We start from the raw sequence: 56,522 nt of genomic DNA on the forward strand, positions 1-56,522 counted from the left end.
AATGCTCTCTACCCGGATCACAGGCTCTTGATAGCTATGGACCTGGAAGATCAACTCAACCACACGCTCCAGCAGCGCTTGATCTTCCTCCAGCTCGAAACTCACCTCGACGACACCAGGGCGCTTGCGAACCTCGTTCTCGGCTCCTGCGGCGGCGCCCTCAAGCGGGCGATAGCGCTCTATCCCGGCGGCCGACTGGTAAGCGTTGCTGTCATATTTTCCCATGGTGAGCGGTACCGCTTGCACCATATGCTCCATGATGCGGTCCACATCCTCCGCAGGCATTTGCACGGTCACGAGGAGCAATCGCTCCATGCGGACTGACGAAGTCTCGAAACCCCGCATTGCCATGCCAACCTCCGGTCTTGAGGGCATCCTAGTGCCGCTCTGCCGACAACGTCATGTCAGCAAGACATTCGCAATCTGGGGCAGCTACGAAAATAATACCTCTGTCTGCCGGCCGGAACCCTCACGCAACATTCCGCGCCGCCAGAAACCCCGGCAGATCGGCGATCGAATCCAGCACCACGTCGGCTATCGGCGCCAAGGTCTCGCGCGTTCCGGTGCCGGAAAGCACCGCGATCGCAAGCCCCACCCCACCGGCGCGGGCCATCTCCATATCATGACGGTTGTCGCCCACCATGGCGATCTGCGACGGTTTCAGGCCGGTCAAATCGGAGAAGGCGTAGATAGCATCCGGCGCGGGCTTGGGATTGGCGACCGCATCGTAGCCATAAGCGGCGTCGAACATCTGCGCCACGCCGAGCGCCAGCAGCGTCTTTTCCGCGCCGCCGGTGGAATCGTTCGTGGCGACGCCAAGCCGGAAGCCCAGGCGGTGCAGGCGGGCGATCGCGTCCTGGCTGCCGGGCAGCGGCACGGACTGCCTGGCGCCCTCCTCCGCGGTGAAGCGGTCGAAGCCGATGGTCATCTTCCGCCGGTCTTCGGCAGCGGCTTCCGGATACCACAGCGCCACGATGTCGGCATTGGTGCCGGCGGCGAACACGGAATCGGCCTTGAAGCACTTTTTGCCGAAATCATAGCCGGCCGCCTCCATCAGCGCGTCGGCCCTAGCGCGGTCGCCGCCCGCCGCCTGCAGCGCCAAAAGGTCGCCGATCGCGAACCAGGTTGCCTGGAAATCGACGAGTGTCCCGTCCTTATCGAACAGGATGCCTTTGATGCTGCTCAAGATCACCTACTCCGCCCCGCGCAGATGGTGGATATGACGCACGAGCCCGGCTGTCGAGGCATCGCTCCTCGCGGCATCCTGTGTGCCCTCCACGACAGGCAGCAGTCCGGTGGCCAGTTCCTTGCCGAGCTCGACCCCCCATTGGTCGAAGGCGTTGATGCCGAAAAGCTGCGCCTCGACGAAGACGCGGTGCTCGTAGAGCGCGATCAGCCGGCCGAGCGTATGCGGGTCGAGTTTTCTGTAGAGGATCGTCACCGACGGCCGGTTGCCTGGGAACACCCGATGCGGCGCGATCTTTTCGATTTCGGCAGGCGTCACGCCCTTGGCGCGCATCTGCGCCTCGGCTTCCTCCAGCGTGCGGCCCTTCATCAGCGCCTCCGATTGCGCGAGGCAGTTCGCCAGCAGCAGATCGTGGTGATGTCGAAGCTTCGGCTCGTGGCCCTCGGCTGCGGCCAGAAATTCGACGGGAATGATGTCCGTGCCCTGGTGCAGCAGCTGGAAAAACGCATGCTGGCCGTTGGTGCCGGGCTCGCCCCAGACCACCGGTCCGGTCGGCGTCGTGACAGCGCCGCCGTCGATCGTCACCCGCTTGCCGTTCGATTCCATGTCGAGCTGTTGCAGATAGGCCGGCAGCCGCGACAGGCGCTGGTCGTAGGGGATGACCGCGCGGGTCGGGTAATTGCAGACGACCCGGTGCCAATACCCGACCAGGCCCATGACCACGGGAATGTTCTTCAACAGCGGCGCAGTCGCAAAATGCCGGTCCATCTCATGCGCGCCGGCCAGGAACTCGCGGAAATGCTTCGCTCCGACTGCGATCATCACCGGCAGGCCGATCGCCGACCACAACGAATAGCGGCCGCCGACCCAGTCCCAGAAGCCGAAGACGCGGTCGGGCGCGATGCCGAAATTTGCAACCTTGTCGAGCGCTGTGGAGACGGCGGCGAAGTGCTTGGCCACGGCTGCTGTCCCCAGCGCCTGCTCGATCCATTTCCGCGCGGTCGCCGCGTTGGTCATGGTCTCGATGGTGGTGAAGGTCTTGGAAGCGACGATGAACAGCGTCGTTTCGGGGTCGAGCCCCTTCAGCGTGTCGTGGATGTGGGCGCCGTCGACATTGGAGACGTAATGCACGCGCGGTCCGTCATGATAGGGCGCGAGCGCGAGCGTCGCCATGGCCGGCCCGAGATCGGAGCCGCCAATGCCTATGTTGACGATGTCGGTGATCCTGCGGCCGGTCGCGCCCGACGCGGCGCCGGAACGCACCGCGTCCGAAAACTTCTCCATGGCGTCGAGAACGGCACGCACGCCGCCCATGATTTCCGCACCGTCGAGCACGATCTTCGCATCAGGCCCGGCGCGCAGCGCCGTGTGCAGGACAGCCCGGTCCTCGGTGATGTTGATCCTGTCGCCGGAAAACATCGCCTGCCGCCGCTCGGCGAGACCCGCCGCTTCGGCGAGATTTTCGAGCAGGGCCATGGTTGCGGGCGTGACTGCGCATTTCGACCAGTCGAGCAGCAGGTCGCCTTCGGTCAGCGAAAACGTTTCGAAACGCTGCGGGTCGGAGGCAAAAGCCTCGCGCATGCTCTTGGGTGCAGCCGCGCGATCATCGCGAAGCGCTGCCAATTCCGCCTTCAGAAAATCTCTCAATGCCCTGCTCCAGAAAGTCGATACCGGGCGGCACCCTACCAGACCTTGAGGCTGTTTGAGAACGTTCGGCACGGCCGCGACGAAAAACTAAAATCGGCAGCAATGGTCGGCCAGACAGCCTGCACCACTCGCCCATGCATCACTGGCATAAATCCTAACAATCAGAAATTTTGATTGGCGCAACTGGTTGGACCAACAGTAGCATCCGCTGGTCCAGATTCCGATGAATCCGTCCGACGAGGAGACGCCCATGCCGCAGAGAAACGACACCGCGATCTGGTCTGGGCTTTTCCGCATCTCCGCTGAGTCGGGCCAGACCCTGCAGGCGCAGATCCGTCAGGCGATCGTCGCCGCCATTCTCGACCGGCAGATTGCCGCTTCGATGCCGTTGCCGTCCTGTCGCATCCTCGCCGAAAAACTCGGCGTCGCGCGCGGCACGGTGGTGCTGGCGTTCCAGCAGCTGGTCGACCAGGGTTTTCTGGTGGCGCGCGAGCGGCGCGGCCATTTCGTCAATCCGGAAGTGCTGGCCACTCCGGCCAAGCCGCACCAGAAGATGCCGGATAACGCGAACGAGATCGACTGGAAGGCGCGCCGCAAGATCGCGGCCAGCGACATGCCGCGCCCGGCCAAGCTGGATAACTGGATCAAGTCGTCCTACCCGTTCGTCTACGGCCAGTTCGACCCGGCGCTGTTTCCGACCGCCGAATGGCGCGAGTGCAACCGCATGGCGCTGGCGGTGCTGGAAATCCGCAACTGGGCGGCCGACATGGTCGACCGCGACGATCCGCTGCTGATCGAGCAGATCCAGGCCCGGCTGCTGCCGCGCCGTGGCATCTTCGCCAATCCGGACGAGATCATCATCACGCTCGGCGCGCAGAACGCGCTTTACATGCTCGCCAACCTGTTGATGAGCAAGGGTTCCAAGGTGGCGATGGAAGATCCGGGCTATCCGGACGCGCGCAGCATCTTCAGGCTCGCCGGCGCCGATATCGCCCCGACGCCGGTGGATACGTCGGGCATCGTCACCTCGGCGATCCCCTCCGATGCTGGCTTCGTCTTCGTGACGCCGAGCCACCATTGCCCGACCATGGTGCCGCTTTCGGCCGAGCGGCGGCAGGACCTGCTCGCTCGCGCCAGCCGGCATAACCAGATCATCATCGAGGACGGTTATGACAGCCAGTTGCTCGACGAGGCGCCCCAGCAGGCGCTGAAGAGCCTCGATCGCTCGGGCCGGGTCATCTATGTCGGCTCGATGTCCAAGACCTTGGCGCCGGGCCTCAGGCTCGGCTACATCGTCGCCTCGGCCGGCCTAATCTCCGAATTGCGGGCGCTGCGCCGCTTCATGCTTCGTCATCCGCCGGCCAACAATCAGCGTGCCGTCGCGCTGTTCCTGTCGCTCGGCCATCACGAAGCCCTGGTGCGGCGCCTTTCGGCAGCCTTCGACGAACGCCGCAAGCGTCTGGTCCATGCGATTTCCGCTTTCCTGCCGGAGTGGCGCTCGACGGATTCGGCCGGCGGCGCCTCGCTCTGGCTGGAAGGGCCGCGCGGCACGGATTCGCGCGGCCTTGCCGAAGCGGCCGCATCGCGCAGCGTGATCATCGAGCCGGGCGACCGCTTCTTCGACCAGGTCGACAAGCCGTCGCGCTTCATGCGGCTCGGCATCTCGTCGATCTCGCTGCAGCACATCGAGCCGGGCATTCGCGAGCTTGCCACAGCCGCCGGAAGGCGTCCCGCCGCAGCCTGAACGTCATCGCGGTACGTCCTTCGAGGCTCGCTTCGCTCGCACCTCGGGATGAGGCCCGTTGGCGTTGGAACTCCCAATGTGAGAAGCAGGCGCTATCCTCGTAGTTGAGCGTCTGCACCCACCTCCCCCATCCTGAGGTGCGAGCCCGCACGACGTCTGGTTTCTTTCCCATTTGGGCGGGCGGGCGAGCCTCGAAGGACGCACAACGCTGGTACATCCGGCGGAATGGCGTGGCCCATACACGCCGGCAAAGACCGCTGCATAGTCTCGCGAAAGTGGGGAACCGAAGCGGCCAAATCGGCGGGACTTAACCAGCCGTGCCTGCTTCGAAAATGTGGAGCATCGGCATGTCGAGCGCCGTGGAAAAGCAGGATATCAGCCAAGAAACGGGCGGCCAGGACAGCCGTTCTCGGCGTTCCGGCGGCCGGGAGGCGCGTCGTGCCATGCGCGCGGCTCCGCTGGCCGACGACGTGCGGCCGATCCGGCCAGGGCTGGAGGGCGGCAGGTACAAGCCTTTGGGCCAGAATGATCTCGAGCGAATCCACGAGGCTGTGCTGACGCTGCTTGAAACCGTCGGTTTCGCCAACGCAATCCCAAGCTGCATCGAAGCCTGCACCCGGGTCGGCGTTGTCCTCGGCGAAGACGGCCGCCTGCGCTTTCCGCGCGAACTCGTAATGTCGACGATCCGAAATGCGGCGCGCAACTTCACGCTGTGCGGGCAGGATCCAAAACACGACATGGTGATCCAGGGCAAGCGCGTGCATTACGGCACGGCGGGCGCGGCGGTGCATCTCGTCGATGTCGAGAAGCGCGAATACCGCGAATCGCTGCTGCAAGACATTTACGACGCCGCGCGCATCGTCGACGGCCTCGACAATATCCATTTCTTCCAGCGGCCGATGGTGCCGCGCGACGTTCCCGACCCGCTCGATATGGACTTCAACACGCTTTACGCCTGCGTGATGGGCACGTCGAAACATGTCGGCACGTCCTTCACGGTGCGGGAGAACGTCGCCCCTGCCCTCGAAATGCTCTACACGATTGCCGGCGGCGAGGAGAATTTCCGCGCCAGGCCGTTCGTGTCGAACTCCAACTGCTTCGTCGTGCCGCCGATGAAATTCGCCGAGGACGCTTGCGGCGTTCTCGAAGCATGCGTTGAAGGCGGCATCCCGATCCTGCTGCTTTCGGCCGGCCAAGCAGGCGCCACCGCGCCGGCGGCGATCGCCGGCGTCGTCGTGCAAGCGGTGGCCGAAGTGCTGGCGGGACTGGTCTATGTCAACGCGCTGAAGCCCGGCCATCCGGCGATTTTCGGAACCTGGCCGTTCGTGTCGGATCTGCGCACTGGCGCGATGTCAGGCGGTTCGGCCGAGCAGGCGCTCTTGACCGCCGCCTGCGCGCAGATGGCGCAGTTCTACGACCTGCCCGGCGGCTCGGCTGCGGGCATGTCGGACTCGAAGATGCCCGACATCCAGTCGGGCTACGAGAAGGGCATCACCAATGTCATGGCCGGGTTGTCCGGCGTGAACCTCGTCTATGAATCGGCCGGCATGCATGCCTCGCTGCTCGGCTTCTGCCTGGAGAGCCTGATCATCGACAACGACATGCTGGGTCACTGCCAGCGTTGCGTGCGCGGTATCGAGGTGACGGACACCGCACTTTCGATCGATACGATCGCCGAAGTTTGCCTCAACGGCCCGGGCCATTACCTTGGCAACGAGCAGACGCTGCGGCTGATGCAGACCGAATATTTCTATCCCGCCATCGGCGACCGGCTTTCGCCGAAGGAATGGAACGAGAGGGGCAAGCCGGACATTCTCGGCAGAGCCATTGCCGAGAAGAAGCGCATTCTCGCCGAGCGTTTTCCGCGCCATGTGCCGAAGGCGACCGACGATCGCCTGCGTGCCAAGTTCGGTGAATTGATCAAACTGCCACGAAGCGGCATGGGCTGCTGAACCCCGCGATCCTTAGCTCGCAGCATCGACGTCGACTGCTTGTGATCCACCGGCCTTGCGCCTGACGACTTCCTCATAGGCGGCCTGCAATTTCGCGCGGATCGGGGTTGCGCCGACATATTCGGCGGCGGGCGACTGCCCGAGATGCTCCTGGCGCAGTTCGGACATGAACTGCTCCCACATCGCCGGCCCGCCCTCCTCCATCAGCTTCGCGCGGATGCTCAGTTCCTCGCTGACGGGCAGCCATCTGCTGCCCCACGCGCCGAGATGCGCCATGATCGGCACCAGCGAGATCGACATCTCGGTCAGGCTGTAGATCGCCTTTTGCTTGTGAGTCGGATCGTCGGCCTTGGTCAGCATGCCTTGCTCGACGAGCATCTTCAGGCGGTCGGCCAGAATGTTGGACGAGATCGCCTCCTCCGACCGCAGCATCTCGCGAAAATGCCTTTTGCCGCCGAAAATCATGTCGCGAAGGATGAGCAGGGACCATTTGTCGCCAAACACTTCGACCGAGAGATTGATCGGGCAGCCCGACCGGCGAGCGACGTCCATTCGCATTCCCCAAAAAACCGGTTGCATAATCGCACCGATCTCCATATAGTGCAACCGCTTGCAAAATGCAATTGGTTTGGGTGGTACCTTTTGGAGGTGAGGAAATGATGAATGCAGAAATCACAACCGGACGCCGGAAGTCCGAGACCAAGAAGAAGCCGACATCAACCGAACGAGTGATCCGGGCCGGCGGCGTGGAAATCGCGACCGAAGCCTTCGGCAATCCGGCAAATCCGCCTATACTCTTGATGATGGGCATGATGGCTTCGATGCTCTGGTGGCCCGCGGAATTCTGCCAGCGCCTTGCCGAACAGAAGCGCTATGTAATCCGCTATGACAACCGCGACACCGGCCTGTCGACCGCTTACGAACCAGGTGAACCAACCTACACTCTCGACGACATGACCGATGACGTCTTTCGCGTTCTCGACGGCTACGGAATCCGGACGGCAAATGTCGTCGGCATGTCCCTCGGCGGTGTGATCGCCCAATACGCTGCCCTGAAACATCCGCGGCGCGTCGCCTCACTGACCGCAATCAGCACATGGCCTGTCGGAAGCGACACCTCGCATCCGCCGGAGTCGACCGAAACCGATGTCGATCCCTCGGCGGGCGGCGAGAAGGTCGATTGGTCGGATAGAGCGCAGGTGATCGACTTCATGGTCAAGGACGCCCGCATGCTGGCCGGTACGACGCATTGCCATGACGAGCGAGACGCACGCCAGTTGATCGAGCGCGACTACGACCGCGCGAAGAACTTCGCCAGCGCGACCAACCACTTCATGCTGAAAGGCGGCGACCAATGGAAGGGCCGCCTGCGCGAGATTAGGGCGCCGCTGCTCGTCATTCATGGCACGGCGGACCCGGCCGTTCCGGTCGAGCATGGCGCCGCGCTTGCCGATGCCTTCGCCGATGCGAAATTCGTCCGACTGGAAGGCGGGGGCCACGAACTGCACCGGGAAGACTGGGATGAGATCATCGCCGCCATCGTCGAGCACACGAATCCCAGAAGTTAAGCCCCAACTCAACATTGACTCGGCTCGAACTCGGCTATACTGAAGCAATCGCTTCACTATCTGCTTCGGCATTGAAACAAGCCCAGCAAAAAAGAGACCACCCATGTCGTTGAAGCTCTACTACCACCCCCTCGCCTCCTTCTGCTGGAAGGCGCTGATCGCGCTTTATGAGACCGGCACGCCGTTCGAGCCGCACCTGGTCGATCTCGGCGATCCGGACGCCCGCGCGGAATTCCTGAAGCTTTGGCCGATCGGCAAGTTTCCCGTGCTGCGCGACGAGGCGAAGGGCCTCACGATTCCGGAATCGACGATCATCATCGAGTATCTGGCGCGGCATCATCCCGGCGAGGCGACGCTCCTGCCTACGGAGATGTTCCCCGAACAGAACGCCGCCGGCTGAAAAATCAACCATGCTCCACCAATCCGACCAGCTCGACCTGATGTTCCAGGCGCTCGCCGATCCCGGCCGGCGGCTGATGGTGGAGCGGCTGTCCAAAGGGCCGGCATCGGTGAGCCAGCTTGCCGAGCCGCTGGACATGTCGCTGTCGGCCGTCGTCCAGCACCTGCAGGTTCTGGAGGCGAGCGGGCTGGTTCGCACCGAAAAGGTGGGGCGAGTGCGCACCTGCACGATCGAGCCGAAGACGCTCGGCCAGGCCGAGAAATGGATCGCAGACCGGCGGACGCAATGGGAGCGCCGCCTCGACCGGCTCGGCGAATATCTCGCCGGGCAATCCGACAAACCAACCAGATGAAGGAGAAAATCATGACCGAACGTTCCGTAACGCACGCCACCTTCGCTATCGAACGCACCTATGACGCCTCGCCGGAAAAGGTGTTCGCCGCCTTCGCCGACCCGACCGCGAAGCGCCGCTGGTTCGTGGAAGGCGAAGGCTGGCACATCGACAAATTCGAGATGGACTTCCGCCCCGGCGGTATCGAAACCAGCGTCTTCCGTTTCGGTGACGGACCGACCGGGCGCAACGACACCGTCTATCAGGACATTGTGGAGAACCGCCGCATCATCGCCGCCTACACCATGATAATAGGCGGCAACCGGATCTCGGCCTCGCTCGCCACGACCGAGTTCGAGCCGGCCGGCGCCGGCACGCGGCTGATCTACACCGAACAGGGCGCGTTCCTGGATGGTCACGACAATCCGGCGCAGCGCGAATCCGGTTGCCGCGAGCTTCTGGAGGCGCTTGCGAAGCAACTGCAGCGCAGCGCAGCGGCCTGAAGGGAGGACGGAACCATGCGGAAACTTGAAGGCATGAAACTCCACCAGGGCGATGGCCCGAACTCCTACCGGGTGCGCATTTTCCTCGCCGAAAAAGGCATCGAGGTTCCGATGGTCCGGGTCGATTTCGACAAGATGGAGCATCGCGCCCCGGAATTCCTCGAACTGAACTCGCTCGGCCAGATCCCGGTGCTCGAACTCGATGACGGCACGGTGATCACCGAAAGCGTCGCCATCTGCCGCTATTTCGAGGCGCTCTATCCAACCTCGCCGCTGTTCGGCGCGAATGCCGTCGAACAGGGCAAGGTGGAGATGTGGAACCGGCGCGTGGAGTTCGAGATATTCGGCACGATCGGCAATGTGGCGCTGCATACGCAGGAGTTCTTCAAACACAGGCTGACGCAGTTTCCTGCTTTTGCCGAGACCCAGCGCGAGTTGCTGCCGCGCAAATGGGAATGGCTCGATGCTGAAATGGCTGACGGCCGCCCGTTCATCGCCGGGGACAGTTTTTCCGCCGCCGACATCACCGGCATGACCGTCTCGTGGCTGGGGGAGGTGTTCGGCATGCCGGTCCCCGAGGGCCTGCCGAACGTCGGACCTTGGCACGAGCGCGTTCGCGCGCGGCCGAGCTGGAACGCGTAGCCGATACTGGAACGGCTGCGCCTTCGTCGCCAGCGCAACTGAACCGGACTTCGCCGTGCAAGGTGCGAGGAGGAGGCATTCATGACGAAAGTAGTGCTGTCGTTTTCGATGTCGCTGGACGGCTTCGTCGCCGGTCCGGATGTCGGCACAGACGAGCCGATGGGACGCGGCGGCGAACGGCTGCACGATTGGCTGTTCAAGTCGTCGAGCGAGATCGACGCGGAAAAGGCACAGGAAATCTCGCAAAGAGTCGGCGCGACCATTGTTGGCCGCCGTACTTTCGATGTCGGGATCGGGCCGTGGGAGGACACGCCCTACCCCGTCCCGAGCTTCGTGCTCACGCATGAGAAGCGCGAGCCGCTTGCCATGAAGAGCGGCGTCTTCACCTTCGTTACCGACGGCATCGAGAGCGCGCTCAGCCGGGCGCGGGCGGCAGCGGGCGACGAGGACATTGTGGTGATGGGCGCGGACACCGCCCGGCAATATGTGGCTGCCGGGCTCGCCGACGAAATCGTCATCCAGATGGTGCCTGTCCTGATGGGCAAAGGCACAAAGCTGTTCGACCAACTCGAAGATCGGCAGATCGAGTTGACGCAGGTCAGCGCGGTCCAATCGCCGTCCGTCACGCATCTCATATATCGGCTCACGAAGGATTCCGAGCGATGAGGAAAATCTTCCGTGCGATAGCGACCGAAGCGCGCATCCGTCCGCTTGCTGTCCTTCCGGACAGCTAGCGTGCGGGCACGCTTTCATCATTGCCATGCTGTTTGCCGCAGGGGACAGTTTACTTTTTTCCGCCCGCGCGAACTTATCAACTGCCGCCGCCTTTCCGCGGAAACAAAGTAAACTGTCCCCGGCATGCGCTTCTCCTTTGCCACGCCCGCTTTCGCGTCTGGCTGTTGAGTAGAAGGGAAGACGGGCGGGCAGGAAAGCGCCGCACGAATTCGTATATAAGAACAGGCACTCCCATGCCCGCCCGTCCGGTGTCTGTCGCCCAGTCGGCCGATCACACGCCCCGCTCCATGTTCTTTCCATGGACAATGACGCGCGGATGATCCGCCTCCCTCACGAAGCATTGGCGCTTCGCTCCGGAATGCCGGCCCGTCGGACGCCCTCGGAGCCATGGGTTCCGATCCCATGGCGGGAGGTCACCGCCGTCCTGCCTGATACCCGGTGCGCACCAGGTCCCGCCAGAACGGTGGAGAGATTATGCGCGAGGGGCAGGATGTGTGAACAAATTTGGTGCGAAAATCTTCCCGCCGGCTGTTATCCCATTGGCCCGCAACAGTTCTTTTTGTGAACGAGCGGGAATGGAGGTGGATTCTATCCACGTTTGAGGGCGCAGCGCCCCCTCCACCGCCTTCGGCGGTCCCCCTCCCCCGTAAACGGGGGAGGATCAGCAGCGGCAACGCCGGTTCCTTCCCTGCGAAGCGGGGGAGGGGACCGCCGGCTCAGTGATTATCCCTGGGAACGCCGCTGGTCTGGGCTACGCGCTGGTATTTTACGGCGGGTTTCAGCACCATGCCCTCCGAGAACTGGTCGACCATGCCGCGCTGGATCTCCTGCCATGGCGTCTGGTGGCCGGGGAAAGCATAGCCGCCATTGCCGGCAAGCGCCTTGCGGCGGGCGGCCAGTTCCTCGTCGTTTATGAGAATATCGGCCGAGCCTTTGTTCAGATCGATGCGGACGCGGTCGCCCGATTTAAGAAGTGCTAGCCCGCCGCCGACCGCCGCCTCCGGCGAGGCGTTGAGGATGGAAGGGGTGCCCGAGGTGCCGGACTGGCGGCCGTCGCCTATGCAGGGCAGCGAGTGGATGCCGCGTTTGATGAGATAGGCGGGCGGCTGCATGTTGACCACCTCGGCGCCGCCGGGATAGCCAACCGGCCCCGCGCCGCGCATGAACAGCACGCAATACTCGTCAATGTTCTCGGCCGGGTCGTCGATGCGGGCGTGGTAATCCTCCGGTCCGTCGAACACGACGGCCCTGCCCTCGAAGGCCTCCGGATCTTTAGGATTGGACAGATAGCGGTCGCGGAACTCCTTCGAGATGACGCTGGTCTTCATGATCGCGGAATCGAAGAGATTGCCCTTCAGATTGATGAAGCCGGCGTCGCGCATCATCGGATCGGCGGCCGGCCGGATGACCTCGTGGTTCAGGTTTTCGACGTCCCGGCAATTGTCGCCGATCGAGGCGCCGTTGACGGTGAGCGCGGCGGGATGCGGCAGCAGGCCGGCCTTCATCAACTCCATCACCACAGCCGGCACGCCGCCGGCATGATGATAGTCCTCGCCGAGATATTCGCCGGCCGGCTGGAGATTGACGAGCAGCGGAATGCGGTGGCCGACCGCCTGCCAGTCGTCATTGTCGAGCTTGACGCCGAGATGGCGAGCGATGGCGTTGAGATGGATCGGTGCGTTGGTGGAGCCGCCGATCGCCGAATTGACGACGATGGCGTTTTCGAATGCCTGGCGCGTCATGATGTCGGAGGGCTTCAGGTCCTCGTGCACCATGGCGACGATGCGTTTTCCCGTCTCGTAGGAGATCTGGCCGCGCTCGCGATAGGGCGCGGGAATGGCGGCGGAGCCGGGAAGCTGCATACCGAGCGCCTCGGCCAGCGAGTTCATCGTCGTGGCGGTGCCCATGGTGTTGCAGTAGCCGACCGAGGGGGCCGAGGAGGCGACGATGTCCATGAATTCGTCATAGCCGATCTCGCCGGCCGAGAGGCGCTGGCGCGATTCCCAGACGATGGTGCCGGAGCCGGTGCGCTTGCCCTTGTGCCAGCCATTGAGCATAGGCCCGACCGACAAAGCGATGGCCGGAATATTGACGGTGGCCGCCGCCATCAGCATGGCCGGCGTTGTCTTATCGCATCCGATGGTGAGCACGACGCCGTCGAGCGGGTAGCCGTAGAGCACCTCGACCAGGCTGAGATAGGCGAGGTTGCGGTCGAGCGAAGCGGTCGGGCGCTTACCGGTCTCCTGGATCGGGTGGCAGGGAAACTCGAACGGGATGCCGCCGGCCGAAACGATGCCCTCACGCACCCGCCTGGCGAGTTCGAGATGATGGCGGTTGCAGGGCGACAGGTCGGAACCGGTCTGGGCGATGCCGATCAGCGGCTTGCCCGACTGGAGCTCGGCCCGCGTCAGCCCGTAATTCAGATAGCGCTCGAGATAGAGCGCGGTCATGCCGGGATTATCGGGATTGTCGAACCACTCCTGCGAGCGGAATTTCTTCTTCGTTGTCGGGCCAGCCATGACATTCTCCGGAAATCAGTTTCCGCAACCGATATGACAACGCTTTCAGAGCAGCAAGTGCCATCGGCAGGGCCAGCGCGTATTTGTCGTTTTTGTCTGACAAATAGCCGCACGGCAAGACGACCCTCATCACGGCGGCCATGGACAGAAGGCGGGCGCTGCGCTACGCCTCTCGGCAGCTAGCTCAGGAGGGTTTCATGTCTTTGGTGATCGAAGGCGAGGAGAGGATTTCGGCGCCCATCCACAAGGTCTGGGAAGCGCTGAACGATGCGGAAGTGCTGAGAGCCAGCATTCCCGGATGCCAGAGCCTGGAAAAGAAATCCGACAGCGAACTGGCAGCGACCGTGGTGCTGAAGATCGGCCCGATCAAGGCGACGTTTGCCGGCGAGGTGACGCTTGCCAACCTCAACCCGCCGCATTCCTACACGATTTCCGGCGAAGGCAAGGGCGGCGTCGCCGGCTTCGCCAAGGGCGGCGCCGACGTGAAGCTCGCCGAGGACGGCCCGGGCAAGACGGTGCTGACCTATGAGGCCAAGGCCGATGTCGGCGGCAAGATCGCGCAGCTCGGCAGCCGGCTGATTCAGTCGACCTCGAAGAAGCTGGCGGGGCAGTTTTTCGCGACGTTCAACGAAAAGGTGAGCGGGGGCTGAAGGAGTTCAAGTTGAATGCCTGCGGTTAGCCGCCCTGCGGATGGTGCGGACCTTCATTTGACGCCGGCGCTGCCCCTCATCCCCCTGCCGGGACCTTCTCCCCGTGAACGGGGAGAAGGGAGAAGCGGCGACGTTGCGGCCAGCCCCTTCTCCCCGTCACTATACGGGGAGAAGGTCCCGGCAGGGGGATGAGGGGCAGCGCAGAGGGGAAATAGCTACTCGAACACGATGTTCGGCACGGAAGCCTCGGCGGCGGCGCGCTCCTCGGTCACCCGTTCCCATACCTTGCTGGCGATGCCGCGGTATATCTTGGCTTCGGGTCCCTCGGAATTGGACACCACGACCGGCGATCCGGAATCCGACGTTTCGCGGATTTCCATCTGCAGCGGCACCTCGCCGAGGAAGGTGACGCCGAGGCGCTCGGCCTCCTTGCGCGCGCCGCCATGACCGAAGATGTCGTAGCGCTTGCCGGTATCGGGCGCGACGAAGTAGCTCATATTCTCGACGATGCCGAGGAGCGGCACGTCGACCTTCTTGAACATGTTCAGGCCCTTGCGGGCGTCGATCAGGGCAAGATCCTGCGGCGTCGAGACGATGACGGCGCCGGCCAGCGGCACCTGCTGCGCCATCGTCAGCTGGGCGTCGCCGGTTCCGGGCGGCATGTCGACCACCAGAATATCGAGTTCGCCCCATTCGACCTCACGCAGCATCTGCGTCAGCGCCGACATGACCATCGGCCCGCGCCAGATCATCGGGGTTTCCTCGTCAACGAGGAAACCCATCGACATGACTTTCAGCCCGTATTTTTCCATCGGCTTCAGAACCTTGCCGTCGACGGTCTGCGGGCGGCCATGGATATCTAGAAGCCGCGGCATGGACGGGCCGTAAATGTCGGCGTCGAGCACGCCGACCTTGAGGCCATTGGCCAGAAGCCCGAGCGCGATGTTGATGGCCGTGGTCGACTTACCGACGCCGCCCTTGCCGGAAGCGACCGCGATGATCGCGCCGACGCCCGGCACGCCGCGCTTGCCTTGGGTGCGAGAGGGCGGCGCGTGCGGAGCAGGCCTTGGTGCGGCGGCAGCAGAGTGGCGCGGGGCGGGTGCGGCCGGCCTTGGCGGGGCGGGCCGCGGCGGCACCGGCGCCTCCATGCCGCCGCCCTTCTTTTCGGCGGTCAGCGCCACCATGGCGCCGGCGACGCCAGGCATTGCCTTGACCACGCGCTCGGCGGCGGCGCGCAGCGGCTCCATTTCCCTGGCGCGCTCGGCCGGCACGGTGATCGAGAAGAACACCTTGGAATCGGCGATGAAGATGTCCGAGACCAGGCCGAGGTCGACGATGTTGCCGGTGAAATCCGGCCCGTTGACGGTCCTGAGGCGCTCGATGACGGCTTCCTTGGTGACGGGCATTCGCGGCTCTTTCTGTTCTCGTTTGGGGTTCAGATAATGCAGTTCGGGGTCAGAACCAAGCGCCATGGCCGCATCGTCCCGGCGGGAACATTTCGCGGGCGGCGTCCGTTGGGCCCGTGACAGGCGCAACAGTCGGGATTCGTCAGGAAAAATTGTCGCGCGGTGTCGGAACGGGCGACCGCCGAACGTCCTTGGCATAGCGACGATGCTCACAGGAGGCGACCATGCTTGGAAACAGGAATGCGACGGCCAATATCGCGGTGAAGGATCTGGCGAAGGCCGGCGACTTCTACCAAAACACGCTCGGACTGAAGCCGGTCGGCCGGGAAGGCGAGGAGGTGATCGTGTTCGCCAGCGGCGACACGCTGATCAATGTCTACCGCTCCGAATTCGCCGGCACCAACAAGGCGACGGCCGTGACCTGGACGGTCGGCGACGACATCGGCAAGATCGTCAAGGCACTGGAGGACAAGGGCGTGCCGTTCGAACACTATGAATGGCCGGGCGTCACCATGGACGGCCACATCCACGTCATGGGCGACATGAAGGTCGCCTGGTTCAAGGATCCCGAGGGCAACATCCTGAACCTGATCAACCAATAGGCGGGCAGGTCAGGAGGCGAGCGCTCGACGCGCGGCCTCCGGCTCCTTGTCGATGATGCGAAGAAGCGCCGTCATTGCTGCGTCGGGCTTTCTGCGACCCTGCTCATAGGATTCCATGGTCCGTGCGGAAATCTGAAAGTCCGCTTCGAACGCCTTCGTGCTCCGCGCCACCTTGCGACGAATGTTCCGAATCTTCTCCGGGGTCAGAACGTCGGCAGGAACTTCGTAGCTTTCCACTTCGATCTCGCCACGAAGGTGCGCCGCCATCTCCTCGAACGCTTCCACGAGATCGGCTCCGATCCGGCTCATCTTCTGTCTCCTTTCAGGCTTTCTATCGTCGCCAAATCGCCTTCCGCTGATCAGGCGACAGATCATCGCGCTCATTCTTCGGATTTGCCGTCATCATATAGATCGCTTCTTCCACCGCGACATAGTAGATAACGCGGCCGCCGCCGCTCTTGCCCTCTTCCCGGAAGCGCAAACCGCGCCTTCCGTACGCCGCGCAGACCTTTGATAATCGGATGGGCTTCAGGCGCAGCGATCAGTTCGGCCTCAACCTGTCGCATTGCTTCATCATCGAGGCTCATATGCGCCATCGCGCGCAGATAGGGCTTGAGCCGGACAACTTTCATTGTCACGAATTTACTACATCGAAAAATACGTCAATGTCGTAGCTAACGCGCTGCTGTTGAAATTTGGTGCCGGCTTGCGCGTTATACCGTTTTCCTGGACGCTGCCAGGAACCGCTAAACGGCGAAAGTTCCATGATCGACAAACTCGAATTCTTCATCGCGCTCGCCAAGGAGCAGCATTTCGGCCGGGCTGCGGAGGAACTCGGCATCACGCAGCCGACGCTGTCGGCTGCGATCAAGCAGCTCGAGGACACGCTCGGCGTCATGCTGGTCAAGCGCGGCTCGCGTTTTCAGGGGCTGACGCCGGAAGGCGTCCAGGTGCTTGTCTGGGCGCGGCGCATTGTCGGCGACGCGCGCACCATGCGCGAGGAAATGCGCGCCGCCCGCCACGGGCTTTCGGGCCGCATCCGCATCGCCGCCGTCCCGACGGCGCTCGCCATGGTGCAGCGTCTGACCACGCCGTTTCGCGAAAAACATCCGGGCGTCACGTTCCAGATCCTGTCGCGCACCTCTATCGAGGTGCTGTCGCTGCTCGGAAATTTCGAGATCGACGCCGGCATCACCTATCTCGACAACGAGCCGCTCGGGCGTGTCACCTCGGTGCCGCTCTATTCGGAGCGCTACCAGCTCATCACGGCGGGCGGCACCGCTCTGTCGGAGCGAAGCCAGGTGACCTGGGCGGAGATCAGCCGGCTGCCGCTCTGCCTTCTGACGCCGGACATGCAGAACCGGCGCATCATCGACCAGCATTTGGCCGAGGCCGGCACGGAGGTGCGCCCGACGCTCGAATCCAACTCGATGATCGTGCTGTTCTCGCACATAAGAACCGGCAAATGGTCGTCGATCATGCCGCTTAACCTCGCCGAGACGTTCGGCTTTTCCGAGCCGATCCGCGCCATCCCGATCGTCGAACCGGATGCCAGCCACCTGGTGGGTCTCGTCGCGGCGCCGCGCGAGCCGCACACGCCGCTGGTGGCGGCGCTTCTGGACGAAGCCATGACGCTGGCTGACGATTTGAAGAAGCGGCTCTAGGCTAAATCCTCTGCAGACGGAAAGCTTGATAGATTTTTTCTATCGACCAACGAAACAGCGCTATTGATTTCGCGCGTTTGCTTTGGTTTCGTAAAGACTTAGCGCCTAGGAGGCGCATAGCCAGGGAGGGCGCTGCGTGACGATGCAGCTCGCAGGTACCGACATTCTCGCCCGGACGCGTTCGGTCATAGACGAGCATCGGGCGCTCGAGGGGCCGCTGTTGCCCATCCTCCATGGCCTCCAGGAAGAATTCGGCTACGTTCCGGCCGAGACGCTGCCCATTATTGCGGAAGCATTGAATATATCCCGCGCGGAGGTGCACGGCGTTGTCACCTTCTATCACGATTACCGCAACCATCCGGCTGGGCGGCACGTGCTGAAGCTCTGCCGCGCCGAGGCCTGCCAGTCGATGGGCGGCAACGCCATCGCAGCGCAGATCAGCCAAGCGCTCGGCATCGGCTTCCACGAAACTGCGAAGGACGGCTCGGTGACGCTGGAGCCCATCTACTGTCTCGGCCTTTGCGCCTGTGCGCCATCGGCGATGCTCGACGGCGAACCGATCGGGCGGCTAGACGCCGACAAGATAGACGAGATCGTCCAGGAGGTGCGCTCGTGACGGTCACTATCTACATCCCGCGCGATTCCGGCGCGCTGGCGCTCGGCGCCGAAAAGGTCGCCAAGGCGATCGAGCAGGAGGTCGAGATCCGCGCGCTCGACGCGAAAATCGTCCGCAACGGCTCGCGCGGCCTCTACTGGCTGGAGCCGATGGTCGAGGTCGAGACGCCGGCCGGGCGCGTCGCCTACGGCCCGGTTTCGGCCAAGGACGTGGCTTCAATGTTCGACGCCGGGCTGGTTACGGGCGGGCAGCATCCGCTGTCGCTTGGCGATCCGGAACAAATCCCTTTCCTGGCCAAGCAGACCCGCCTGACCTTCGCGCGCTGCGGCATCACCGATCCGTTGTCGATCCACGACTACCGGGCGCATGGCGGCCTGAACGGCCTCGAAAACGCTGTCAAGATGGCGCCGGCCGACATCGTTGCCCAGGTCACTGAATCCGGCCTGCGCGGGCGCGGCGGCGCGGGCTTCCCGACCGGCATCAAATGGAAGACGGTGCTCGATACGGCCGGCGACCGCAAATATATCGTCTGCAACGCCGACGAGGGCGATTCAGGCACTTTTTCCGACCGCATGATCATGGAAGGCGATCCCTTCGTGCTGATCGAAGGCATGGCGATCGCCGGCATCGCGACTGGCGCGACCAAGGGCTTCGTCTATCTCCGCTCCGAATATCCGCATGCGGCAACAGCGATGAACGCGGCGGTGGAAATCGCCCGGAAGGCCGGGATCCTCGGCGTCAATGTGCTCGGCTCGCCCCATGCCTTCGACATGGAAATCCGCGTCGGCGCCGGCGCCTATGTCTGCGGCGAGGAAACGTCGCTGCTGGAATCGCTGGAAGGCAAGCGCGGCCTGGTCCGCGCCAAACCACCGCTGCCGGCGCATAAGGGCCTGTTCGGCAAGCCGACCGTCATCAACAATGTGATTTCGCTGGCGTCCGTGCCGATCATCATGGATCGCGGCGCGCAGTTCTACAAAGACTTCGGCATGGGCCGCTCGCGCGGCACAATCCCGATCCAGATCGCCGGCAACGCCAGGTATGGCGGGCTGTTCGAGGCGGCGTTCGGCCTGACGCTCGGCGAGATCGTCGACGAAATCGGCGGCGGCACGAGGAGCGGCCGGCCCGTCAAGGCGGTGCAGGTCGGCGGGCCGCTGGGCGCCTATTTTCCCCGCGCCCTGTTCGACACGCCTTTCGACTACGAGGCGTTCGCGGCCAAGGACGGGCTGATCGGCCATGCCGGCATCGTCGTTTTCGACGATACCGCCGACATGCTGAAGCAGGCGCGCTTCGCCATGGAATTCTGCGCCATCGAAAGCTGCGGCAAGTGCACTCCATGCCGCCTCGGCTCGACGCGAGGCGTCGAGACGCTCGACAAACTCGCAAGGAATATCGAGCCGCAAAAGCAGATCGAACTCGTCACCGACCTCTGCAACACGATGAAATTTGGATCGCTTTGCGCGCTCGGGGGTTTTACCCCGTATCCGGTGATGAGCGCGCTGAACCATTTTCCGGAAGACTTTCGCCCCACGCCCATCGCCGAAGCCGCGGAATAGGAGCGGACCATGAACGCCATGCCCGAGTTCAAAACGCTGATTGAAGAAATCGATTACGGCACGCCGGCTTCCCCGTCCGAGAAGCTGGTCACGCTGAACATCGACGGCCGCGATGTGACGGTTCCCGAGGGAACCTCGATCATGCGCGCCGCGATGGACGCGGGGGTCGAGATCCCGAAGCTCTGCGCGACCGACATGCTGGACTCGTTCGGCTCCTGCCGCGTCTGCCTGGTCGAGATCGAGGGCCGCGGCGGCCTGCCGGCTTCCTGCACCACGCCGGTGGCGGACGGAATCGTGGTGAAGACCCAGACCGAGCGTCTGGACAAGGTCCGCCGCGGCGTCATGGAGCTTTATGTTTCCGACCACCCGAAAGCCTGGAATCCGGATGCCGGCCTCGCCGGCACCGAGTTCGACAAGGTGGCAGCGATGGTGGGCGTCACCGAGAACCGCTATGGCACGGATGGCCGTAACCATGTCGAGCCGGGCGTCGCGCCCGGCAATGGATCGCTCAACATCGATTACATCGCGCGGGACGAATCCAATCCCTATTTCACCTATGACGCCTCGCAATGCATCGTCTGCTCGCGCTGCGTGCGAGCTTGCGAGGAGGTGCAGGGCACCTTCGCGCTGACGGTCAGCGGCAGGGGTTTCGAGTCCCGCATTTCGGCGGGCATGTCGGAAAACTTCATCGATTCGGAATGCGTTTCCTGCGGCGCCTGCGTGCAGGCCTGCCCGACCGATGCGCTGCGCGAAAAGTCGGTGCTGGAGATGGGCCGCCCCGAGCATTCGGTGGTGACGACCTGCGCCTATTGCGGCGTCGGCTGCTCTTTCAAGGCCGAAATGAAGGGCGAAGAGCTCGTCCGCATGGTGCCCTACAGGGAAGGCAAGGCCAATCGCGGCCATTCCTGCGTCAAGGGCCGCTTCGCCTACGGCTATTCGACCCACAAGGACCGCATTCTGAATCCGATGATCCGGGAAAAGATCACCGATCCATGGCGGGAAGTGTCGTGGGAAGAAGCGTTCGCCTATACCGCCAACGAATTCCGGCGCCTGCAGTATCAATATGGCCGCACGGCAGTCGGCGGCATCACCTCTTCGCGCTGCACGAACGAAGAAACCTATCTCGTCCAGAAGCTGATCCGGCAGGGATTCCTCAACAACAACGTCGATACCTGCGCCCGCGTCTGCCACTCACCGACCGGCTACGGCCTCGGCCAGACCTACGGCACCTCAGCCGGCACGCAGGATTTCGACTCGGTCGAAGAGACCGATGTCGTCATGATTATCGGCGCTAACCCGACCGACGGCCACCCGGTGTTCGCCTCGCGGCTGAAGAAGCGGCTGCGCAAGGGCGCCAAGCTGATCGTTCTCGACCCACGCCGCACCGATATCGTGCGCTCGGCCCATGTGGAGGCGCAGCATCATCTGCCGCTGAAGCCCGGCACCAATGTCGCGGTGATCACGTCGCTGGCGCATGTCATCGTGACCGAGGGCCTGTTCGATGAGAAATTCATCCGCGAGCGCTGCGACTGGGCCGAGTTCCAGGATTGGGCGTCGTTCGTGGCGCTGCCCGAAAACAGCCCGGAAGTGGTCGGCCAGCTTGCAGGTGTCGACCCGGAGGAAATCCGCGGGGCGGCACGGCTTTATGCAACGGGCGGAAATGGTGCGATCTATTACGGCCTGGGTGTCACCGAGCACAGCCAGGGCTCGACCACGGTCATGGCCATCGCCAACCTTGCGATGGCGACCGGCAATATCGGCCGCAAAGGCGTCGGCGTGAACCCGCTACGCGGCCAGAATAACGTTCAAGGCGCCTGCGACATGGGCTCTTTCCCGCACGAGCTGCCGGGCTACCGCCACATTTCCGGCGACGCGACACGTGAGATTTATGAAACGCTGTGGGGCGTAAAGCTCGACAACGAGCCGGGCCTGCGTATCCCCAACATGCTGGACGCGGCCGTCGAAGGCACGTTCAAGGGCATCTACATCCAGGGCGAGGACATTTTGCAGTCCGACCCGGACACCAAGCATGTCGCGGCGGGCCTGGCGGCGATGGAATGCGTCGTGGTCCACGATCTCTTCCTCAACGAGACGGCGAACTATGCGCATGTCTTCCTGCCTGGTTCGACCTTCCTCGAGAAGGACGGCACCTTCACCAACGCCGAGCGCCGCATCAACCGCGTGCGCAAGGTGATGGCCCCGAAGAACGGCCTTGGCGACTGGGAAGTGACACAGAAACTCGCGCAGGCAATGGGGCTGGCGTGGAACTACAGCCATCCTTCCGAGATAATGGACGAGATCGCGGCAACTACGCCGAGCTTCGCCAAGGTGTCCTACGACTATCTCGACGAAGTCGGCTCCGTGCAGTGGCCGTGCAACGAGAAGGCGCCGCTCGGAACGCCGGTCATGCATATCGACGGCTTCGTGCGCGGCAAGGGCAAATTCATCCGCACGGAATATGTGGCGACAGACGAGAAGAGCGGACCGCGCTTCCCACTGCTGCTCACCACCGGGCGCATCCTTTCGCACTACAATGTCGGGGCGCAGACGCGGCGCACCGACAATGTGGTCTGGCACCCGGAGGACCGGCTGGAAATCCACCCGCACGACGCCGAAAACCGCGGCATACGCAACGAGGACTGGGTGCGCGTGCAGAGCCGCGCCGGCGAGACGACACTGCGCGCGCTGATCACCGACCGGGTGTCGCCGGGCGTGGTCTATACGACCTTCCACCACCCGACGACACAAGCCAACGTCATCACCACCGACTTTTCGGACTGGGCGACCAACTGCCCGGAATACAAGGTGACGGCGGTGCAGGTAGCCCCATCCAACGGACCGTCGGACTGGCAGATCGAATATGACGAGCAGGCGCGCCAGAGCCGCCGCATCCGGCCTGCGCTGGAAGCCGCGGAGTAGGGAAGTGTTTGTAATGCCCCCTCCACCACGCTTCGCGTGGTCCCCCTCCCCCGTAAACGGGGGAGGATCAGCGGCGACGCTGGTTCCTCCCCTGCGAAGCGGAGGAGGGGGACCGCCGAAGGCGGTCGAGGGGGCACGAAATCCAGCATACCGCCGCCCATGACACGCCCTGCCCTCACGCAAATCTCCCGCCTCGCCCGCCGGGCGAACGGCATCAGCGCTGCCGCCCGCATGGTGCCGGAGGAGACGCCGATCGCGCTGTCCTATGCCGGCACCACGCATGCGGTGATGATGGCCAGCCCGGCCGATTTCGAGGATTTCGCGCTCGGTTTTTCGCTGACCGAAGGCATCATCGCGTCGCCTGACGAGATCGAGCGAATAGAGGTCGAGGATCACGGCGCCGGCATCGATATTCAGATCAGGCTGAAGGACTCTGCCAATACGCGCTTCGAGGCGCGGCGGCGGCGACTTGCGGGGCCGGTCGGCTGCGGGCTGTGCGGCATCGAATCGATCGAGGAAGCGATGCGTTCAGTCGCCGAAGTCGGCTCGGCGCCGCTTTACCTTGCGGCCGCCGATGTCGTCCAATCGGTCCGGCTGCTGTCGAAAATGCAGCCGCTGCATGCCGAGACCGGCGCGGTGCATGCGGCCGGCTTCTACATTCCCGGCCAGGGCGTCATCGCGGCGCGCGAGGATGTCGGCCGGCACAATGCGCTGGACAAGCTTGCCGGAGCGCTGGCGCGCAAGGGCGTCGCCGGCTCATCGGGCGCGGTCGTCGTGACCAGCCGGGTTTCGGTCGAGATGGTGCAGAAGACGGCGGCGATCGGCGCGGCGTTCATCGTCGCGGTTTCGGCGCCGACGGCGCTGGCCATCCGAACGGCCGAGGAAGCCGGCATGACCTTGGTCGCGCTGGTGCGCGGCGACGACTTCGACATTTTTACCCACCCTCACCGCATCACGCCCGGAGCCGCCAAACATGTCGCATGACGAGAACCACAGCGCAGCCGTCAAGGCAAAGCTCGTGCGCATGGCCAACCAGATCGCGACTTTCTTCAAGTCGAAGCCGCATGAGGAAGGCGTGGCGGGCGTTGCCGAGCACATCAACAAATTCTGGGAACCGCGCATGCGCCGGCATCTGTTCGAGATCGTCGACGCCGGCGGCGAGGGGCTTTTACCGCTGGTGCTGGAGGCGTCGGCCAAGATCAGAAGGCCGAGCGAGCCCGTGACGCCCGCGCAGGCCGCTGAAGCCGATGCCGATGTGAGTGGCTGAAGGATAGGGCTAGCGTAGCACTCCCCCCACTGGTGAGGCGTAAGGGGTTCCGATCAGCGCCCCGCCCGCTTCCAGTGGTCTTTGATATGCTGGAATCCTTCACGGTAGACCGCTTCGGGGCTTTCGGCGAAATCGCGCCAGACCTTCGTGGCGGCGGCCAGATCCTTCAGGCCGCGCCCGAAGGATTCGATGGTCAGCCAGCCGTCGTAACCGCTGCCGCGAATCGCCGAAAAAGTCTTTCGCCACGGTATGTTACCGCGGCCGGGGACGCCGCGGTCGTTCTCGGAAATGTGGACGTGGACGATGTGGTTCGTATGCTTCGTGAACGCGCCAATCGGGTCGGCTTCCTCGATGTTGCAATGGAAGGTATCATACATCGCGCGGATGTTTTCATGAGCAATTTCATCGAGATGGGCGCAGAGATCGTCCATCGTGTTGACCAAGTAGCATTCGAACCGGTTGAGCGCCTCGAGGCCGATAGTGACCCCCTTCTTGGCGGCGTGGTCGCCGATGGCGCGCTGCGAGGAGACGGAGCGCTTTTTCTCGGCAGTGGTCGGACCAGTGCCGGAGAAATGGCCTAGGGTCGAATGAAGCGGGCCTGAAAGCCTGTCGGCGCCGAGCGCGGAAGCGCAGTCGATCGCCCATTTCATGTAGTTTATGCCGGCCTTGCGGGCGGCGGCGTCGCCGATCAGGTTCATGGCCGGATCGCCCATGGCCGAAACGGCTGTGCGCTCCAGTCCTATGCGGTCGAGCATCTCGCCGAGGCGCTTGTAGTCATCGGGCGAGCCTTCGAAAATCGGTATCTCGACGCCGTCATAACCGGTCGTCTTGATGTCCTTCAGCAGTTTCTCGTGCTTGCCGGTGACGTTGGTCGTCCACAGGAACATGCAGAAGCCGATTTTCATCAAGCCCTCGCCACGTGATCTGGTCCGACCAGATACGCAAGTTTTCGACAACCGCGCAAGAGGCCAAACGGGACCCTTTACGCGCTTATGCGAAGGATCGGGGGATAAAAAGCTCCCGCAGCGCCATTCACGCACCAAAAATGGCGAGCTAGAACAATAGCTTGCCCGAAAAAGCCGGGGCGGAACGGCCGGAATTTGTACACAAACCGGCCTGGCCTTGCGAACGGCGCGATCTCACATCGAAAAAGGCCCGCTTGGCCGTGCTATCGCGTCACCCATGCGCGATCATGACGTGGCGGACGGCGGTGTAGTCCTCCAGCGCGTAAAGCGACATGTCCTTGCCGTAGCCGGACTGCTTCAGACCGCCATGCGGCATCTCGTTGGTCAGCATGAAATGCGTGTTGATCCAAGTGCAGCCATATTGCAGGCGGGCGGCCGTCGCCATGGCGCGCGACACGTCCTTCGTCCAGACGGAGGAGGCCAGGCCGTAGTCGCTGTCATTGGCCCAGTCGACCGCCTGGTCGACGTCGGAAAAGCGCGTCACCGAGACCACCGGCCCGAACACTTCGCGGCGAACGATCTCGTCCTCCTGCAACGCGCCGGCGACGACCGTCGGCTGATAGAAGAAGCCGCCGCCCTCGCCCGGCCGGCCGCCGGTGGTGATCTCGATGTGCTTCAGCTCGGACGCGCGCTCGACGAAGCTCGCGACGCGGTCGCGCTGGCGCTGCGAGATCAGCGGCCCGATCTCGTTTTCGGTGTCGTCGGGCTGGTTGAACTTTATCGTCGAGACGGCGGAGGAGAGGTCCGCGACCAACCTGTCGTAGATTTTCGCGCCGGCATAGATGCGGCAGGCGGCGGTGCAGTCCTGCCCGGCATTGTAGTAGCCGAAGGCGCGCAGGCCGTTGACCACTGCGTCGATGTCGGCATCGTCGAAGACGATGACCGGCGCCTTGCCGCCGAGTTCGAGATGAGTGCGCTTGACCGATTTGGCGGCGGCCTGCAGCACCTTCTTGCCGGTGGCGACATCGCCGGTGATCGAGATCATGTTGATCTTCGGATGGTTGATGAGCGCATTGCCGACGCTTTCGCCGCGCCCGAGCACGACGTTGACCACGCCTTCGGGCAGGATCTCGGCGAGGATCCTGGCCAGCTTCAGCGCCGTCAGCGGCGTCTGCTCGGACGGCTTGAACACCACCGTATTGCCGCCGCCGATCGCCGGCGCGAGCTTCCAGGCCATCATCATCAGCGGGTAGTTCCACGGCGCGATGGAAGCCACGACACCGATGGGGTCGCGGCGGATCATCGAGGTGTGGCCGGTCAGATATTCGCCCGCCACGACGCCCGGCATGGAGCGCACCGCGCCGGCGAAGAAGCGCCAGCAATCGACGATGGCGGGTATCTCGTCATTGAGCACGGCATTGATCGGCTTGCCGCAGTTCAGCGCCTCGAGCTGGGCGAACTCCTGCGCGTCGGCTTCTATCCGGTCGGCGATCTTGAGCAGGTAGCCTGAGCGCTGCGCCGGAGTGGTGCGCGACCAGATCGCGAACGCCTTTTCGGCCGCGGCCACCGCCGCCTCGATCTGGGCCTGCGACGCCTCGGGCAGGCCAAGCACGGTCTCGCCGGTCTTCGGGTTCAGGATCGGCTCTTCGGTCTCGGTGCCCTTTTCGAAGCGCGATCCTATCAGCATCTCGGTGTACATTTTTTCTTCCTTTCAATCTTTCAGCGGTGCGGCCACTGGCCCGCACCTTTCTGGAGCGATTTTGATTGCTTGTTCGGTCGAGGCATGGATTCCCGACACTCTCCGCTTCGCTCCGCTCGCTCACGAGGCCGGGAATGACGGAGCTTGCTTTGCCCCTTTCCGCAAATCGCCCACCTTCGCGGCTGACGGAGGGGATCATCGCAGTGCGTCCTTCGAGGCTCCCCTTCGACAGGCTCAGGGTCGCACCTCAGGATGAGGGAGGTGGGTGCTGTCACCCTCATCCTGAAATGCGGCACAGGGTTTGCGGGATGGGAAGGGTTGGCGCATTCCTCCTTCATTCCGAAGTGCCGCACTCGCGCCTCAGGATGAGAGAAGTTGGCGCCGACCTTCTTCATCCTGAGGTGCGAGCGAAGCGAGCCTCGAAGGACGCACTGCTTCGATTTGTCGGTGTTCACTTCCCACCTCCCGCGATCTGGTCGCCGTCGCGGGTGAGGTAATAGGCGGCGAGGATAGGCAGCAGCGTCACCAGGACGACGACCATGGCGACGACATTGGTGACCGGGCGCTGGCGCGGCCGCACCAGTTCCTCGAGCATCCAGATCGGCAGCGTCTGCTGCTGGCCGGCGGTGAAGGTGGTGACGATGACCTCGTCGAAGGACAGCGCGAAGGCCAGCATGCCGCCGGCAAGCAGCGCGGTGCCGATGTTGGGCAGGATAACATGGCGGAAGGTCTGGAAACCGTCGGCGCCGAGATCCATCGACGCCTCGATCAGCGAGCCGGACATGCGGCGGAAGCGCGCGACGGCGTTGTTGTAGACCACGACCACGCAGAAAGTGGCGTGGCCGAGAATGATCGTCCAGAACGAGAACGGGATTTCGGCGAGGTTGAAGGCCGAGCGCAGCGCGATGCCGGTGATGATGCCGGGCAGCGCGATCGGCAGGATGACGAGGAGCGAGATCGTTTCGCGGCCGAAGAATTTTGTCTGGCTGACGGCGGCGGCGCAGAGCGTGCCGAGCACCAACGCGATGGCCGTGGAGATGGCTGCGACCTGCACCGACAGCGTCAGCGCCTGCCAGACGTCCGGACGGTTCCATGCCACGGCGAACCATTGCGTGGTTAGACCGGGCGGCGGCCACTGATAGCTCTTTTCCTCGGTGGTGAAGGCATAGACGAAGATCAGAAGCAGCGGCAGATGCAGGAACAGGAGGCCGGCGGCGGCGGCGATCTTCAGGCCGAGAGGAGCGGATTGCTGGCGGTCAGAGCGCATGGGCGGCTCCTTGCGAGCGGACGCCTATGCGCAAGACTGGCCCCCTCCACCACGCTTCGCGTGGTCCCCCTCCCCCGCTTCGCAGGGGAGGATCCGACTGCATCGCCGCCGCTGATCCTCCCCCGTTTACGGGGGAGGGGGACCGCCGAAGGCGGTGGAGGGGGCGTGCGAACTCACAGCGCATCGAACGCCCCCATGCGTTTTGCGCCCCACAGATAAAAACCCATCACCACGATCGGAACGACGGTGAAGGCGGCGGCGAGCGGGATGTTGCCGGCCGTGCCCTGGTGCGCGTAGACCGCCTGGCCGATGAACAGGCGCGACGTGCCGATGATCTGCGGGATGATGTAGTCGCCGAGCGTCAGCGAGAAGGTAAAGATCGAGCCGGCGACGATGCCCGGCAGCGCCAGCGGAAACAGCACGTTGCGAAAAGTCTGCGCTGGCGAGGCGCCGAGGTCGGAGGACGCCTCGATAAGGCTTCCCGGCACGCGTTCGAGCGCGGCCTGAACCGGCAGCACCATGAAGGGCAGCCAAACATAGACGAAGACGATGAAGGTGCCGGTTGCCGAAACCGAGAGCGAGTTGCCGCCGACTACAGGAATGGAAAGCCAGGCGTCGATCAGCCACATCAGGTGCAGTTTTTCGAACAGCCAGGTGAGGATGCCTTCCTTGGCGAGGATCAGCTTCCAGGCGTAGATTTTTACCAGATAGCTGGACCACAGCGGCAGCATGATGCCGAGATAGAACAGCGCCTTCCATTTGCCGCGCGCAAAGCGCGCCGCGTAGTAGGCGATCGGGAAGGCGATGATGGCCGACGCGATCGTGACGATGGCGGCCATGGTGACCGTGCGGATGATGATGTCGAGATTGGCGGGCAGGAACAGCTCGCCATAGGTCTTCAGCGTGAGTTCGCGGTTGATCAGGCCGGAGAACTCGTCGATCGAGAAGAAGCTCTGCAAAAGCAGCGCAAACAGCGAGCCGAGATAAACGATGCCGAGCCACAGCACCGGCGGCGCCAGCATCAGGAAAAGCAGCAGTCTTGGCCTGCGCCAAAAGAGATCGGAGAGCGCACCGATTATGCCGCCCCGGCTCGGCAGGATGGCGGAGGTCGGCTTGCGATCAGAAATGGCAATCGCGGCGGCATTGCTCATATCGCCGCCTCCAACCTTCGGCGGTTTCGATTGGAAGTACCCCCACCCCTAACCCCTTCCCTCAAGGGGGAGGGGGATTCTGCGGCGGCGCTATCGGATCCCAGCCTTCGACGATTTCGGGCGAGACGGCAGTGGCCTAGTCCCCCTCCCCCTTGAGGGGAGGGGCTAGGGGTGGGGGTATGAAGCCTGTCGGTCATCTTTCGCCATCCATCAGGCCCAAGGCGCGCAGTATCTCCTCAATGCAGCCGTCGAATGAGTCAGAGAGGTCGCCCGTCGTGAATCTCAGGACGCTATAGCCCTTTGTCGCCAGCCAAGCGTCGCGACGTGTATCTCGAACCATCCGGTCGGGCAGAAAATGGTGCTCACCATCGACTTCGATCACCAGCGCCTTGGAGTGGATCACGAAGTCGACAACATAAGGTCCAATGGGCGTCTGTTTGCGCGCGTGCAATCCGTAGAGGCGGCGGAATTCCTTGAGCTCGGACCAGAGCTTCCGCTCGCCATCCGTCATGTTGCGGCGCAGCTTGCGGGCTCTGGAGATGGCGGCAGGGGTGACTGACGTTGGCATGGCAACTAGGCCTTTGCGGTCGAAACGAGATGATTTCTGGCGAAAGTACCCCCACCCCTAACCCCTCCCCTCAAGGGGGAGGGGGATTCCGCGGCGGCGCTAGCCAACCCCAACCTTCGGCGATTTCGATTGGAAGTACCCCCACCCCTAGCCCCTCCCCTCAAGGGGGAGGGGGATTCTGCGGCGGCGCTATCGGACCCCAACCTTCGGCGGTTTCGGGCGAGACGGCGGCGACCTTGTTCCCCTCCCCCTTGAGGGGAGGGGTTAGGGGTGGGGGTACTTTCCGCCCCGCTGTGCATGATGTGCATAGCCTCGGCGATCATTGCGGGCCTTCCATCAGATGCAGGTCGGACGGCAGCCAGTGCAGCGATACGGTGGCGCCGTCGTCCGGCAGCGGTTGGCCGGCGGGCGTGACGATTTGGAGGCGCAGCCCGTCGGCCTCGACGGTGACGCGGTTGGTGGCGCCGAGAAAGCTGCGCGACACAACGGAGCCGCAGACCCCCTGCCCGGCTTCGCCGTTGCCGATGCGGATCTTTTCCGGCCGAAGGCTTGCCCAACGCGGCTGGCAGCCATGCAGCTTGACGAAATCGGGCGGCAGCACGTTGGAGGAGCCGACGAAATCGGCGACGAAGCGGGAGCGCGGCCGCTCATAGATTTCCTGCGGCGTGCCGATCTGCCTGATGCGGCCCTCGTGGAAAACGGCGACGCGGTCGGCCATGGACAGCGCCTCGCCCTGGTCGTGGGTGACGAAGACGAAGGTAATGCCCAGCGTCTTCTGCAACGCCTTCAGCTCTTCCTGCATGTTTTCGCGCAGCTTCAGATCGAGCGCGCCGAGCGGTTCGTCGAGCAGCAGCACCTTGGGCTTGTTGACCAGCGCACGGGCGAGCGCGACGCGCTGGCGCTGGCCGCCCGAAAGCTGGCCCGGGCGGCGGGCGCCATAGCCGGGAAGCTGCACCAGCCGCAGCGCCTCCTCGGCGGCCGACGCCCGCTCGGCCTTGCCGACGCCGCGGACCATCAGCCCATAGGCGACATTGTCCAGCACGTTCAGATGCGGAAACAGCGCGTAGTCCTGGAACACGGTGTTGACGTTGCGGCGATAGGGCGGGACGCCCTCGGCGCGCTCGCCGAAGATCTCGATGCTTCCGGCGGTCGGCTGCTCGAAGCCGGCGATGAGGCGAAGGCAGGTGGTCTTGCCCGAGCCGGACGGCCCCAGCATGGCAAAGAACTCGCCGGGCCTGATGTCGAGGTCGACCGCATCGACGGCCTTCACTGTGCCGAAGTGGCGGGAGACTTGTCGGAAGGAGACGGCGGTGGTCATTGGTGATGCCATCAGAGGGTGGATTCCGTTTCGATGCCGGCGCTGCCCTTCATCCGCCTGCCGGCACCTTCTCCCCGTATCCTTCGACAAGCTCAGGACGGGGAGAAGGGAGGCTGGCCGCAACGCTGGCGACCCCCTCTCCCCGTCACTATACGGGGAGAGGGTAAGGGTGAGGGGCGGCGCGATGCTGTGTGGACAGGCTACCCTGCTCACCGCCCCCCGATGACGCCGATGTAGTCCGACACCCAGCGGTAGTAGGGCACGCACTGGTCGCTCTGGGTGGCGCATTTCGCGGTCGGCGTCGTCCAGAACTTGACCTGCTCGAAATTGTCGAGGCCGTTGGTGGTGCAGCCTTCGGCCGTCTGCATGCCGCGCCCATCCGTGCAGGCGGCCGGAACCGACGGATTGGCGCCGAACCAGACCGAGAGGTCGCTCTGCAGGTTGGACGACAGCGAATGCTCCATCCACATGTAGGAGCAGTTGGGATTGGCGGCGTCGACATGCATCATGGTGGTGTCGGCCCAGCCAGTGACCCCTTCCTCCGGGAACACCGAAGCAACCGGCTGCTTGTCTGCCTTGAGCAGATTGACCTGGAACGGCCACGAGCCGGAGGCGACGACGCCTTCGTTCTTGAAGTCGTCGATCTGGATGAAGGCGTCATGCCAGTAGCGGCCGACGAGCGTGCGCTGGGTGCGCAGGAGGTCGAGGGCGGCCTTGTATTGTTCCTCGTTCAACTCGTAGGGGCTCTTGATGCCGAGCTCCGGCTTGTGCGTCATCAAATAGAGCGCCGCGTCGGCTACGTGGATCGGACCGTCATAGGCCTGGACGCGGCCCTTGTTGGACTTGCCGTCGGGAAGGTTCGTCTCCTCGAACACCACGTTCCAGCTCTTGGGCGCTTCCTTGAAGACGTTGGTGTTGTACATCAGAACGTTCGGCCCCCACATGTAGGGCACGCCGTAATGGACGCCGTCGACCGTGTGCCAGGGCGCGTCCTTGAGGCGGTCGTCGATCGTTCCCCAGCTCTTGATCAGGTCGATGTTGATCGGCTGCACGCGCTTGCCGGCGATCAGCCGCAGCGAGGCGTCGCCCGAGGCGGTGACGAGGTCGAAGCCGCCCTCGTTCATCAGCGCGACCATTTCGTCGGAGGTGTTGGCGGTCTTGACGTTGACCTTGCAGCCCGTCGCCTCTTCAAACTTGGTCACCCAGTCGAAATTCTTGTCGGTCTCGCCGCGCTCGATATAGCCGGCCCAGGCGACGATGTTGACCTGGCCCTCGCCTTCGCCGATCTCCTTGACCTGGGCGATTGCCTGGCCGGAGAAGCTCAATGCGACAGTCAGCGCGGTGCAGGATTTCAGGAACGATTTCATGACGATTCTCCCATTGGCGGGGCCGCTCTCTGGAGGCGGCGTTATCCCGGCAAATGCAAGGTGACCCGAATATCGCGCATTCGCAAATTCATTTGTCAGAACGCCGATATCGGTTTTTCCGATAGGTATGGAAGGCTCAGGGGACAGTTTACTTTCTTTCCGCAAAGAGGCCGAAGCACCTCCAGCACAATGCGAGCGGAAAAAAGTAAACTGTCCCCGGGAGCTACGGTCGCTGGCGGACGGAGCGCTGGCCCTGCGCCATGCCGATGAAGTCGCGGGCCGATTGCGGCAGGCTGGAGCCGCGCCGCCAGACCATGCCGACCTGCACCACCGGCAGCGCGCCGGAGATGTCGCGGGATTCGATGCGGTCGCCTTCCAGCGACCACGGCCGGTAGACGAGGTCCGGCAGGAGCGCCACGCCGGCGCCGGTGGCGACGAGGCTGCGCACCGCCTCGACCGAGCGGGTGCGGAAGGCGACATGCGGGCGCGCGCCGAGCGCCACCAGAAGCTTGCCGGTGTTCTCCTCGATCTCGTCGACGGTCAGCATGATCAGAGGCTCGGCGGCGATGTCGTTGACGCCGATGATGTCGGCGCCGGCGAGGTGGTGGCCGAGCGGCAGCCACAGCCGGTAGGGCGAGACTTCGAGGATTTCGGCCTGCAGCGCCATGCGGTCGCGCAGGTTGGAGATGACCATGACGGCGACGTCGAGCTCGCCGCCGACCAGCAGATGCTCGAGATAGTCGCCATTGTCCTCGATGGCGGTGACCTCGACGCCGGGAAAGGCGCGGCGGTAGCGGGCGAGAAGGTCGGAAAGCACATAGCCGGCGACCAGCGAGGTGACGCCGAGATGCAGCCGGCCGCTCGTCCGCTCCTGCTCATGCGAGAAGGTGCGGCGCGCATCCGAAACGTCGGCCAGGATCTTTGTGGCGTGGCGCAGGAACTGATGGCCCTTGTGGGTGATGTTGAGCCCGCGCGGATGGCGCTCGAAGAGTTCGACGCCGAGATCGCTTTCGAGCTCCTTGATCGCTTCGGTGACCGAGGACTGCGAGATCGACAGGTTCTGCGCGGCGCGCGAAACCGTGCCCTGCTCGGCCACGGCGACGAAGAACTGCAGCTGCCTGATGGTGAACGCCATGGCGCAAATAGACACGCTGGCGCGGGTGTTGGGAAGTGGCGGCTTGACGGCTGGAAGATTCGTAACTAATTTAGTTACATGAAACGAAACAGCCGATTTTCCTCCGCCTTGCACATGCTCGTCCACATGGCCGAAGCGGGCGGGCGGGCGCTGACCTCGGAGGAGCTCTCGTCCTTCATCCACACCAATCCGGTGGTCGTCAGGCGCAGCATAGCGGGCCTGCGCGAAGCGGGCGTCGTCGCCTCCTCGCGCGGGCATGGCGGCGGCTGGCAGCTCGGCCGCGCGCCGGAGCGGATTACGCTGGCCGAGATCAGCTCGGCCCTCGGCGAGACGCTGCTGCCGTTCAGCACCGAGCCGGAAAGCCCCGGCTGCCTGGTCGAGCAGGCGGTGATCGCGGCGCTGGAGGGTTTTCGCACTGAGGCCGAACGGCTGCTCGCCGAGAAGCTCGGCCGCATCACGCTTGCCGACCTGGCGGCCGATTTTCGCCGCCGCTATGACGAAATAGGAGTGACCAGCCATGCAGTATGATTTGATCGTGGTGGGCGGCAGCTTCGCCGGCCTCTCCGCCGCAACGCAGGTCGCAAGGGCGCGCCGGCGGGTGCTGGTGATCGACGGCGGACAGCCGCGCAACCGCTTCGCGGCGCACTCGCACGGATTCCTGGGGCAGGACGGCCGCACGCCGGCGGACATTCTCGGCGATGCGAGGAAGCAGCTGCTCGCCTATCCGACAGCGATAATCGTCGATGCGTATGCGGCGAAGGCCGAGGCGGCGGGCGACGGTTTCGCCGTCGCACTGGAGGACGGCAAGACGTTCGAAGGGGCTCGGCTGCTGCTCGCGACCGGCGTCCGCGACACGCTGCCGGACATTCCCGGCCTGCAGGAGCAATGGGGCAAGACCGTGCTGCACTGCCCCTACTGCCATGGCTACGAGGCTGCGGGCGGGCCGCTCGGCGTGCTGGCTGTCGGCGCGATATCGATGCACCAGGCGCTGCTCATTCCCGATTGGGGCGACGTCACGCTGTTCACCAACGCCGCCTTCGAACCGGATGCGGAGCAGATGCGGGCGCTCGATGGACGAGGCGTTAAACTGGAGCCGGCGCGCATCGCTGCCTGCGAGGCCGTTGGCGCGGACGGACTGGTGGTGCGCCTCGAGGACGGGCGCGCGGTCCGGGTCAAGGCGCTGTTCACAGCGCCGCGCACCAGCATGGCGAGCCCGCTCGCCGAACAACTGGGCTGCGCCTTCGCGGAGGGCGGGCTTGGCCCGATCGTCAAAGTCGACGAGCTGCAGCAGACGAGCGTTCCGGGCGTCTATGCGGCGGGCGACGCCGCCCGCTCCATGACCAATATCGCGTTTGCGGTGGCGGACGGCGCGTTTGCCGGCGTGGCGGCACACCGGTCGCTGATTTGGGACAGCTTTTAGCCCGCCGCCGCTTGCTGGCCGCCGGCGATGGTGAGCCTGGCGCCGGCTTCGCCGATGGCGGCGGCGATGTCGCGCGGGGGCATTCGGTCGGTGACCAGTTCGTGGAAGCCCGAGAATGAGCAGACCTTGACCAGCCCCTGGCGGCCGAACTTGCTGCGGTCGGTCGCCACCAGCGCGCGCATGCCACGCGAGACCACCATGCGCGCGAACTCCGCCTCGTCCAGATCGTAGTCCATGATGCCGGTGGAGGCGTCGACGGCGGCCGCCGTGATGACCGCGTGGTTGACGCTGAAGCGGCTGACGAATTCGATGGCCGAGGCGCCGAAGGCGGCGCCGGAATCGCTGCGCAGCTCGCCGCCGGCCATATAGACCTTGTTGCCGTTGACGGTGGCCAGGGTGCGGGCGATGTCGGACGAGTTGGTGATCACGGTCAGCCGCCGGTGACCGAGCAGTTCGCGGGCGAGGAAACTGGTCGTAGTACCGGTGTCGAGCATGACGGATTCGCCGTCGCGGATGGTGGCGGCAATATGTTTGGCGATGGCGCGCTTGGCGTCGGCGTTCTCGCGCATGCGGCGCTCGAACGGCGCTTCGCCGGCAAGCGATGGCAAGCCGATCGCGCCGTGCATCTTCAGCACCGAACCGTCACTGGTGAGCGGCTTGACGTCGCGGCGCACCGTCTCCAGCGAGACGTCGAGCCTTGCGGCGAGATCGGCAATGCTGATGGTGCCCTCCTCGCGCACGAGCCGCAGAATTTCGCCATGCCGTTTCGAATGGTTCATTACTTCGGGATCCTGCCGGAATATCGCAATCAATGACCGGTTCTAGGGAAGCCGGGCATTCAATGCAAACAAGGGCTGAACAAAGCGGTCAAAAAGACAGGAATAACCACAGCATAACGTTGACAAGCGGCAACCGGGTGCAGAGATTGCCGCGCGTGACCGATCTTGCACACAGACTTACCCCGACCCCTAACCTTTCCCTACAAGGGCAGGGCTATTGCATGTGGGTGCAGTACGGCGCTGGCGACCCCTCCCCCTTGAGGGGAGGGATAGAGGGTGGGGGTAGAAACCACGCCGATCGCCTCCGAACTACCCTCATTTTTGCGTCAAATCGGATAAGAAAGCTGTCGTCATACCCCCACCCTCTATCCCTCCCCTCAAGGGGGAGGGGGTCGCCAGCGCCTCATTCCAATTATATGCGATTGCCCTGCCCTCAAGGGGGAGGCAGACTTTGCGGCAGCGCTCTCCTGCGCCAATCTTCGACGGTTTTCGCGACGCGAGCCGGGCGGAGCTTCGCGTGACAACCTCCGAAGACCGCATCCGTGCGCTGCCCCTGTGGAAAGGCGGCGTCGCGATCGAGCCGCTGCGCGGCGGCATCAGCAATGAGAGCTATCTGGTGACCGACGGCGTGGGCCGGCATGTCGTGCGTTTCGGCAGAGATTTTCCGTTCCACCACGTTTCGCGCGAGCGCGAGATCATGACCGCGCGCGCCGCCCACGCCGCCGGCTTCGCGCCCGAGGTGCAATATGCCGAGCCGGGCGTCATGGTGACCGCGTTTCTTGGCGCGAAGACCTATGGCGCGGAGGACGTGCGGGCAAACCGTGAGCGAATAGCGCTGCTGCTCAGGCGTTTCCACACCGAGATGCCGCGGCACATCTCGGGCGCGGGATTCATGTTCTGGGTCTTCCACGTCATCCGCGACTATGCCCGAACGCTGGAGGCCGGCGGCAGCCGCATGGCGGCCGAACTCCCCGGCTATCTGGCGCTCGCCGAGGAACTGGAGCAGGCGCAGACGGCGCTGCCGGTGATCTTCGGCCATAACGACCTGCTGCCCGCCAACATACTCGACGACGGCTCGCGGCTCTGGCTGATCGACTTCGAATATGCCGGCTTCTCCACCGCCATGTTCGACCTCGCCGGCGCGGCCTCGAACGCGGGCATGACGGAGCAGGAATCGCAAGAATTCCTGGCCGCCTATTTCGGCAGCAAGCCCTCGATCGAACTGCTGCGCTCCCATGCGGCGATGCAGTGCGCCTCGCTGCTGCGCGAGGCGATGTGGAGCATGGTCTCTGAACTGCACCTGACCGCGCCCGGCGTAGACTATGTCGCCTATACGCAAGACAACCTGACGCGCCTCACTGAGGCGCTCGAACGCTACCGCCTCGCATACGGAAAATCCCGAGCATGACCCTGCCAAGCCACGCCCGGATCGTCGTCATCGGCGGCGGCATTGTCGGCTGCTCGACGGCCTATCATCTGGCGCGCGATCACAAGACCGACGTAGTGCTTCTGGAGCAGGGCAAGCTGACCTCGGGCTCGACATGGCATGCGGCGGGCCTAGTCGGGCAGTTGCGGTCGTCGGCCTCGATCACGCGGGTGCTGAAATATTCGGTCGAGCTCTACAAGGGGCTGGAAGCCGAAACCGGGCTCGCGACCGGCTGGAAGATGACGGGATGCCTGCGGCTCGCTGCCAACCAGGATCGCTGGACCGAATACAAGCGGCTGGCGACGACGGCCAAGAGCTTCGGCATGGACATGCAGCTTCTATCGCCGGCGGAGGTGAAGGCAATGTGGCCGCTGATGGAGGTCGGTGACCTCGTCGGCGCAAGCTGGCTGCCGACCGACGGCCAGGCGAGCCCGTCCGACATCACGCAGTCGCTGGCCAAGGGCGCGCGCATGCACGGCGCGAGACTGTTCGAGGATGTCCGCGTCACCGGCTTCGAGATGAAGGACGGCCGCATCGTTAAGGTGAACACGGACCAGGGCGACATCGCTTGCGAAAAGGTGGTGAACTGCGCCGGCCAGTGGGCGCGGCAGGTGGGCGCGATGGCCGGCATCAACGTGCCGCTGCAACCGGTCAAGCACCAGTACATCATCACCGAGAAGATCGCCGGGCTGGCGGCCGATGCGCCGACGATCCGCGACCCGGACCGGCGTACCTATTTCAAGGAGGAGGTCGGAGGGCTGGTGATGGGCGGCTACGAGCCCAACCCGCAGGCATGGACGACCGGGCTGTCGGGCGGGGACGTTCCCGGCGACTGGCAGTTCCGGCTGTTCGACGACGACTGGGACCATTTCGAACAGCATATGACCCAGGCGATCGCCCGCATCCCGGCGTTGGAGACGGCCGGCGTCAAGCAGATGATCAACGGCCCGGAGAGCTTTACGCCTGACGGCAATTTCATCCTCGGCGTCGCGCCCGAATGCGAGAACATGTTCGTCGGCGCGGGCTTCAACGCCTTCGGCATCGCGTCGGGCGGCGGCGCCGGCTGGGTGCTGGCGCAGTGGACGATGGACGGCGAGGCGCCGCTCGATCTCTGGGTGGTCGACATCCGCCGTTTCTCCGGCCTGCATCGCGACCGCCAATGGGTCTCGGATCGCACACTGGAGGCCTATGGCAAGCACTACACGATCGGCTTCCCACATGAGGAATATGAGAGCGGCCGGCCGCGCGTCGTTTCGCCGCTCTATGAAAGGCTGAGGGCGCGCCGCGCGGTGTTCGGCTCCAAGCTCGGCTGGGAGCGGCCGAACTGGTTCGCGCCCGAGGGGATCGAGGCGCGCGACATCTATTCGATGGGCCGCCAGAACTGGTTCGAGCCTGTCGGCGAGGAGCACCGGCATGTGCGCGAGGCGGTCGGCATCTTCGACCAGTCCTCCTTCGCCAAATACGAGATGACGGGAGCAGACGCGCTGAAGGCGCTGGATTGGATCTGCGCCAACGATGTGGCCAAGCCGGCGGGGCGGCTCACTTATACGCAGCTGCTGAACAGCCGCGCGGGCATCGAGGCGGACCTGACCGTGGCGCGGCTTGCCGACGACAAATTCTACATCGTCACCGGCACCGGTTTCCGCACACACGATCTCGCCTGGATCAGGGATCATATCCCGGCCGGGCTCGATGCGGCGCTTGCCGATGTGACCGAAGAATTCGGCACGCTATCGCTGATGGGACCACGCGCGCGGGACGTGCTGGCGGCGGTCACCGACGCGGACGTCTCCAACGCCGCCTTCCCGTTCGGCCATGTCCGCGAGATCGCCATCGCCGGTTATACCGTGCGGGCGCTGCGCGTGACCTATGTCGGCGAACTCGGCTGGGAACTGCATGTGCCGATCAGCGCCACGGGCGACGTTTTCGACACGCTGACGGCGGCGGGCAAGCCGCACGGCGTCCGCCCGGTCGGCTATCGCGCGCTGGAATCGCTGCGGCTGGAAAAGGGCTATCGCGCCTGGGGTTCCGACATCACGCCCAACGACACGCCCTTCGAGGCCGGGCTGGGCTGGGCTGTGAAACTGCGCAAGGATACGGACTTCATCGGCCGAAAGGCGCTCGAGGCGTTGCAGGGTGCAACGCCGAAAAAGCGCCTCGCCTGCTTCACTGTCGACGACCCCGAGATCGTGCTTCTCGGGCGCGAGACGATCCTGCGGAACGGCGAAGCGGTCGGCTATCTGACCAGCGGCGGCTATGGCTACACGGTCGGCAAGAACATCGGCTACGGCTATGTCCGCAACGCCGACGGCGTCAGCGGCGAGTATCTCGCGTCGGGCGAATATGAGCTGGTCGTGGCGATGGAGCGGACGAAAGCGGCGCTTCATATCGAGCCGCTTTACGACCCGGCGGGAGCGAAGGTGCGGGCATAAGCAAAGCGCGCATTGCCGCCAGCACAGGCGTGTAGATTCGACGCGTGCCGAAAAACCCTTTATGAACGGTAAATTACGGGCATAGCAACGCCACAATTGCGCGCGATGATATCGTCCGGCGTGCTTGCGGCGATGCTCGCCGGTCTATTTTTGAATTTTTGCGTTGAGGGAAAGGGACCCAACCAGACACTTCAAGGTGCGTTCGCACTGGCCTGGTTCAGCGTGGAGTAGAAGAGTGACAAAGCCTGTCGGCCTCGCCGCGACAGATCAGGTGCGCGGCTCGAATTCAAATCGGGGGCGCCGCCCGGCGGCCGCCTTCGCCGGCGCAGTCGCGCTGCTTGCAGCGGGAGGCGCGGCCGCGACCTTCCTGATAGGCGGGGACCAGACCCGGGCCGCGGCGACCGACGCGCCGCAAATCGCCCTTGCCGCCGCAGTTCAGCAATTGCCGGTCAGGACGGTGAAGACGATATCGATCAAGATCGATCCGACGCCGAACACCACGAAGACCGCGCCAAGACCTACAGCGCCCCAGCGGCCTGCCAGCGCCGCAGTCGAGGCCTCCGACGCCGAGGCGCTGCCGCCGGAAGATCCACGCTGGGCGCGTCAGAGCCCGAGGCCCCGGACAGGCGCGAACACGCTGGGCGACCTCGAAACGCCCGCCGGCGCAATCGTGGCACGAGCGCTTGCCGCACAGGAAGAGCCTTCCGATCCGATGGTGACGGCGGCGATCTTTCGCAACGAGGAACGGGCGCTCGAACAAGCGCCTCCGGCCTCGCCCGAACTGGCGGTTCCCGCGCCGGAAATGCCGGCCGTGAAGAAAGCGCCGGCGCCCCAGCGGACGGTTCGCGTGAACGACGGCGTCAATTTGCGGGCAAGGCCGGCGAGCGGATCGAAGGTGCTCCGGGTCATTCCGGCGAGAGCGTCCGTCGGCCTGGTTGACTGCAAGGCCTGGTGCGAGGTGGTCTACGACGGCACGCGCGGCTTCGTCTACAAGAGCTTCGTCGGTGGAAAGCGCGCCGCTTCGCGGAAAAAACCCGCCGAAGAGAAGGCGACTGCGAATGCCGCCGAGCAGGCGCTCCCGGGCGTGAGCATCGGGACGGCCACCGAAAAGGCTGCGCCTGCTGCAACCGCAGACGCCGCCACCACCGCCAAGACCGCGCCGAAAGCGCAGCCGAATCCCAGCCCCTGGCCCGACATTCACGAGGGCCGCTGAGTTTCGGCGCTGGTGGTTTAGCCCGCCGGCTTATGGTGCCTGCGGTCGACCGTGGCCGGCCGGCCGGCGATCGATAGCCGCGTCGCCCTCTTCTCGCGCTCGGCGACGATTTTTCCCTTCGCGATCACGCAGAGCCGGTCGGCGCGCAGGCGCAGCGCCTCCACCCGGCTGCCGGCGTCGAGGACGACGAGGCTGGCGGTCTTGCCGACGGCAAGGCCGAGATGGTCTAGACCCATGATTTCGGCGTTCACCTTCGTCACCATGTCGAAGCAATGCGCCATGTCGGCCGGGCTGGTCATCTGCGCCACGTGAAGGCCCATGAAGGCGACGTCGAGCATGTCGACCGCGCCGAGCGGATACCACGGGTCGAGCACGCAATCCTGGCCGAAGCCGACGCGGATGCCAGCTTTCAGCATCTCGGGCACGCGGGTCATGCCGCGGCGCTTGGGATAGGTGTCGTGGCGGCCCTGGATGACGATGTTGATGAGCGGGTTGGGGATCGCCGAGACTCCTGCCTCGGCGATCAGCGGCAAGAGCTTGGAGACGTAATAATTGTCCATGGAGTGCATGGAGGTGAGGTGCGAGCCGGCGACGCGGCCGGAAAGCCCCAGCCGCTGCGTCTCGTAGGCGAGCTGCTCGATGTGGCGCGACAGCGGGTCGTCGGTCTCGTCGCAATGCATGTCGACCATCAGGCCGCGCTTCTCCGCGATCTCGCAGAGCTCGGTGACGGAGCGCGTGCCGTCGGCCATGGTGCGCTCGAAATGCGGAATGCCGCCGACGATGTCCACGCCCATGTCGAGGGCGCGGATGGTGTTTTCCCGCGCGGTAGGCGAACGGTAGAAACCGTCCTGCGGGAAGGCGACGAGCTGCAGGTCGATATAGGGCGCAACTCGCTTCTTCACGTCGAGCAGCGCCTCGACCGCGAGCAGGCGGTCGTCGCAGGTGTCGACATGGCTGCGGATGGCGAGCAGCCCCATCGAGACCGCCCAGTCGCAATAGGCAAGCGCGCGGCCGCGCACGGCTTCGTGGGTGAGCAGCGGCTTCAGCTCGCCCCATAGCGCGATGCCTTCCAGAAGCGTGCCGGACGCGTTGATGCGCGGGATGCCGTAGGAGAGCGTGGCGTCCATGTGGAAATGCGGATCGACGAAGGGCTGCGACACGAGATTGCCCGTTGCGTCGATGATTTTCCCGGCCTCGGCGTCGATGCGCGGCCCGATCGAAGCGATTTTTTCGCCGGAAATGCCGATGTCGGCGGTGCTTCCGTCGGGCAGCGTGCCGCCGCGGACGATTATGTCGAAACTCATCTTTCGCCTTTCTGGTAGGGAATCATCAGCGCCTTGGGATAGGTCGCGCGGCGCGCCACCAGCACCAAAGCGAGGATAGAGAGAACATAGGGCATCATCAGGAAGACCTGATAGGGCACGACGCCGCCGGAAAGCTGCTGCAGGCGCACCTGATAGGCGTCGAAGGCGGCAAACAATATGGCGCCGAGCAGCGCCTTGCCCGGCCGCCAGGAGCCGAACACGACCAGCGCGATGCAGATCCAGCCGCGGCCGTTGATCATCTGGAAAAAGAAGGAGTTGAAGGCGGACATGGTGAGGAACGCGCCGCCGACCGCCATCAGCGCGCTGCCGACCATGACCGCGCCCATGCGGATGCCGGTGACGCTGATGCCTTGCGCCTCGACGGCCGCCGGGTTCTCGCCGGCGGCGCGGATGGCGAGCCCGAGCGGCGTTCGGTAGAGCACCCAGGCGACGATGGCGACGGTGGCGAAGGCGAGGTAGGTGAGCGGCGTCTGGTTGAACAGCGCCGGGCCGATGATAGGGATGGACGACAGGCCGGGGATGGCCAGCGCCTCGAAGGGCGCGATCTTGGGCGGCGAGGTGACCTCGGGCAGCGCCAGCCGGTAGATGAAATAGGTGAGGCTGGAGGCAAGCAGGGTGACGCCGATGCCGACCACATGCTGCGACAGGCCGAGCGGCACGGTGAGCGTCGCGTGCAGGAGGCCGAACATCGCGCCGGCAAGGGCCGCGACCAGAACGCCGGTCCAGAGGTCGCCGCCGGCATAGACGGTGAACCAGCCGGCGAAGGCGCCGGCGGTCATGATGCCTTCGATGCCGAGATTGAGCACGCCGGCCCGCTCGCAGATCAGCTCGCCCATGGTGGCGAAGATCAGCGGCGAGGCGATGCGGATCGCGGCGACCCAGAACGAGGCGGTGAAGAGGATTTCGAGCGCCTGTTCCATCAGATGCGAGCCCCCTCCACCATGCTTCGCATGGTCCCCCTCCCCCGTAAACGGGGGAGGATCAGCGGCGACGCCGGTTCCTCCCCTGCGAAGCGGGGGAGGGGGACCGCCGAAGGCGGTGGAGGGGGCATGTGACCCAAAACCATATCCTACCTCCACCTCATCCGATACCGCGACATGAGGATCGCCGTGACCATCGTCAGCAGCGCGGTGGCGACCATCACGTCGGCGATGTAGCTTGGAACCCCTGCGGTGCGGCTCATGGCGTCGGCGCCGACGAAAATGCCGGCGACGAAGATCGCCGAGGCGACGACGCCAAGCGGATTGAGCATTGCGAGCATCGCCACCACGATGCCGGAATAGCCGTAGCCCGGCGACAGGTCGAGGGTCAGGTTGCCCTTCAGCCCCGACACTTCGGAAAAGCCGGCGAGCGCGGCGAGACCGCCGGACAGCAGCGCGGTCTTCATCAGCACGCGGTTGACTGGGATGCCGGCGAAGCTCGCGGCTTCCGCATTGTGGCCGACGGCGCGCATCTCGTAGCCGAGCACGGTCTTCTTCATGATCACCCAGACGATCGCGGCGGCGCAAAGCGCGATGACGAAGCCGTAATGCAGGCGCTTGCCCTGGATGATGCGAGGGAGCTGCGCCTCGGCGACGACTCTTTGCGATTGCGGCCAGCCGAGACCCATCGGGTCCTTCAGCGGACCCTCGAGCAGCATCGAGACGAAGAGCAGCACGATGAAGTTGAGGAGCAGCGTGGTGACCACCTCGTCGACGCCGAAGCGCGTCTTCAGCACCGCCGGGCCGAGCAGCAGGAGCGCGCCGGCCGCCATCGCGGCCAGCATGATCACCGGAATGAGCAGGAAGGAAGGCAGCGGCAGCGCGCCTGTGCCGAGCACGATGGTGACCACGCCGCCAATATAGAGCTGCGCCTCGGCGCCGATGTTCCAGAGCTTTGCGCGGAAGGCGACGGCGACGGCAAGGCCGGTGAAGATCAGCGGTGTGGCGCGGGTCAGCGTTTCCAGAGCTGCGAATTGCGTGCCGGCCGCGCCGCGCGCGACGAGGTAGAAGACGGAAAACGGCGACGCGCCGGCTGCCAGGACGAGAAGCGAGGTGATGACGAGTGTCGCGGCTATGGCCGCGACGGGGAAGAGCAGCGTCACGCCGAGCGGCGGTGTTGGTTTGGGCTCAAGCCGCATGAATGCCTCGCAAGGCATTTGCGGCTCGACACGCTGGCGGGACAGCGCCCCCCTCTGTCCTGCCGGACATCTCCCCCACAAGGGGGGAGATCAGCAGCTGCTGCGCCGCCCTTCCGCCTGCAACGTCGCAAGTTGGCGAAAGCGATGCGGCCGGCCAATCTCCCCCCTTGTGGGGGAGATGTCCGGCAGGACAGAGGGGGGCAACGTAGGAGGCGACCGTTCGTCGAATAATCACGCCCCAGCCTCCGCATGCCCGGCCATCAATTCGCCAAGCTCGCGCACGGTGCGTTCGCCGCGCGCCGAGGGCGTCGAGAGCCGGCCCTTCGACATCACCAGGATGCGGTCCGACAGAGCCAGGATTTCCTCCAGATCTTCCGAGATCAGGAGGATTGCCGCGCCGCGCGCCCGCGCCTCCAGCAGCTTCTTGTGAACATAGGAGACCGCGCCGACATCGAGCCCGCGCGTCGGCTGGTTGGCGAGGATGACGGACGGCTCGGGATCGAGCGCGCGGCCGAGGATCAGCTTCTGCATGTTGCCGCCGGAGAGCAGCCTGATGCGCGCCTCCGGCGACGGGCACTTTACGTCGTAGTCGGCGATGATCTCCTCGGCGAAGCCGCGGGCGGCGCGCCAATCCAGAAAGCCCAGCCGGCTGAAGCGGGCGCTGCGGTAGCGTTCGGAAATCACGTTCTCGGTGACGCTCATATCGCCGATCGTGCCCACCGCGTGGCGGTCTTCCGGGATGCGGGCGATGCCGCTGGCGAGCGCCCGGCGCGGCGACCACTCCTTCACCGTCGCACTACCGATGGCGATGTCGCCCCCGAGCGGCTGCATGGTTCCGGCGATCAGGGCGGCAAGTGCTGCCTGGCCGTTGCCGGATACGCCGGCAAGGCCGGTGATCTCGCCGCCGCGAAGCGTCAGCGATACCTCGTCCAGCGCGGCGCCGCCGCCACCGGCACGCGTCGAGACGTTGGCCAGTTCCAGCAAAGGCGGACCTGCCTTGGCCGGAGCGACGGTGGCCGGCGCGATCTCCTGCCCGACCATCAGCGCGGCCAATTCGGAGCGGCTGGTCTCGGCGGTGCGCCTTTCACCAACCAGATGGCCGGCGCGCAGCACCAGCACCCGATCGCTGGCGGCCATAACCTCGTGCAGCTTGTGGGAGATGAAGATGATCGACAGGCCCTGCGCGACCAGCAGCTTCAGTGTGCGAAACAGCGCCTCGGTTTCGGCCGGAGTGAGCACCGCGGTCGGCTCGTCGAGGATCAGGATGCGCGCATCGCGGTAGAGCGCTTTCAGGATCTCGACGCGCTGCCGCTCGCCGACGGAGAGCGCGGCGACGACCGCGCCAGGATCGATGGCGAGGCCGAAATCGCCCGACAGCTTGCGGATTCGCCGGGCTGCCGCACCTCGGTCGAGCCGCGCTCGCCACATGGCTTGCGTGCCGAGCGCGATGTTTTCCAGCACCGTCATGTTCTCGGCGAGGGTAAAATGCTGGTGCACCATGCCGATGCCGGCGTCGAGCGCTGCGCGCGGGTCGCCCGGCGGAAGCGCCTTGCCGAACGCCTCGACAGAGCCCTCGTCGGCGACGTAGTGGCCGAAGAGGATGTTCATCAGCGTGGTCTTGCCGGCGCCGTTCTCGCCGAGTAGCGCGACCACCTCGCCGCGCTTCAGGTCGAACGAGATCGCGTCATTGGCGACGAGCGGACCGAACCGCTTGGTGATGCCGGTGAGGCGCAGGACGATGCCGTCCTCCGCTCCGTCATATCGGCCATTCTGGTTTTTCTCTTCCACGTCGGCGCTGCCCCTCACCCTTACCCTCTCCCCGTGAAGAACGGGGAGAGGGAGTCGGCTACGTTGCGGCCAGCCTCTTCTCCCCGTCTCTATACGGGGAGAAGATGCCGGCAGGCAGATGAGGGGCAGCGCGAACATTGCAAGGCTGGTGCTGCCCCTCATCCGGCCCTTCGGGCCACCTTCTCCCCGTATAGAGACGGGGAGAAGGGAGAGCTTGTGCTAGCTCGATTTCGGCTCGGCGTCGTTGATCTCGACGGTGAAGCTTCCGTCCTTGATCGCCTTTTCCTTCTCGGCGACCTTGGCCATGATTTCGGCCGGCACCTTGCCTTCGAAGGTTCCGAGCGGGGCCAGCGAGCAGCCGCCATTCTTCATGAAAGAATAGACGCCGTAATCCTCGGCCTTGAAGGTCCCGGCCTTCACCTCGGCGATCGCCTTGTCGAGCGTCGGCTCGAAATGCCAGAGCGCCGAAGCAACAACCGTTTCGGGGTAATCGGCCTGGGTGTCGATGACGTTGCCGACAGCGAGGATGCCCCTCTCCTTGGCCGCGTCCGAGACGCCGAAGCGCTCGGCGTAGAGCAGGTCGGCGCCGCCGTCGATCTGGGCGAAGGCGGTTTCCTTGGCCTTGGGCGGGTCGAACCACGAGCCGATGAAGGCGACCTGGAATTTCGTGTCGGGCGCGGTCTCATTCACGCCGGCCATGAAGGCGTTCATCAGCCGGTTCACCTCGGGGATGGGATAGCCGCCGACCATGCCGATGTTCTTCGACTTGGTCATGGCGCCGGCGATGATGCCGGAGAGGTAGGATGCGTCCTGGATGTAGTTGTCGAAGACGGAGAAATTCGGCACGGCTTCGTCCGGCTTGAAGCTGGACCCCATCAGGAAGGCGACGTCCGGATAATCTCTCGCGACGGCGCGGGCCGCGTCCTCGACGCCGAACACCTCGCCGACGATGAGCTTGTGGCCGGCCTCGGCATATTCGCGCATCACGCGCTCATAATCGTTGTTGGAGGTGTTTTCGGAATAGACATATTCAATGTCGCCCCGATCCTTGGCGGCGTTGGCCGCCTTGTGGATGCGGCTGACCCATTGCTGCTCGACCGGAACGGTGTAGATGGCCGCGACCTTCAGCGCCTCCTGGGCGAAGGCGCGCGTCGGCAGACCCGCCATCGCGGCAAGGGCCGCGCCGGCGCCGGCCGACTTCAACACCGCGCGACGCGAAAAGGCCGAAAAGACTTTGTTTCTAGGCATTGTTCACCACCTCTGGTTGGATTGACTTCCGTCCCGTTTTTTATCGTTTGGTCAACGGTATGCGAATTCAGGGAGCCCCGCAATCGGCGGCGCGGAGCATTCCACCACCGCCTGCGCAAAGCGCCTCAGGTTGCGCAGCCAAGCGCAACGCGGTAGGCAGGGCTTACGAAAGCCGCGCCCGCGGATCGGGCTGAAGTGGCCGGATGCGACACAGGCGGCGGCCGGCACATTGCCGAAAGCGACATCCAGGCAACCGCGCATCGAAAGGATCGACTGATGGCAAAGAAGCCCAATTACGGCCAGGAGCGCAGGGATCGCGACCGGATCAAGGCGGCCAAAAAGGCCGAAAAGCAGAATGCCAAGGCCGAAAAGACCGGGCGGACCACCAAGGACAACGAATCAACCGAGGTGAAGGAGTCGGAGGCAAAATAGCGCCAATCGCGCCGAGCGCATCGCTTCGGCATTCGACGGAAACGAACCGGCAGGGATAGCGACATGAAGCCAATCGCGGGCGAACAGAAGAGCGCCAGGACGGATTCGGCGGCGCGCCAGATCATGAACACCGAGTTGGCGGCGCGCCAGAAGAAGACCGCGCGCCTCAGGGAGCTTCGGCTCGAAAAGGAAAGGGCCGAGCGCCTCGAACAGGCCGACAAGCCGGCAGCGCCGAAGCGAGCGCGCAAGAAGGCCTCCTAAAGCTACAGGTCAGGTCGCCTTTTCGCTGACCAGCACATCGGCCTCGCGCGCCGCCGCGATAAAGGCGCGCCGGGCGGTCATGGCCGGCTTGTCGCCGGCAATGGCGTCGTGACAGGCCTGCAGCGCCGCGCGATGCTTGGGACTTTTCTTCCCCGGCCATTTGTTGAGCAGGTAATCGGAAGCCTCGCGGGCGGTCCGCAGCACCAGATTTTCGCTGGCATCGCCGGATTTGACGGTGAGCGGCACTTCAAAGCGTTCTTGTTTCATCGCCGCTCTTACGCCATCGCCGCCGACAAAGCGAGCCAACAAGTCGCCGTCCGGCCTCAGGAGCCCGGTTTGCAAAAATTGATCCGGCGGAGCGAAAAATCCTCGCGGCTATCCCATTGCGTTTCCCGGACAATCCGCCTTCGGCTGCGCTTTCCGATGCACATGCGCCTGCGATTGCCGGTTGATTCCGGGCGAGGCCATCTCTACCTGACCGGCTCTTGTTGATTGCGTTTCATCGATTGTTTGTCATGCCCGGTGAATTTCGTCCTCCGCGAGCCTTTCAAAGCCACAGCCGGCCACAAGGCCGGCCCGCGGTAGTGGACCAGACGGACACATACGGTATAGTGGACCGTACCGGGCTTTTTGAAGAGACGGCCGCAGGGCCAAATTGAGGACGATTTGGTATGATGCGGCGCTTAGAAGACGCTCGGATCCTGATGTACAGCCACGACACGTTCGGGCTAGGGCATTTGCGGCGCTGCCGCACCATCGCTCATTCGCTGGTCGAGGATTATCGCGGGCTGAACGTGCTGATCATTTCCGGCGCGACCATCGCGGGCGCATTCGACTATCGGGCGCGCGTCGACTTTGTGAAGATCCCCAGCGTCATCAAGCTGCGCAATGGCGAATACACCTCGCTTGCCCAGCACATGGATCTGCACGAGACGCTGAAAATGCGCCAGTCGATCATCCGCCACACCGCCGAGACCTTCCAGCCGGACATCTTCATCGTCGACAAGGAGCCGATGGGCCTGCGCGGCGAGGTAGAGGAGACGCTGTCCTATCTGAAGACGCGCGGCACCACGCTGGTGCTCGGCCTGCGCGAGGTGATGGACGCGCCGCATCTGCTCGAAGCGGAGTGGAAGCAAAGCGACACGATGCGCAAGATCGACCGCTTCTACGACATGGTCTGGGTCTACGGCCCGCCGGATTTCTACGATCCGCTGACCGGGCTGGAAGTGCCGCCCGGCGTGCGGGCCAAGATGAACTTCGTCGGCTTCCTGCAGAGAAGCCTTTCGCATGACGAGATGCCGGACCATCGGCCGGAAGGCGATTACATCCTGGTGACCACGGGTGGCGGCGGCGACGGGGCCGACCTCATCCACGACGTCATCGACGCCTACCGCGGTGACCCCAGCCTGCAGCACAAGGCGCTGGTCGTGCTCGGCCCATACATGCCGGCCCGCAAGCGGCGCAAGCTGATCAACAAGGGCGCCAAGGTGCCGCATATCAAGATCATCGAATTCGACAATCGCATGGAAGAGCTGATCGCTGGCGCCAAGGCGGTGGTGGCGATGGGCGGTTACAACACCTATTGCGAGATCCTTTCCTTCGACAAGCCGGCGCTGATCGTGCCGCGCGTCAAGCCGCGCGAGGAGCAGTTGATCCGCGCCCGCCGCGCCGCCGAACTCGGACTGATCGAGATGCTGCTGCCGGAAGAGGCCGAAGATTCAAAGCGCTTCGCCGAGGCGCTGAAGGCCCTGCCCGACCGGCCGGCGCCTTCCAGAAGCAGTCCCGACCTCAGGCTCGGCGGCCTCGTCAACATCTCCGAAATCATCGGCGACTGGCTCGACGAGCGCTCGCGCCCGCATTTCACGGTCGTCGAAGGCGCGAGCTGACATTTGTCCGAACGCCGCAAGATCGCCGTGGTGCTGAAAGGCTATCCGCGCCTGTCGGAGACCTTCATCGCGCAGGAACTGCTGGGACTGGAGCGCGCCGGGCTGGAACTGGCGTTGGTCGCGCTGAGGCGGCCGACCGACGCCAAGCGCCACCCGGTGCATGACGAGATCAGGGCACCGGTCCACTACCTTCCCGAATATCTGCATGAGGAGCCGTGGCGGGTGTTGCGCTCGCTGCTCGCCTGCCTGCCCAGACCGGGCTTTTTGCGCGCGGCGCGGGCGTTCGTCCGGGATTTGCGGCGCGACCGCACGCGCAACCGTTTCCGCCGCTTCGGCCAGGCGCTGGTGCTGGCGGCGGAATGGCCGGGCGAGGCCGAATGGCTGCATGCGCATTTCATTCACACGCCTGCTTCGGTGACGGCTTATGCCAGCCTGCTCAAGGGCGTGCCGTGGACCTGCTCGGCGCATGCCAAGGACATCTGGACATCGCCCGACTGGGAACTCGCCGGCAAGCTCGCTTCGGCGCGCTGGGTGGTGACCTGCACGCGGACCGGCTTCGAGCATCTCAAGGCTCTGGCGGGCGGCAACGGCCGGGTGCATCTCAGCTATCACGGTCTCGACCTCGCCCGGTTCGGGCCTTTCAACGGCGCGCGGCCGGCCCGCGACGGCTCCGATCCCGCTGATCCCGTGCTGCTGGTCAGCGTCGGGAGGACCGTGGAAAAGAAGGGCTACGACACGCTGCTTCGGGCGCTGGCGCTGCTGCCGGCCGATCTTTCGTGGCGCTTCGAGCATATTGGCGGCGGCGAGCAACTGGACCGGCTCAAGGCGCTTGCCGACGAACTCGGCATCGCCGAACGTGTCACGTGGAAGGGCGCGCTGGCGCAGGAGGAGGTGCTGGCGCATTATCGCCGCGCCGACATTTTCGCGCTGGCCTGCCGTATCGCCACCGACGGCGACCGGGACGGCCTGCCCAACGTGCTGGTCGAGGCGGCGAGCCAGAAGCTCGCCTGCGTTTCGACCGACGTTTCGGGGGTGCCGGAACTCCTGACCGACGGGGAAAACGGGCTGGTCGTGCCGCCGGACGATCCCGGCGCGCTTGCCGGGGCGCTGGAGCGGGCGATCCGCGAGCCGGCGCTGAGGAAACGGCTCGGCGAAGTCGCAGAAAAACGCGTGCGGGAACATTTCGACCATATGTCGAGCATCCGGCAGCTCAAGGCGCTGTTCGAGGAGGAGTGGCGCAAACAACCATGACGCAGCCCCGCATCCTGTTCTACGTCCAGCATCTGCTCGGCATCGGCCATTTGGCGCGGGCGAGCCGCGTGGCGTCGGCACTCGCCGAAAATGGCTTCGCCGTGACCGTGGTGACGGGCGGAACACCCGTGGCGGGGTTCCCCGGCCTGGGGGTGACCCATGTCGCGCTGCCTGCGGTGACCTCCGGCGACCAGGGATTTTCCGGCCTGGCGGATCTCGACGGCAATCCCGTCGACGACGCCTTCAAGGCACGACGGCGCGACATGCTTTTGTCGCTGTTTGCCGAAACGCGGCCCGACATCGTGATTATCGAGGCGTTCCCGTTCGGCCGCCGGCAGATGCGCTTCGAGCTCCTGCCGTTGCTGGACGCGATTGCCTCGGCCAAGCCGAGACCGCGCCTAGTGACGTCGGTGCGCGACATCCTGCAGGAGCGGGTCAAGCCGGGGCGGAACGAGGAAAGCGCCGAACTCGTCGACCGGTATTTCGACCTGGTAATGGTGCATGGCGACCCCGGTTTCGCCAGGCTGGACGAGACCTTTCCGCTCGCCGCCGGCTTTTCGGAGAAGATCGCCTATACCGGCCTCGTCGCCGGACCCGAGCCCGAGCCCGCGGCGGAAAATTTCGACGTGCTGATCTCGGCCGGCGGGGGCGCGGCGGGCGGCGAACTCGCCCGGACGGCGGTCGAGGCCGCGAAACTGCTGCCGGGGTCGGGCAGATGGGGCCTGATCACCGGACCGAACCTCCCGCAACCGGAGTTCGACGCGATCGTCGCGGCCGCGCCGGAGAGTCTCGATATATTCAGATTCCGCAAGGATTTCGCCAGCCTGCTCGGCGGCGCGCGGCTTTCCGTCTCGCAGGCGGGCTACAATACGGTGTGCGACATACTGCGCGCCGGCTGCCGCTCGCTGCTCGTGCCGTTCGCGGCCGGCGGCGAGACCGAGCAGGAGGTGCGCGCTGAGCGGCTGGAGCGGCTCGGCCTCGCGTCTACCGTCAGCGAGAGCGGCCTGACGCCGGAACTGCTTGCCCGTGCGATCGAAGCTGCGCTGGCCCGGCCGCGTCCGCCGCGCCATGCGCTCGATCTGGATGGGGCCCACAAATCTGCGCAGGTGTTGCGCAGGTTGCTTAGCTAAACCGTGCCGATCAGCATGAACCTGGTGTATTTCTTCATCGGCAGCGCGCCGGCGAAGGCGATCTCGCTGAGGCCGGCCAGCTGCTCGAAGGCTTCCAGCGAGGGCACGCAGGCGATGTGCGTCGGTTCGCTGAAATAATCGTTGGACTGGAGCAGGACGCGCGTGCCGGGCGGCAACAGCGCGAGCCAGGCGCGCAGATCGGCGATGTGCTCACAACTGGTGTTGACGACGAGGTCGGGCCGGCTCCCGGCATAGTCGAGCGTGTACATGTCGCCGGTCGAGGCGCGGAAGCGATCCTTCCAGCGCTCGTTCAGCGTCTTGGCCACCTCGGCCACGCCCGGATCGATGTCGATGCTTTCGATGGCGCCGATGTCGAAGCGGGGATCGTCGAACAGCATCGCCGCCAGAACGCCGTACCAGCCGCCGACGATCCAGATGCTGCCGAATCGGGCGCCGCAGCTTTCGAAAAGTTTGTCGCGCGCCCACAATTTGCAGGCGACCTGCTTGTGGTTGAAGGCGTTGCCGACATCGGCCTGAGGGTGCCTGGCGATGACCTTCGCGAGGCCGCCGACCAGCGAACAGCCGCAGTATGCGGCGATTCCGCGGGTCAGGTCGAAGGCTGTCTCGCGCCAGTCGGCGCCGGGATCGGTCTGGGTGGCGTCCATGATGCACGTGTTGTAAGCTTCAGCCATCCGGGGTGCAACCAACGCAATCTGACCATATGAACCCGAAACCGTTCGAAGCCGTTCCGCCATCCGACGGCGCCGGACAGAACCTGCCGCATCTGTCCGGTCCTGCCGCCGCCATACGCCAGGTGCTGGCGGCGCATTTCGTGCGCGGCTGTCCGCATGTGCTCGAAATCGGCGGGCACAGGCGGCCGATCACCGGCTATCTTACCCATGCGCCGCTGTCGGTCACCTCGATCGACCCGAAGACCGCCGAATACGAGGCCGAAGAACTCAACGGCCGCCCTTGCCGCGTGCGCCACATCGCCCGCAAGTTTCAGGATGTCGAACTCGACTATGCGCCGCGCAGCTACGGCCTTGTGCTGCTCGGCTACTCGCTGAAGCCTTTCGGCAAGCGCGAGCCGCTCGGCAAACTCATGTTCTCGCTGGTCGACAACGCCGGCGTGGTGGTTATCGATTACACGCCCGAGTTCGAGCGCGCGGCTTCGCAGGTTCCGTCGATCCTTTCGCGCCCGACGCTCACCAACTATTGCAGCTTCGAACTCAAGCTCGAAGATCCGGAGATCGCCGCCACGCCCTATGCCAGGCGGCGCTTTCACGTGCTTCATCCCTCCGGTTCAGCGGCCTGAACTCGCCCATGGAACAAAGCCTGGCCCGCTATATCTGGACGCACACCTGGAAGCAGCAGCTCTGGATATTGGCGGTCGTCGCGATGTCGATGATCCCGTTCTACATGTCGTTCAACCTGCCAAAGTTGATCGTCAACGGGCCAATACAGGGCCAAGGCTTTGAAACTCCCGGAACCACGCAGCCATTCCTGCGGGTTGCCTTCGATCTTCCGGTGCTCGGCGAAACCGTATTCTTTTCCGGAATATCGCTCGACCGCGAACAGACGCTTTTCGCTCTCAGCATGGTGTTCCTGCTCCTGGTGATCGTGAACGGCCTGTTCAAGCTCTACATCAACACCTACAAGGGCCGCCTCGGCGAAAGGATGCTGCGGCGCATCCGCTTCGAACTCGTCGATCTCGTGCTCAGATTTCCGCCTCACCAGTTCAAGCGGGTGAAATCGGCCGAAATCGCGACCATGGTGAAGGACGAGGTCGAGCCGCTCGGCGGCTTCATCGGCGACGCCTTCGTGCAACCGGCCCTGCTCGGCGGGCAGGCGCTGACGGCGATGCTGTTCATCATGCTCCAGAACTTCTGGCTCGGGCTGGTCGCGCTGGTGATCGTCGCGATCCAGCTCGGCATCATCCCCAGGATGCGACGCAGGCTGATCGAACTCGGCCGCCAGCGGCAGCTTACCGCCCGACAGCTTTCCGGCCGGGTCGGCGAGATCGTCGACGGCATCGGCGCCATCCACAACCACGACACGTCGAACTACGAGCGCGCCGACATCGCCGCGCGGCTCGGCCGCATCTTCAAGATCCGCTACGACCTCTACCAGTGGAAATTCCTGGTCAAGTTCATCAACAACTTCCTGGCGCAGGTCACGCCGTTCCTGTTCTACCTGATCGGCGGCTATCTGGCGCTGCAGGGCCGCCTCGATGTCGGGCAGCTCGTGGCGGTAATCGGCGCCTATAAGGATCTGCCCGGCCCGATGAAGGACCTGATCGACTGGGACCAGGCGCGCCAGGACGTACAAGTTAAATACGCTCAGGTGGTCGAGCAGTTCAGCATCGACCATATCGTGGATTCCCGCATCCAGGCCGTGTCGCCGGAAAGCGTCCCGGCGCTGGATGCGCCGATCGCCGCCGTCAATCTGTCGCTGGTCGACGACAGCGGCGCAAGGCTGCTCGAGCACGTCTCGGTGCAGATCAAGCCGGGCGAGAAGGTGGCCGTGGTCGGAACCGCCGCAGGCGGCGCGGAGGTTTTCGCGGAAGCGGTCGCGCGGCTGATCTGGCCCGAAAGCGGCAGGATCGCCATCGGCGGCAAAGATCTTCTCGAACTGCCGGAATCGGTGGTGGGGCGGCGCATGGCCTACGCCTCGTCCGACGCGTTTCTTGCGCAGGGAACGCTGAGCGACAATCTGCTTTACGGCCTCAAGCACGCGCCGCTGACGCCAACGGTCTATGACGGCGAACGGGCGACGCAGCGCAACTGGGAGGTGGGCGAAGCGCTCAAGGCCGGCAACCCCGATTTCGACCTGAACAGCGACTGGGTCGACTACGCCGCGGCAGGCTCCACAGGCCCGGACGACATCTTGCTGGTGATACGGCCGGTGCTCGAGGCGGTGGCGCTGTCGCGCGACATACTCGACCTCGGATTGCGCGCATCGGTCGAACCGTCGCGCCATCCCGAGATCGTCGACCGCATCGTGGAATTGCGTCAGGCGCTGCGAGAGCGCGTCGCGGCCGAAGGGGTGAGCGGACTGGTCGTGCCGTTCGAGCCGGGAGCATACAACCCGCAGGCCACGGTCGGCGAAAACCTGCTTTTCGGCACCGCGACGGGACCGGAGCTTGCCGACAAGGCGCTGGCTTCCAATCCGTACTTCCTGTCGGTGCTGAAGTCTGCCGGGCTCGACGAAGTTCTCTACAATATGGGCCTGGAGATCGCCGGCAACGCCATCGAGCTGTTCAGCGACCTGCCGCCAGACCACCCGTTCTTCCAGCAGCTCGCCTTCATGACCGCCGACGAGATCCCCGGCTACACGGTGCTGCTGCAGAAGCTCAAGGGGCGCAGCTATGCCACGGTTTCCGAGCAGGACCGCGCCCAGATCATCATGCTGAGCTTCGCTTATATCGAACCCAGGCATCGCTTCGGCCTGCTGACCGACGATCTGATGGCGAGGATCGTCGAGGCGCGCGGCCGCTTCCATGAAGGCCTGCCGAAGGAATTGGCCGGCGCTATCCAGCGCTACGATCCGATGCGCTTCAGCACTGCGGCGAGCCTGATGGACAATGTCCTGTTCGGGCGCATCGGCCACAATCAACCGGACGGGCCGGAGCGCATCCGCGCGATCGTTCGCGAAATCCTCGACGAACTCGGCCTCTACGACGAGGTGCTGGGCATCGGCCTCGAATTCAATGTCGGTGTGGGCGGCAGGCGGCTGACCGGAGCGCAGCGGCAGAAGCTGGACCTGGCGCGTGCGCTGCTCAAGCGCGCCGATTTCCTGATCCTCAACCGGCCGCTGTCGGCGCTGGACCAGCGGGCGCAGGACCAGATCGTACGCAACGTACTCGAGGAAGCGAAGCGCGACGGCCGTGATCCGGCTATCATCTGGGTGTTAGAAAATCCGGCCATGGCGCAACTGTTCGACCGCGTAATCGTTTTCCATGGCGGAGAACTGGTGGAAGATGGAACGCACGAGACACTCGCGGCCGGAAACGGTATCTTCAAGGGATTGCTGTCATGATAGTCTTGGACAGCTTTGATTGGGGCAAGGGTTACGGTCATGCTTCTCAACGATGAAGTCGGAATGCTGCGGCGGGTGCCGCTGTTCTCGAATGTGGAGCCGGCCAAGCTCAAGCTCCTGGCCTTCACCTCCGACCGCGTGAGCTACGGCGCCGGGCAAATCCTGTTCCGCCAGGGCGACGAGGGCGACGCGGCCTATGTCGTCCTGTCCGGCAAGGCCGACATCATCGTCGACTCGCCGAGCGGGCAGATAAAGGTCGCCGAGGTCGAGCCCAACGAGATCGTCGGCGAAATCGCGATCTTGTGCGACGTATCGCGAACCGCCACCGTGCAGGCGTCGATGCCGCTCGAAGCGCTGCGCATCCGAAAGGATCATTTCCTGCGGCTGCTCAGGGAATTTCCTGAAATGACGATCGAGATCATCCGCGTGCTCGCCGACCGGCTCGGGCACACGACGGCGG

The 56,522-nt window shown here is 64.5% G+C and carries 52 protein-coding genes and 1 pseudogene (1 of these 53 running past the window's edge); 29 read left to right on the forward strand and 24 right to left on the reverse strand.

Translation table 11 applies throughout. The annotated features are described in order from the left end of the window. The 3 genes from G6N73_RS15305 to pgi all read right to left on the reverse strand — a co-directional run. On the reverse strand, window positions 1-351 hold a 351-nt coding region (locus G6N73_RS15305), incomplete at its 3' end, for a YqfO family protein (protein WP_165029006.1). 118 nt (window positions 352-469) lie between these two features. Beyond that, entirely contained in the window at window positions 470-1,186 is a 717-nt protein-coding gene (locus tag G6N73_RS15310; RefSeq protein ID WP_165029008.1) for an HAD family hydrolase, read from the reverse strand. Between the two features lie 6 nt (window positions 1,187-1,192). Further along, window positions 1,193-2,833 carry a glucose-6-phosphate isomerase gene (pgi, locus tag G6N73_RS15315; protein ID WP_165029010.1) on the reverse strand — a complete coding sequence of 547 codons (1,641 nt, stop codon included), beginning with the start codon at window positions 2,831-2,833 and terminating at the stop codon, window positions 1,193-1,195. Between the two features lie 250 nt (window positions 2,834-3,083). On the opposite strand from pgi, the gene pdxR reads away from it, so the two are divergent. After that, window positions 3,084-4,577, forward strand: a complete 1,494-nt coding sequence (gene pdxR, locus G6N73_RS15320; protein ID WP_165029012.1) for a MocR-like pyridoxine biosynthesis transcription factor PdxR — start codon at window positions 3,084-3,086, stop codon at window positions 4,575-4,577. Window positions 4,578-4,924: 347 nt separating this feature from the next. Next, window positions 4,925-6,529, forward strand: coding sequence for a trimethylamine methyltransferase family protein (locus G6N73_RS15325; RefSeq protein ID WP_165029014.1), 1,605 nt, complete (start codon window positions 4,925-4,927; stop codon window positions 6,527-6,529). 12 nt (window positions 6,530-6,541) lie between these two features. On the opposite strand, the gene G6N73_RS15330 is transcribed toward G6N73_RS15325, so the two are convergent. Next, window positions 6,542-7,081 carry a winged helix-turn-helix transcriptional regulator gene (locus G6N73_RS15330; protein WP_165029016.1) on the reverse strand — a complete coding sequence of 180 codons (540 nt, stop codon included), beginning with the start codon at window positions 7,079-7,081 and terminating at the stop codon, window positions 6,542-6,544. Between the two features lie 107 nt (window positions 7,082-7,188). On the opposite strand from G6N73_RS15330, the gene G6N73_RS15335 reads away from it, so the two are divergent. The 6 genes and pseudogenes from G6N73_RS15335 (at window position 7,189) to G6N73_RS15360 (ending at window position 10,639) form a co-directional block, all read left to right on the forward strand. After that, window positions 7,189-8,097, forward strand: a complete 909-nt coding sequence (locus G6N73_RS15335) for an alpha/beta fold hydrolase (protein WP_165029148.1) — start codon at window positions 7,189-7,191, stop codon at window positions 8,095-8,097. Between the two features lie 103 nt (window positions 8,098-8,200). Beyond that, window positions 8,201-8,467, forward strand: a pseudogene (locus G6N73_RS15340) (glutathione S-transferase family protein); the annotation flags it as partial. A 40-nt stretch (window positions 8,468-8,507) separates the two neighbouring features. Then, complete coding sequence (locus G6N73_RS15345) at window positions 8,508-8,849, forward strand: ArsR/SmtB family transcription factor (protein ID WP_165029020.1); 342 nt, start codon at window positions 8,508-8,510, stop codon at window positions 8,847-8,849. An 11-nt stretch (window positions 8,850-8,860) separates the two neighbouring features. Next, the gene (locus G6N73_RS15350; RefSeq protein WP_165029022.1) at window positions 8,861-9,331 is read left to right on the forward strand and encodes an SRPBCC family protein; all 471 of its coding nucleotides are present in this window, start codon (window positions 8,861-8,863) and stop codon (window positions 9,329-9,331) included. Window positions 9,332-9,346: 15 nt separating this feature from the next. Further along, complete coding sequence (locus tag G6N73_RS15355; RefSeq protein ID WP_246252082.1) at window positions 9,347-9,973, forward strand: glutathione S-transferase family protein; 627 nt, start codon at window positions 9,347-9,349, stop codon at window positions 9,971-9,973. 81 nt (window positions 9,974-10,054) lie between these two features. Next, a complete protein-coding gene (locus G6N73_RS15360; protein ID WP_165029024.1) occupies window positions 10,055-10,639 on the forward strand; it encodes a dihydrofolate reductase family protein in 585 nt (194 codons plus the stop codon). A gap of 785 nt (window positions 10,640-11,424) precedes the next feature. Here the strand turns inward: G6N73_RS15360 and G6N73_RS15365 are convergent. Continuing rightward, window positions 11,425-13,227 (reverse strand): IlvD/Edd family dehydratase, encoded by a 1,803-nt coding sequence (locus tag G6N73_RS15365; RefSeq protein ID WP_165029026.1) that lies wholly within the window; start codon window positions 13,225-13,227, stop codon window positions 11,425-11,427. A 197-nt stretch (window positions 13,228-13,424) separates the two neighbouring features. Between G6N73_RS15365 and G6N73_RS15370 the strand changes: the two genes are divergently transcribed. Beyond that, window positions 13,425-13,877: an SRPBCC family protein gene (locus G6N73_RS15370; RefSeq protein ID WP_165029028.1), complete on the forward strand. Its 453-nt coding sequence runs from the start codon at window positions 13,425-13,427 to the stop codon at window positions 13,875-13,877. A 215-nt stretch (window positions 13,878-14,092) separates the two neighbouring features. On the opposite strand, the gene G6N73_RS15375 is transcribed toward G6N73_RS15370, so the two are convergent. Continuing rightward, window positions 14,093-15,283 carry an Mrp/NBP35 family ATP-binding protein gene (locus G6N73_RS15375; protein WP_165029152.1) on the reverse strand — a complete coding sequence of 397 codons (1,191 nt, stop codon included), beginning with the start codon at window positions 15,281-15,283 and terminating at the stop codon, window positions 14,093-14,095. 224 nt (window positions 15,284-15,507) lie between these two features. Here G6N73_RS15375 and G6N73_RS15380 point away from each other — a divergent pair, with 224 nt between their 5' ends. Continuing rightward, window positions 15,508-15,885: a VOC family protein gene (locus G6N73_RS15380; protein WP_165029030.1), complete on the forward strand. Its 378-nt coding sequence runs from the start codon at window positions 15,508-15,510 to the stop codon at window positions 15,883-15,885. A 9-nt stretch (window positions 15,886-15,894) separates the two neighbouring features. Here G6N73_RS15380 and G6N73_RS15385 read toward each other — a convergent pair whose 3' ends face one another. Both G6N73_RS15385 and G6N73_RS15390 read right to left on the reverse strand, forming a co-directional pair. Further along, complete coding sequence (locus G6N73_RS15385) at window positions 15,895-16,194, reverse strand: helix-turn-helix domain-containing protein (protein ID WP_165029032.1); 300 nt, start codon at window positions 16,192-16,194, stop codon at window positions 15,895-15,897. Between the two features lie 71 nt (window positions 16,195-16,265). Continuing rightward, a complete protein-coding gene (locus G6N73_RS15390) occupies window positions 16,266-16,517 on the reverse strand; it encodes a hypothetical protein (protein WP_165029034.1) in 252 nt (83 codons plus the stop codon). Window positions 16,518-16,649: 132 nt separating this feature from the next. On the opposite strand from G6N73_RS15390, the gene G6N73_RS15395 reads away from it, so the two are divergent. The 6 genes from G6N73_RS15395 to G6N73_RS15420 all read left to right on the forward strand — a co-directional run bounded on the left by G6N73_RS15395 (window position 16,650) and on the right by G6N73_RS15420 (window position 23,904). Continuing rightward, complete coding sequence (locus tag G6N73_RS15395; protein ID WP_165029036.1) at window positions 16,650-17,549, forward strand: LysR family transcriptional regulator; 900 nt, start codon at window positions 16,650-16,652, stop codon at window positions 17,547-17,549. Window positions 17,550-17,685: 136 nt separating this feature from the next. Next, window positions 17,686-18,165 carry a formate dehydrogenase subunit gamma gene (locus G6N73_RS15400; protein WP_165029038.1) on the forward strand — a complete coding sequence of 160 codons (480 nt, stop codon included), beginning with the start codon at window positions 17,686-17,688 and terminating at the stop codon, window positions 18,163-18,165. Further along, on the forward strand, window positions 18,162-19,718 hold the full coding sequence (locus G6N73_RS15405; RefSeq protein ID WP_165029040.1) for an NADH-ubiquinone oxidoreductase-F iron-sulfur binding region domain-containing protein: 1,557 nt from the start codon (window positions 18,162-18,164) through the stop codon (window positions 19,716-19,718). The genes G6N73_RS15400 and G6N73_RS15405 overlap by 4 nt, the downstream gene beginning before the upstream one ends. A gap of 18 nt (window positions 19,719-19,736) precedes the next feature. After that, entirely contained in the window at window positions 19,737-22,637 is a 2,901-nt protein-coding gene (gene fdhF, locus G6N73_RS15410; protein WP_425484092.1) for a formate dehydrogenase subunit alpha, read from the forward strand. A gap of 159 nt (window positions 22,638-22,796) precedes the next feature. Next, window positions 22,797-23,621: a formate dehydrogenase accessory sulfurtransferase FdhD gene (fdhD, locus tag G6N73_RS15415; protein WP_165029044.1), complete on the forward strand. Its 825-nt coding sequence runs from the start codon at window positions 22,797-22,799 to the stop codon at window positions 23,619-23,621. Then, window positions 23,611-23,904, forward strand: coding sequence for a formate dehydrogenase subunit delta (locus G6N73_RS15420; RefSeq protein ID WP_165029046.1), 294 nt, complete (start codon window positions 23,611-23,613; stop codon window positions 23,902-23,904). Before fdhD ends, G6N73_RS15420 begins: the two co-directional genes overlap by 11 nt. A 53-nt stretch (window positions 23,905-23,957) precedes the next feature. Here G6N73_RS15420 and G6N73_RS15425 read toward each other — a convergent pair whose 3' ends face one another. The 8 genes from G6N73_RS15425 to G6N73_RS15460 form a co-directional block, all read right to left on the reverse strand. Continuing rightward, window positions 23,958-24,809, reverse strand: coding sequence for a sugar phosphate isomerase/epimerase family protein (locus tag G6N73_RS15425; RefSeq protein WP_165029048.1), 852 nt, complete (start codon window positions 24,807-24,809; stop codon window positions 23,958-23,960). 271 nt (window positions 24,810-25,080) lie between these two features. After that, window positions 25,081-26,508 carry a gamma-aminobutyraldehyde dehydrogenase gene (locus tag G6N73_RS15430; RefSeq protein ID WP_165029049.1) on the reverse strand — a complete coding sequence of 476 codons (1,428 nt, stop codon included), beginning with the start codon at window positions 26,506-26,508 and terminating at the stop codon, window positions 25,081-25,083. Between the two features lie 451 nt (window positions 26,509-26,959). Next, window positions 26,960-27,775, reverse strand: coding sequence for an ABC transporter permease (locus G6N73_RS15435; RefSeq protein ID WP_165029051.1), 816 nt, complete (start codon window positions 27,773-27,775; stop codon window positions 26,960-26,962). Window positions 27,776-27,948: 173 nt separating this feature from the next. Further along, on the reverse strand, window positions 27,949-28,926 hold the full coding sequence (locus tag G6N73_RS15440; RefSeq protein WP_165029053.1) for an ABC transporter permease: 978 nt from the start codon (window positions 28,924-28,926) through the stop codon (window positions 27,949-27,951). Window positions 28,927-29,119: 193 nt separating this feature from the next. Beyond that, window positions 29,120-29,494, reverse strand: a complete 375-nt coding sequence (locus tag G6N73_RS15445; protein ID WP_165029055.1) for an endonuclease domain-containing protein — start codon at window positions 29,492-29,494, stop codon at window positions 29,120-29,122. Between the two features lie 319 nt (window positions 29,495-29,813). Continuing rightward, on the reverse strand, window positions 29,814-30,812 hold the full coding sequence (locus G6N73_RS15450; RefSeq protein WP_165029057.1) for an ABC transporter ATP-binding protein: 999 nt from the start codon (window positions 30,810-30,812) through the stop codon (window positions 29,814-29,816). Between the two features lie 209 nt (window positions 30,813-31,021). Next, entirely contained in the window at window positions 31,022-32,179 is a 1,158-nt protein-coding gene (locus G6N73_RS15455) for an ABC transporter substrate-binding protein (protein WP_165029059.1), read from the reverse strand. Between the two features lie 223 nt (window positions 32,180-32,402). After that, window positions 32,403-33,314 carry a LysR family transcriptional regulator gene (locus G6N73_RS15460; RefSeq protein WP_165029061.1) on the reverse strand — a complete coding sequence of 304 codons (912 nt, stop codon included), beginning with the start codon at window positions 33,312-33,314 and terminating at the stop codon, window positions 32,403-32,405. 78 nt (window positions 33,315-33,392) lie between these two features. Here G6N73_RS15460 and G6N73_RS15465 point away from each other — a divergent pair, with 78 nt between their 5' ends. Together G6N73_RS15465 and G6N73_RS15470 are read left to right on the forward strand one after the other, a co-directional pair. Continuing rightward, window positions 33,393-33,842, forward strand: a complete 450-nt coding sequence (locus tag G6N73_RS15465; RefSeq protein WP_165029063.1) for an RrF2 family transcriptional regulator — start codon at window positions 33,393-33,395, stop codon at window positions 33,840-33,842. Further along, a complete protein-coding gene (locus G6N73_RS15470; protein WP_165029065.1) occupies window positions 33,832-34,734 on the forward strand; it encodes an NAD(P)/FAD-dependent oxidoreductase in 903 nt (300 codons plus the stop codon). The genes G6N73_RS15465 and G6N73_RS15470 overlap by 11 nt, the downstream gene beginning before the upstream one ends. Here G6N73_RS15470 and G6N73_RS15475 read toward each other — a convergent pair. Next, window positions 34,731-35,513 (reverse strand): DeoR/GlpR family DNA-binding transcription regulator, encoded by a 783-nt coding sequence (locus G6N73_RS15475; protein ID WP_165029066.1) that lies wholly within the window; start codon window positions 35,511-35,513, stop codon window positions 34,731-34,733. The genes G6N73_RS15470 and G6N73_RS15475 overlap by 4 nt on opposite strands. 517 nt (window positions 35,514-36,030) lie before the next feature. On the opposite strand from G6N73_RS15475, the gene G6N73_RS15480 reads away from it, so the two are divergent. From G6N73_RS15480 to G6N73_RS38285, 3 genes are all read left to right on the forward strand, one after another. Beyond that, window positions 36,031-36,921 (forward strand): phosphotransferase, encoded by an 891-nt coding sequence (locus G6N73_RS15480; protein WP_165029068.1) that lies wholly within the window; start codon window positions 36,031-36,033, stop codon window positions 36,919-36,921. After that, window positions 36,918-39,371 carry a GcvT family protein gene (locus G6N73_RS15485; protein ID WP_165029070.1) on the forward strand — a complete coding sequence of 818 codons (2,454 nt, stop codon included), beginning with the start codon at window positions 36,918-36,920 and terminating at the stop codon, window positions 39,369-39,371. The genes G6N73_RS15480 and G6N73_RS15485 overlap by 4 nt, the downstream gene beginning before the upstream one ends. A gap of 235 nt (window positions 39,372-39,606) precedes the next feature. Beyond that, the gene (locus tag G6N73_RS38285; protein WP_165029072.1) at window positions 39,607-40,584 is read left to right on the forward strand and encodes an SH3 domain-containing protein; all 978 of its coding nucleotides are present in this window, start codon (window positions 39,607-39,609) and stop codon (window positions 40,582-40,584) included. 17 nt (window positions 40,585-40,601) lie between these two features. On the opposite strand, the gene G6N73_RS15495 is transcribed toward G6N73_RS38285, so the two are convergent. The 5 genes from G6N73_RS15495 to G6N73_RS15520 all read right to left on the reverse strand — a co-directional run bounded on the left by G6N73_RS15495 (window position 40,602) and on the right by G6N73_RS15520 (window position 47,064). Then, window positions 40,602-41,888: an amidohydrolase family protein gene (locus G6N73_RS15495; protein WP_165029074.1), complete on the reverse strand. Its 1,287-nt coding sequence runs from the start codon at window positions 41,886-41,888 to the stop codon at window positions 40,602-40,604. Beyond that, complete coding sequence (locus G6N73_RS15500) at window positions 41,885-42,829, reverse strand: ABC transporter permease (protein ID WP_165029076.1); 945 nt, start codon at window positions 42,827-42,829, stop codon at window positions 41,885-41,887. Before G6N73_RS15500 ends, G6N73_RS15495 begins: the two co-directional genes overlap by 4 nt. A 149-nt stretch (window positions 42,830-42,978) precedes the next feature. Beyond that, window positions 42,979-44,028 (reverse strand): ABC transporter permease, encoded by a 1,050-nt coding sequence (locus tag G6N73_RS15505; protein WP_165029078.1) that lies wholly within the window; start codon window positions 44,026-44,028, stop codon window positions 42,979-42,981. Between the two features lie 231 nt (window positions 44,029-44,259). Next, on the reverse strand, window positions 44,260-45,768 hold the full coding sequence (locus G6N73_RS15515) for an ATP-binding cassette domain-containing protein (protein ID WP_165029154.1): 1,509 nt from the start codon (window positions 45,766-45,768) through the stop codon (window positions 44,260-44,262). Window positions 45,769-46,035: 267 nt separating this feature from the next. Further along, window positions 46,036-47,064 (reverse strand): BMP family protein, encoded by a 1,029-nt coding sequence (locus G6N73_RS15520; protein ID WP_165029081.1) that lies wholly within the window; start codon window positions 47,062-47,064, stop codon window positions 46,036-46,038. 276 nt (window positions 47,065-47,340) lie between these two features. On the opposite strand from G6N73_RS15520, the gene G6N73_RS15525 reads away from it, so the two are divergent. Beyond that, window positions 47,341-47,496, forward strand: a complete 156-nt coding sequence (locus G6N73_RS15525) for a hypothetical protein (RefSeq protein WP_165029083.1) — start codon at window positions 47,341-47,343, stop codon at window positions 47,494-47,496. A 63-nt stretch (window positions 47,497-47,559) separates the two neighbouring features. Next, window positions 47,560-47,757: a hypothetical protein gene (locus G6N73_RS15530; RefSeq protein ID WP_165029085.1), complete on the forward strand. Its 198-nt coding sequence runs from the start codon at window positions 47,560-47,562 to the stop codon at window positions 47,755-47,757. 9 nt (window positions 47,758-47,766) lie between these two features. Here G6N73_RS15530 and G6N73_RS15535 read toward each other — a convergent pair whose 3' ends face one another. Then, window positions 47,767-48,024, reverse strand: a complete 258-nt coding sequence (locus G6N73_RS15535) for a DUF982 domain-containing protein (protein WP_165029087.1) — start codon at window positions 48,022-48,024, stop codon at window positions 47,767-47,769. Between the two features lie 404 nt (window positions 48,025-48,428). Here G6N73_RS15535 and G6N73_RS15540 point away from each other — a divergent pair, with 404 nt between their 5' ends. Genes G6N73_RS15540 through G6N73_RS15550 form a run of 3 tightly spaced genes read left to right on the forward strand, consistent with a single transcriptional unit; the run spans window position 48,429 to window position 52,024 of the window. Continuing rightward, entirely contained in the window at window positions 48,429-49,643 is a 1,215-nt protein-coding gene (locus G6N73_RS15540) for a glycosyltransferase family protein (RefSeq protein ID WP_165029089.1), read from the forward strand. Window positions 49,644-49,646: 3 nt separating this feature from the next. Beyond that, window positions 49,647-50,894, forward strand: a complete 1,248-nt coding sequence (locus tag G6N73_RS15545; RefSeq protein ID WP_165029091.1) for a glycosyltransferase family 4 protein — start codon at window positions 49,647-49,649, stop codon at window positions 50,892-50,894. Then, on the forward strand, window positions 50,891-52,024 hold the full coding sequence (locus tag G6N73_RS15550; RefSeq protein ID WP_165029093.1) for a glycosyltransferase family protein: 1,134 nt from the start codon (window positions 50,891-50,893) through the stop codon (window positions 52,022-52,024). The genes G6N73_RS15545 and G6N73_RS15550 overlap by 4 nt, the downstream gene beginning before the upstream one ends. On the opposite strand, the gene G6N73_RS15555 is transcribed toward G6N73_RS15550, so the two are convergent. Further along, window positions 52,021-52,716, reverse strand: a complete 696-nt coding sequence (locus tag G6N73_RS15555; protein WP_206078875.1) for a class I SAM-dependent methyltransferase — start codon at window positions 52,714-52,716, stop codon at window positions 52,021-52,023. The two genes, G6N73_RS15550 and G6N73_RS15555, sit on opposite strands and share 4 nt — an antisense overlap. A gap of 29 nt (window positions 52,717-52,745) precedes the next feature. Between G6N73_RS15555 and G6N73_RS15560 the strand changes: the two genes are divergently transcribed. The 3 genes in view from G6N73_RS15560 to G6N73_RS15570 are tightly spaced (at most 39 nt apart) and all read left to right on the forward strand, a layout consistent with a single transcriptional unit that may run on beyond the window. Further along, window positions 52,746-53,339, forward strand: a complete 594-nt coding sequence (locus G6N73_RS15560; RefSeq protein WP_165029095.1) for a hypothetical protein — start codon at window positions 52,746-52,748, stop codon at window positions 53,337-53,339. Between the two features lie 8 nt (window positions 53,340-53,347). Next, the gene (locus tag G6N73_RS15565; RefSeq protein WP_165029097.1) at window positions 53,348-56,062 is read left to right on the forward strand and encodes an ABC transporter ATP-binding protein; all 2,715 of its coding nucleotides are present in this window, start codon (window positions 53,348-53,350) and stop codon (window positions 56,060-56,062) included. Window positions 56,063-56,101: 39 nt separating this feature from the next. Then, a protein-coding gene (locus G6N73_RS15570; RefSeq protein ID WP_165029099.1) for a cyclic nucleotide-binding domain-containing protein crosses the window boundary here: on the forward strand, window positions 56,102-56,522 show its 5' portion. The gene runs 44 nt beyond the window's last position; only the first 421 of its 465 coding nucleotides appear in the window; its start codon is at window positions 56,102-56,104; the stop codon falls past the right edge of the window.

The sequence above is a fragment of the Allomesorhizobium camelthorni genome (genome assembly GCF_011045125.1).
Lineage (GTDB): Bacteria > Pseudomonadota > Alphaproteobacteria > Rhizobiales > Rhizobiaceae > Allomesorhizobium > Allomesorhizobium camelthorni.

Excerpts from the sequence above, each read along its gene's own strand:
- G6N73_RS15360 (WP_165029024.1), top strand. The coding sequence starts at position 10,055 with ATGACGAAAGTAGTGCTGTCGTTTTCGATGTCGCTGGACGGCTTCGTC.
- G6N73_RS15525 (WP_165029083.1), top strand. The coding sequence starts at position 47,341 with ATGGCAAAGAAGCCCAATTACGGCCAGGAGCGCAGGGATCGCGACCGG.
- G6N73_RS15530 (WP_165029085.1), top strand. The coding sequence starts at position 47,560 with ATGAAGCCAATCGCGGGCGAACAGAAGAGCGCCAGGACGGATTCGGCG.
- G6N73_RS15465 (WP_165029063.1), top strand. The coding sequence starts at position 33,393 with ATGAAACGAAACAGCCGATTTTCCTCCGCCTTGCACATGCTCGTCCAC.
- G6N73_RS15455 (WP_165029059.1), bottom strand. The coding sequence starts at position 32,179 with ATGAAATCGTTCCTGAAATCCTGCACCGCGCTGACTGTCGCATTGAGC.
- pdxR (WP_165029012.1), top strand. The coding sequence starts at position 3,084 with ATGCCGCAGAGAAACGACACCGCGATCTGGTCTGGGCTTTTCCGCATC.
- G6N73_RS15565 (WP_165029097.1), top strand. The coding sequence starts at position 53,348 with ATGGAACAAAGCCTGGCCCGCTATATCTGGACGCACACCTGGAAGCAG.
- G6N73_RS15430 (WP_165029049.1), bottom strand. The coding sequence starts at position 26,508 with ATGTACACCGAGATGCTGATAGGATCGCGCTTCGAAAAGGGCACCGAG.
- G6N73_RS15335 (WP_165029148.1), top strand. The coding sequence starts at position 7,189 with ATGAATGCAGAAATCACAACCGGACGCCGGAAGTCCGAGACCAAGAAG.
- G6N73_RS15425 (WP_165029048.1), bottom strand. The coding sequence starts at position 24,809 with ATGAAAATCGGCTTCTGCATGTTCCTGTGGACGACCAACGTCACCGGC.
- fdhD (WP_165029044.1), top strand. The coding sequence starts at position 22,797 with ATGACACGCCCTGCCCTCACGCAAATCTCCCGCCTCGCCCGCCGGGCG.
- G6N73_RS15440 (WP_165029053.1), bottom strand. The coding sequence starts at position 28,926 with ATGAGCAATGCCGCCGCGATTGCCATTTCTGATCGCAAGCCGACCTCC.
- G6N73_RS15390 (WP_165029034.1), bottom strand. The coding sequence starts at position 16,517 with ATGAAAGTTGTCCGGCTCAAGCCCTATCTGCGCGCGATGGCGCATATG.
- G6N73_RS15520 (WP_165029081.1), bottom strand. The coding sequence starts at position 47,064 with ATGCCTAGAAACAAAGTCTTTTCGGCCTTTTCGCGTCGCGCGGTGTTG.
- G6N73_RS15325 (WP_165029014.1), top strand. The coding sequence starts at position 4,925 with ATGTCGAGCGCCGTGGAAAAGCAGGATATCAGCCAAGAAACGGGCGGC.
- G6N73_RS15540 (WP_165029089.1), top strand. The coding sequence starts at position 48,429 with ATGATGCGGCGCTTAGAAGACGCTCGGATCCTGATGTACAGCCACGAC.
- G6N73_RS15420 (WP_165029046.1), top strand. The coding sequence starts at position 23,611 with ATGTCGCATGACGAGAACCACAGCGCAGCCGTCAAGGCAAAGCTCGTG.
- G6N73_RS15500 (WP_165029076.1), bottom strand. The coding sequence starts at position 42,829 with ATGGAACAGGCGCTCGAAATCCTCTTCACCGCCTCGTTCTGGGTCGCC.
- G6N73_RS15535 (WP_165029087.1), bottom strand. The coding sequence starts at position 48,024 with ATGAAACAAGAACGCTTTGAAGTGCCGCTCACCGTCAAATCCGGCGAT.
- G6N73_RS15450 (WP_165029057.1), bottom strand. The coding sequence starts at position 30,812 with ATGACCACCGCCGTCTCCTTCCGACAAGTCTCCCGCCACTTCGGCACA.
- G6N73_RS15485 (WP_165029070.1), top strand. The coding sequence starts at position 36,918 with ATGACCCTGCCAAGCCACGCCCGGATCGTCGTCATCGGCGGCGGCATT.
- G6N73_RS15380 (WP_165029030.1), top strand. The coding sequence starts at position 15,508 with ATGCTTGGAAACAGGAATGCGACGGCCAATATCGCGGTGAAGGATCTG.
- G6N73_RS15345 (WP_165029020.1), top strand. The coding sequence starts at position 8,508 with ATGCTCCACCAATCCGACCAGCTCGACCTGATGTTCCAGGCGCTCGCC.
- fdhF (WP_425484092.1), top strand. The coding sequence starts at position 19,737 with ATGCCCGAGTTCAAAACGCTGATTGAAGAAATCGATTACGGCACGCCG.
- G6N73_RS15355 (WP_246252082.1), top strand. The coding sequence starts at position 9,347 with ATGCGGAAACTTGAAGGCATGAAACTCCACCAGGGCGATGGCCCGAAC.
- G6N73_RS15445 (WP_165029055.1), bottom strand. The coding sequence starts at position 29,494 with ATGCCAACGTCAGTCACCCCTGCCGCCATCTCCAGAGCCCGCAAGCTG.
- G6N73_RS15495 (WP_165029074.1), bottom strand. The coding sequence starts at position 41,888 with ATGAGTTTCGACATAATCGTCCGCGGCGGCACGCTGCCCGACGGAAGC.
- G6N73_RS15555 (WP_206078875.1), bottom strand. The coding sequence starts at position 52,716 with ATGGCTGAAGCTTACAACACGTGCATCATGGACGCCACCCAGACCGAT.
- G6N73_RS15460 (WP_165029061.1), bottom strand. The coding sequence starts at position 33,314 with ATGGCGTTCACCATCAGGCAGCTGCAGTTCTTCGTCGCCGTGGCCGAG.
- G6N73_RS15330 (WP_165029016.1), bottom strand. The coding sequence starts at position 7,081 with ATGGACGTCGCTCGCCGGTCGGGCTGCCCGATCAATCTCTCGGTCGAA.
- G6N73_RS15505 (WP_165029078.1), bottom strand. The coding sequence starts at position 44,028 with ATGCGGCTTGAGCCCAAACCAACACCGCCGCTCGGCGTGACGCTGCTC.
- G6N73_RS15550 (WP_165029093.1), top strand. The coding sequence starts at position 50,891 with ATGACGCAGCCCCGCATCCTGTTCTACGTCCAGCATCTGCTCGGCATC.
- G6N73_RS15475 (WP_165029066.1), bottom strand. The coding sequence starts at position 35,513 with ATGAACCATTCGAAACGGCATGGCGAAATTCTGCGGCTCGTGCGCGAG.
- G6N73_RS15350 (WP_165029022.1), top strand. The coding sequence starts at position 8,861 with ATGACCGAACGTTCCGTAACGCACGCCACCTTCGCTATCGAACGCACC.
- G6N73_RS15560 (WP_165029095.1), top strand. The coding sequence starts at position 52,746 with ATGAACCCGAAACCGTTCGAAGCCGTTCCGCCATCCGACGGCGCCGGA.
- G6N73_RS15435 (WP_165029051.1), bottom strand. The coding sequence starts at position 27,775 with ATGCGCTCTGACCGCCAGCAATCCGCTCCTCTCGGCCTGAAGATCGCC.
- G6N73_RS15365 (WP_165029026.1), bottom strand. The coding sequence starts at position 13,227 with ATGGCTGGCCCGACAACGAAGAAGAAATTCCGCTCGCAGGAGTGGTTC.
- G6N73_RS15370 (WP_165029028.1), top strand. The coding sequence starts at position 13,425 with ATGTCTTTGGTGATCGAAGGCGAGGAGAGGATTTCGGCGCCCATCCAC.
- G6N73_RS15395 (WP_165029036.1), top strand. The coding sequence starts at position 16,650 with ATGATCGACAAACTCGAATTCTTCATCGCGCTCGCCAAGGAGCAGCAT.
- G6N73_RS15470 (WP_165029065.1), top strand. The coding sequence starts at position 33,832 with ATGCAGTATGATTTGATCGTGGTGGGCGGCAGCTTCGCCGGCCTCTCC.
- G6N73_RS15375 (WP_165029152.1), bottom strand. The coding sequence starts at position 15,283 with ATGCCCGTCACCAAGGAAGCCGTCATCGAGCGCCTCAGGACCGTCAAC.
- G6N73_RS15385 (WP_165029032.1), bottom strand. The coding sequence starts at position 16,194 with ATGAGCCGGATCGGAGCCGATCTCGTGGAAGCGTTCGAGGAGATGGCG.